General features: G+C 46.2%; 60 protein-coding genes and 1 pseudogene (2 of these 61 running past the window's edge). 46 read left to right on the plus strand and 15 right to left on the minus strand.

Annotated elements, in window-relative coordinates:
* The 6 genes from MKX36_RS05870 to MKX36_RS05895 form a co-directional block, all read left to right on the plus strand.
* Positions 1-1100: the 3' portion of a UDP-glucose dehydrogenase family protein gene (locus tag MKX36_RS05870; RefSeq protein ID WP_045244081.1), read on the plus strand. The gene continues 241 nt to the left of window position 1, outside the view; only the last 1100 of its 1341 coding nucleotides appear in the window; its start codon lies off the left edge, out of view; the stop codon is at positions 1098-1100.
* Between the two features lie 13 nt (positions 1101-1113).
* Positions 1114-2091, plus strand: coding sequence for an LCP family glycopolymer transferase (locus MKX36_RS05875; protein WP_340864395.1), 978 nt, complete (start codon positions 1114-1116; stop codon positions 2089-2091).
* 117 nt (positions 2092-2208) lie between these two features.
* Positions 2209-2706 (plus strand): hypothetical protein, encoded by a 498-nt coding sequence (locus tag MKX36_RS05880; protein ID WP_045244079.1) that lies wholly within the window; start codon positions 2209-2211, stop codon positions 2704-2706.
* Between the two features lie 115 nt (positions 2707-2821).
* Positions 2822-3742, plus strand: a complete 921-nt coding sequence (locus tag MKX36_RS05885; RefSeq protein ID WP_031463077.1) for an ABC transporter ATP-binding protein — start codon at positions 2822-2824, stop codon at positions 3740-3742.
* Positions 3735-4517 (plus strand): ABC transporter permease, encoded by a 783-nt coding sequence (locus MKX36_RS05890; RefSeq protein ID WP_340864396.1) that lies wholly within the window; start codon positions 3735-3737, stop codon positions 4515-4517. The genes MKX36_RS05885 and MKX36_RS05890 overlap by 8 nt, the downstream gene beginning before the upstream one ends.
* A 260-nt stretch (positions 4518-4777) precedes the next feature.
* Entirely contained in the window at positions 4778-5863 is a 1086-nt protein-coding gene (locus MKX36_RS05895) for an AI-2E family transporter (RefSeq protein WP_025364270.1), read from the plus strand.
* 39 nt (positions 5864-5902) lie between these two features.
* On the opposite strand, the gene MKX36_RS05900 is transcribed toward MKX36_RS05895, so the two are convergent.
* Together MKX36_RS05900 and MKX36_RS05905 are read right to left on the minus strand one after the other, a co-directional pair.
* Positions 5903-6364 carry a bactofilin family protein gene (locus MKX36_RS05900; protein ID WP_107734024.1) on the minus strand — a complete coding sequence of 154 codons (462 nt, stop codon included), beginning with the start codon at positions 6362-6364 and terminating at the stop codon, positions 5903-5905.
* A 45-nt stretch (positions 6365-6409) separates the two neighbouring features.
* Positions 6410-7441 (minus strand): M23 family metallopeptidase, encoded by a 1032-nt coding sequence (locus MKX36_RS05905; RefSeq protein WP_029514403.1) that lies wholly within the window; start codon positions 7439-7441, stop codon positions 6410-6412.
* 122 nt (positions 7442-7563) lie between these two features.
* Between MKX36_RS05905 and cls the strand changes: the two genes are divergently transcribed.
* Both cls and MKX36_RS05915 read left to right on the plus strand, forming a co-directional pair.
* Positions 7564-8994, plus strand: coding sequence for a cardiolipin synthase (cls, locus tag MKX36_RS05910; RefSeq protein WP_340864397.1), 1431 nt, complete (start codon positions 7564-7566; stop codon positions 8992-8994).
* Positions 8995-9188: 194 nt separating this feature from the next.
* The gene (locus tag MKX36_RS05915; protein ID WP_013369852.1) at positions 9189-10133 is read left to right on the plus strand and encodes a YitT family protein; all 945 of its coding nucleotides are present in this window, start codon (positions 9189-9191) and stop codon (positions 10131-10133) included.
* Between the two features lie 68 nt (positions 10134-10201).
* Here MKX36_RS05915 and ligD read toward each other — a convergent pair whose 3' ends face one another.
* Positions 10202-11104, minus strand: a complete 903-nt coding sequence (gene ligD / locus MKX36_RS05920; RefSeq protein ID WP_016821225.1) for a non-homologous end-joining DNA ligase — start codon at positions 11102-11104, stop codon at positions 10202-10204.
* A 212-nt stretch (positions 11105-11316) separates the two neighbouring features.
* On the opposite strand from ligD, the gene MKX36_RS05925 reads away from it, so the two are divergent.
* From MKX36_RS05925 to MKX36_RS05970, 10 genes are all read left to right on the plus strand, one after another.
* Positions 11317-12603: a sulfotransferase family protein gene (locus tag MKX36_RS05925; protein ID WP_340864398.1), complete on the plus strand. Its 1287-nt coding sequence runs from the start codon at positions 11317-11319 to the stop codon at positions 12601-12603.
* Entirely contained in the window at positions 12578-14503 is a 1926-nt protein-coding gene (locus tag MKX36_RS05930; RefSeq protein WP_340864399.1) for an asparagine synthase-related protein, read from the plus strand. The genes MKX36_RS05925 and MKX36_RS05930 overlap by 26 nt, the downstream gene beginning before the upstream one ends.
* A 53-nt stretch (positions 14504-14556) precedes the next feature.
* Positions 14557-14685, plus strand: a complete 129-nt coding sequence (locus tag MKX36_RS05935) for a paeninodin family lasso peptide (protein WP_013369856.1) — start codon at positions 14557-14559, stop codon at positions 14683-14685.
* A 128-nt stretch (positions 14686-14813) separates the two neighbouring features.
* Positions 14814-15869 (plus strand): serine kinase, encoded by a 1056-nt coding sequence (locus MKX36_RS05940; protein WP_340864400.1) that lies wholly within the window; start codon positions 14814-14816, stop codon positions 15867-15869.
* A complete protein-coding gene (locus MKX36_RS05945; RefSeq protein WP_174820644.1) occupies positions 15856-16158 on the plus strand; it encodes a lasso peptide biosynthesis PqqD family chaperone in 303 nt (100 codons plus the stop codon). Before MKX36_RS05940 ends, MKX36_RS05945 begins: the two co-directional genes overlap by 14 nt.
* A 1-nt stretch (position 16159) precedes the next feature.
* On the plus strand, positions 16160-16645 hold the full coding sequence (locus MKX36_RS05950) for a lasso peptide biosynthesis B2 protein (protein ID WP_340864401.1): 486 nt from the start codon (positions 16160-16162) through the stop codon (positions 16643-16645).
* Between the two features lie 57 nt (positions 16646-16702).
* Positions 16703-18229: a nucleotidyltransferase family protein gene (locus tag MKX36_RS05955; RefSeq protein ID WP_340864402.1), complete on the plus strand. Its 1527-nt coding sequence runs from the start codon at positions 16703-16705 to the stop codon at positions 18227-18229.
* A gap of 20 nt (positions 18230-18249) precedes the next feature.
* The gene (locus tag MKX36_RS05960; protein WP_340864403.1) at positions 18250-20121 is read left to right on the plus strand and encodes an ABC transporter ATP-binding protein; all 1872 of its coding nucleotides are present in this window, start codon (positions 18250-18252) and stop codon (positions 20119-20121) included.
* A 2-nt stretch (positions 20122-20123) separates the two neighbouring features.
* Entirely contained in the window at positions 20124-20339 is a 216-nt protein-coding gene (locus MKX36_RS05965) for a UDP binding domain-containing protein (RefSeq protein ID WP_340866078.1), read from the plus strand.
* A 735-nt stretch (positions 20340-21074) separates the two neighbouring features.
* Positions 21075-22406: an erythromycin esterase family protein gene (locus MKX36_RS05970; RefSeq protein ID WP_340864404.1), complete on the plus strand. Its 1332-nt coding sequence runs from the start codon at positions 21075-21077 to the stop codon at positions 22404-22406.
* Between the two features lie 215 nt (positions 22407-22621).
* Here MKX36_RS05970 and ku read toward each other — a convergent pair whose 3' ends face one another.
* A complete protein-coding gene (ku, locus tag MKX36_RS05975) occupies positions 22622-23536 on the minus strand; it encodes a non-homologous end joining protein Ku (RefSeq protein WP_290402888.1) in 915 nt (304 codons plus the stop codon).
* 208 nt (positions 23537-23744) lie between these two features.
* On the opposite strand from ku, the gene MKX36_RS05980 reads away from it, so the two are divergent.
* Both MKX36_RS05980 and MKX36_RS05985 read left to right on the plus strand, forming a co-directional pair.
* Positions 23745-23984 (plus strand): hypothetical protein, encoded by a 240-nt coding sequence (locus tag MKX36_RS05980; protein ID WP_016821216.1) that lies wholly within the window; start codon positions 23745-23747, stop codon positions 23982-23984.
* Between the two features lie 53 nt (positions 23985-24037).
* A complete protein-coding gene (locus tag MKX36_RS05985) occupies positions 24038-24217 on the plus strand; it encodes an H-type small acid-soluble spore protein (protein WP_017426487.1) in 180 nt (59 codons plus the stop codon).
* Positions 24218-24348: 131 nt separating this feature from the next.
* Here MKX36_RS05985 and MKX36_RS05990 read toward each other — a convergent pair whose 3' ends face one another.
* From MKX36_RS05990 to MKX36_RS06010, 5 genes are all read right to left on the minus strand, one after another.
* Positions 24349-25005 carry a 3-oxoacid CoA-transferase subunit B gene (locus MKX36_RS05990; protein ID WP_013369865.1) on the minus strand — a complete coding sequence of 219 codons (657 nt, stop codon included), beginning with the start codon at positions 25003-25005 and terminating at the stop codon, positions 24349-24351.
* Entirely contained in the window at positions 24998-25666 is a 669-nt protein-coding gene (locus MKX36_RS05995; RefSeq protein WP_025364277.1) for a CoA transferase subunit A, read from the minus strand. Before MKX36_RS05995 ends, MKX36_RS05990 begins: the two co-directional genes overlap by 8 nt.
* 37 nt (positions 25667-25703) lie before the next feature.
* A complete protein-coding gene (locus MKX36_RS06000; protein WP_031463089.1) occupies positions 25704-26444 on the minus strand; it encodes an acetoacetate decarboxylase in 741 nt (246 codons plus the stop codon).
* Between the two features lie 55 nt (positions 26445-26499).
* On the minus strand, positions 26500-27684 hold the full coding sequence (locus MKX36_RS06005) for an acetyl-CoA C-acetyltransferase (protein ID WP_016821208.1): 1185 nt from the start codon (positions 27682-27684) through the stop codon (positions 26500-26502).
* A gap of 666 nt (positions 27685-28350) precedes the next feature.
* Entirely contained in the window at positions 28351-28881 is a 531-nt protein-coding gene (locus MKX36_RS06010; RefSeq protein WP_016821206.1) for a cysteine hydrolase family protein, read from the minus strand.
* Between the two features lie 135 nt (positions 28882-29016).
* On the opposite strand from MKX36_RS06010, the gene tsaE reads away from it, so the two are divergent.
* Genes tsaE through tsaD form a run of 4 tightly spaced genes read left to right on the plus strand, consistent with a single transcriptional unit; the run spans position 29017 to position 31929 of the window.
* Positions 29017-29496, plus strand: a complete 480-nt coding sequence (tsaE, locus tag MKX36_RS06015) for a tRNA (adenosine(37)-N6)-threonylcarbamoyltransferase complex ATPase subunit type 1 TsaE (RefSeq protein ID WP_016821205.1) — start codon at positions 29017-29019, stop codon at positions 29494-29496.
* A 3-nt stretch (positions 29497-29499) separates the two neighbouring features.
* Entirely contained in the window at positions 29500-30336 is an 837-nt protein-coding gene (tsaB, locus tag MKX36_RS06020) for a tRNA (adenosine(37)-N6)-threonylcarbamoyltransferase complex dimerization subunit type 1 TsaB (protein WP_340864405.1), read from the plus strand.
* Between the two features lie 16 nt (positions 30337-30352).
* Positions 30353-30868 carry a ribosomal protein S18-alanine N-acetyltransferase gene (gene rimI / locus MKX36_RS06025; protein ID WP_013369872.1) on the plus strand — a complete coding sequence of 172 codons (516 nt, stop codon included), beginning with the start codon at positions 30353-30355 and terminating at the stop codon, positions 30866-30868.
* A complete protein-coding gene (gene tsaD, locus MKX36_RS06030) occupies positions 30865-31929 on the plus strand; it encodes a tRNA (adenosine(37)-N6)-threonylcarbamoyltransferase complex transferase subunit TsaD (RefSeq protein WP_019686444.1) in 1065 nt (354 codons plus the stop codon). Before rimI ends, tsaD begins: the two co-directional genes overlap by 4 nt.
* A 544-nt stretch (positions 31930-32473) precedes the next feature.
* On the opposite strand, the gene MKX36_RS06035 is transcribed toward tsaD, so the two are convergent.
* Positions 32474-34438, minus strand: a complete 1965-nt coding sequence (locus MKX36_RS06035) for an ABC-F family ATP-binding cassette domain-containing protein (protein WP_044785774.1) — start codon at positions 34436-34438, stop codon at positions 32474-32476.
* Between the two features lie 269 nt (positions 34439-34707).
* Here MKX36_RS06035 and MKX36_RS06040 point away from each other — a divergent pair, with 269 nt between their 5' ends.
* The 14 genes and pseudogenes from MKX36_RS06040 (at position 34708) to MKX36_RS06105 (ending at position 45555) form a co-directional block, all read left to right on the plus strand.
* The gene (locus MKX36_RS06040; RefSeq protein WP_340864406.1) at positions 34708-35361 is read left to right on the plus strand and encodes a 5-formyltetrahydrofolate cyclo-ligase; all 654 of its coding nucleotides are present in this window, start codon (positions 34708-34710) and stop codon (positions 35359-35361) included.
* A gap of 38 nt (positions 35362-35399) precedes the next feature.
* Positions 35400-35888, plus strand: a complete 489-nt coding sequence (gene moaC, locus MKX36_RS06045; protein ID WP_017426496.1) for a cyclic pyranopterin monophosphate synthase MoaC — start codon at positions 35400-35402, stop codon at positions 35886-35888.
* A gap of 113 nt (positions 35889-36001) precedes the next feature.
* Positions 36002-36484 (plus strand): MogA/MoaB family molybdenum cofactor biosynthesis protein, encoded by a 483-nt coding sequence (locus MKX36_RS06050; protein ID WP_013369877.1) that lies wholly within the window; start codon positions 36002-36004, stop codon positions 36482-36484.
* Positions 36485-36586: 102 nt separating this feature from the next.
* A complete protein-coding gene (locus MKX36_RS06055; RefSeq protein WP_016821198.1) occupies positions 36587-36835 on the plus strand; it encodes a twin-arginine translocase TatA/TatE family subunit in 249 nt (82 codons plus the stop codon).
* A 112-nt stretch (positions 36836-36947) separates the two neighbouring features.
* Positions 36948-37715, plus strand: coding sequence for a twin-arginine translocase subunit TatC (tatC, locus tag MKX36_RS06060; protein ID WP_016821197.1), 768 nt, complete (start codon positions 36948-36950; stop codon positions 37713-37715).
* A 288-nt stretch (positions 37716-38003) separates the two neighbouring features.
* Positions 38004-38285 carry a co-chaperone GroES gene (gene groES / locus MKX36_RS06065; protein WP_007429271.1) on the plus strand — a complete coding sequence of 94 codons (282 nt, stop codon included), beginning with the start codon at positions 38004-38006 and terminating at the stop codon, positions 38283-38285.
* Positions 38286-38358: 73 nt separating this feature from the next.
* Complete coding sequence (gene groL, locus MKX36_RS06070; RefSeq protein WP_016821196.1) at positions 38359-39987, plus strand: chaperonin GroEL; 1629 nt, start codon at positions 38359-38361, stop codon at positions 39985-39987.
* A 205-nt stretch (positions 39988-40192) separates the two neighbouring features.
* Positions 40193-40816, plus strand: coding sequence for a LysE family translocator (locus tag MKX36_RS06075; RefSeq protein ID WP_016821195.1), 624 nt, complete (start codon positions 40193-40195; stop codon positions 40814-40816).
* Positions 40817-41065: 249 nt separating this feature from the next.
* Positions 41066-41791, plus strand: coding sequence for a collagen-like protein (locus MKX36_RS06080; protein WP_107734013.1), 726 nt, complete (start codon positions 41066-41068; stop codon positions 41789-41791).
* Between the two features lie 140 nt (positions 41792-41931).
* Positions 41932-42159, plus strand: coding sequence for a hypothetical protein (locus MKX36_RS06085; protein ID WP_230877442.1), 228 nt, complete (start codon positions 41932-41934; stop codon positions 42157-42159).
* Between the two features lie 57 nt (positions 42160-42216).
* Complete coding sequence (locus tag MKX36_RS06090) at positions 42217-42840, plus strand: LysE family translocator (protein ID WP_025364287.1); 624 nt, start codon at positions 42217-42219, stop codon at positions 42838-42840.
* A 64-nt stretch (positions 42841-42904) separates the two neighbouring features.
* Positions 42905-42979 (plus strand): annotated as a pseudogene (locus MKX36_RS06095) (phage terminase small subunit-related protein); the annotation flags it as partial.
* A 268-nt stretch (positions 42980-43247) separates the two neighbouring features.
* Positions 43248-44129 carry an AraC family transcriptional regulator gene (locus MKX36_RS06100; RefSeq protein ID WP_340864407.1) on the plus strand — a complete coding sequence of 294 codons (882 nt, stop codon included), beginning with the start codon at positions 43248-43250 and terminating at the stop codon, positions 44127-44129.
* A 100-nt stretch (positions 44130-44229) separates the two neighbouring features.
* Entirely contained in the window at positions 44230-45555 is a 1326-nt protein-coding gene (locus tag MKX36_RS06105) for a prolyl oligopeptidase family serine peptidase (RefSeq protein ID WP_340864408.1), read from the plus strand.
* Between the two features lie 105 nt (positions 45556-45660).
* On the opposite strand, the gene MKX36_RS06110 is transcribed toward MKX36_RS06105, so the two are convergent.
* Positions 45661-46629 (minus strand): Gfo/Idh/MocA family protein, encoded by a 969-nt coding sequence (locus MKX36_RS06110; RefSeq protein ID WP_340864409.1) that lies wholly within the window; start codon positions 46627-46629, stop codon positions 45661-45663.
* Positions 46630-46645: 16 nt separating this feature from the next.
* Positions 46646-47338, minus strand: coding sequence for a ribose 5-phosphate isomerase A (gene rpiA / locus MKX36_RS06115; protein ID WP_340864410.1), 693 nt, complete (start codon positions 47336-47338; stop codon positions 46646-46648).
* 137 nt (positions 47339-47475) lie between these two features.
* Here rpiA and MKX36_RS06120 point away from each other — a divergent pair, with 137 nt between their 5' ends.
* Positions 47476-48447 carry a sugar-binding transcriptional regulator gene (locus MKX36_RS06120; protein WP_340864411.1) on the plus strand — a complete coding sequence of 324 codons (972 nt, stop codon included), beginning with the start codon at positions 47476-47478 and terminating at the stop codon, positions 48445-48447.
* Positions 48448-48536: 89 nt separating this feature from the next.
* Here MKX36_RS06120 and MKX36_RS06125 read toward each other — a convergent pair whose 3' ends face one another.
* Entirely contained in the window at positions 48537-49325 is a 789-nt protein-coding gene (locus MKX36_RS06125; RefSeq protein WP_031463100.1) for a polysaccharide deacetylase family protein, read from the minus strand.
* A 302-nt stretch (positions 49326-49627) separates the two neighbouring features.
* Between MKX36_RS06125 and MKX36_RS06130 the strand changes: the two genes are divergently transcribed.
* The gene (locus MKX36_RS06130; RefSeq protein ID WP_045244059.1) at positions 49628-50002 is read left to right on the plus strand and encodes a hypothetical protein; all 375 of its coding nucleotides are present in this window, start codon (positions 49628-49630) and stop codon (positions 50000-50002) included.
* 117 nt (positions 50003-50119) lie between these two features.
* Here the strand turns inward: MKX36_RS06130 and MKX36_RS06135 are convergent, their stop codons facing one another.
* Positions 50120-50440: a hypothetical protein gene (locus tag MKX36_RS06135; RefSeq protein WP_019686540.1), complete on the minus strand. Its 321-nt coding sequence runs from the start codon at positions 50438-50440 to the stop codon at positions 50120-50122.
* A 192-nt stretch (positions 50441-50632) separates the two neighbouring features.
* On the opposite strand from MKX36_RS06135, the gene MKX36_RS06140 reads away from it, so the two are divergent.
* The 6 genes from MKX36_RS06140 (at position 50633) to MKX36_RS06165 (ending at position 57355) form a co-directional block, all read left to right on the plus strand.
* On the plus strand, positions 50633-51598 hold the full coding sequence (locus tag MKX36_RS06140; RefSeq protein ID WP_340864412.1) for a carbohydrate ABC transporter permease: 966 nt from the start codon (positions 50633-50635) through the stop codon (positions 51596-51598).
* Positions 51595-52416, plus strand: coding sequence for a carbohydrate ABC transporter permease (locus MKX36_RS06145; RefSeq protein WP_016821186.1), 822 nt, complete (start codon positions 51595-51597; stop codon positions 52414-52416). Before MKX36_RS06140 ends, MKX36_RS06145 begins: the two co-directional genes overlap by 4 nt.
* A gap of 117 nt (positions 52417-52533) precedes the next feature.
* Entirely contained in the window at positions 52534-53901 is a 1368-nt protein-coding gene (locus tag MKX36_RS06150) for an ABC transporter substrate-binding protein (protein WP_019686542.1), read from the plus strand.
* 255 nt (positions 53902-54156) lie between these two features.
* On the plus strand, positions 54157-54741 hold the full coding sequence (locus tag MKX36_RS06155; protein WP_016821184.1) for a TetR/AcrR family transcriptional regulator: 585 nt from the start codon (positions 54157-54159) through the stop codon (positions 54739-54741).
* Between the two features lie 24 nt (positions 54742-54765).
* The gene (locus tag MKX36_RS06160) at positions 54766-56130 is read left to right on the plus strand and encodes an HlyD family secretion protein (protein ID WP_016821183.1); all 1365 of its coding nucleotides are present in this window, start codon (positions 54766-54768) and stop codon (positions 56128-56130) included.
* Position 56131: 1 nt separating this feature from the next.
* On the plus strand, positions 56132-57355 hold the full coding sequence (locus tag MKX36_RS06165) for an ABC transporter permease (RefSeq protein WP_016821182.1): 1224 nt from the start codon (positions 56132-56134) through the stop codon (positions 57353-57355).
* Between the two features lie 93 nt (positions 57356-57448).
* Here the strand turns inward: MKX36_RS06165 and MKX36_RS06170 are convergent, their stop codons facing one another.
* On the minus strand, positions 57449-57671 hold the end of the coding sequence (locus MKX36_RS06170) for a glycine betaine ABC transporter substrate-binding protein (protein WP_340864413.1). Its footprint extends 2372 nt past the window's final position; only the last 223 of its 2595 coding nucleotides appear in the window; the start codon falls outside the window, past its right edge — the gene reads right to left on this strand; the stop codon is at positions 57449-57451.

A 57671-nucleotide genomic window follows, 5' to 3' on the forward strand; every position in this document is an offset into this window, starting at 1 on the left:
TTTTGGCGGTGGGTACGCCTTCATTGCCGAGCGGCGAAGCCAACTTGTCTTATATTGAAGAAGCAGCGTGCGAGGTGGCAGCTGCCATGAATGGCTACAAGATCATAGTTACCAAAAGCACGGTGCCTGTCGGAACGAACGAGCGTATTCAAAATTGGATCGCTAGCCGCACGAACTATCCTTTTGGTGTCGCTTCGGTTCCTGAATTTTTACGAGAAGGCTCGGCGGTCATGGACACCCTACAGCCTGATCGAATCGTCATTGGAGCTTCCGATCCGCATGTATCCGCAGTGCTAACTACTCTGCATGAGCCGCTGACAACGAATATTTTAACCACGGATATCCATTCGGCCGAGATGATTAAGTATGCGTCGAATGCTTTTTTGGCGACCAAAATTTCGTTCATTAATGAGATTGCGAATATTTGTGAAAAGGTGGGTGCAGACGTTACACGCGTGGCACACGGTATGGGACTGGATCAGCGGATCGGTTCCTCCTTTTTGTCTGCTGGTATCGGCTATGGTGGTTCGTGTTTTCCCAAGGATACGCAGGCTTTAATTCAAATTGCAGGCAACGTGGATTATGAATTTAAGCTGCTGAAATCCGTGGTAGAGGTGAATCAGGGACAACGTTTTAACGTGATTCGCAAGCTGAAAGAGGCACTGGGTGAGCTGGAAGGGGCTACGATTGGCATATGGGGGCTGGCCTTTAAACCAAATACAGATGACGTAAGAGATGCCCCGGCGCTGGATATCATACAGTCGCTGCTGGAGGCAGGGGCACACATTCGTGCATATGACCCGATCGCTACCGCTAACTTCCGCCGATTACTGGACAGCTCGGAAATAAAGTGGGCCGATAGCGCACGAGAAGCAGCAGAAGGATGCGATGCATTATGTCTCTTGACGGAATGGGAGGAGTTTGGTGAGGTCGGACTGGGTGAGCTGAACGAGCTGATGAAGTATCCCATTATGATTGACGGGCGCAATGTGTACAGCGAAGAACAAATCAGACAATCTGCCTTTGCATACTATTCTGTCGGCAGGCCACAGATGAACAATCTGGATATAGATCGTCATCAGTCTGTAGTGAATCCGTAAAGGGAGGCTGCGTATGAAACGATGGCTGAAGGTGACATTGGGGGCTGTGGCGTTATTGGTTGTAGGAGGTGCCGCCTATACCGTCTATGTGTATCATTCCTTTAAAACAGTGGCAAATGCGATGTATCATCCGCGCAGCATCGTGCAGCCCGGAGCGGTCTCTACCCTTGCAACGGGCGGAGCAGGGCGCTCCGTAGGTACAGACACTGGATCAAGTACACCCAATCCGGCAGCCATCTCTCAGTTCAAGCCGTTCACCGTGCTGGTGCTGGGTGTTGATCGGCGACCGCACGATCCAGGACGATCGGATACGATGATCGTTCTATCTGTGAATCCCGCCAATGGTTCGATGTTGATGTTCAACATTCCGCGTGATACGCGAACAGAGTTGGTCGGTAGAGGGCGTGAGGACAAAATCAATCACGCGTTTGCTTTTGGGGGCGTTGATATGTCGATCCGTACGGTAGAGCATTTTTTGAATCACCCGATAGATTACTATGTACAAATGAATATGGAAGGGTTTGCGAAAATGGTGGACCTTGTGGGAGGAGTAGAGGTCTACAATCCACTTGATTTTCAGTATGAGGGGCATCATTTTGCGCAGGGGAATTTGAACTTGAACGGAACTGAAGCATTGTCCTATGCCCGTATGCGATTTGATGATCCGCGTGGGGACCTCGGGAGAAACGCTCGCCAGCGAGAGCTGCTCAAGCAAATTCTTGCCCAGTCCATCAGCAAGGAAGGGCTATTGCGAGTGAAACCGATACTGGAGGCAGCGGGCGAGCAGATTTGCACAGACATTAGCTTTGACGATATGAAGACCTTTCTGACCCGGATCGGCCCGTCTCTTAAGCAGACGGATACTGTTGAGATAAAGGGACATGGGAGCAAAATCAAAGGTGTGTATTATTACATCGTAGATGAGCAGGAACGCCAACGTATCCATGGAGTGCTGGAGAAGCATTTGCTCACCACTCCCGCATCACCTTAGACATGACCTTAAGCAGACAGGTGTCCTCAGCGAGACCCGTTATTCTCTTCTAAACTCACCTTGTCCCACATACATCTGTAGAGTATTCGGTATAGTCCAACAGAGGGAGGGACAGGTGTGCTGCTTAGAAGGAGAGCGGCTTCGGCGTTCGTCCGTAAGCTAATGTATTTTGTAATTATATGTGGATTGCTATGGCTGCTGTGGATGGGTCTGCGTGGGGTGATGTCTACGGGGGAAGGGGATCAAGCCGTAGAAGCGCTGAACGAGTTCTACACGATGGAGCAATCGGGGAATTTTGGCGGCTCATGGGAGCTTTTTCATTCCCAAATGAAGAAGAAATTCGAGAAGTCCACGTATGTGCAGCAGCGTGCGCACGTTTTTATGCAGGATATGGGGACAGATACGTTTACGTTTGAACTGGGGGAGCCGCAGGCTGAATATGACATTCGTACCGATTCGAATGGGGAAGATTTAGGGAAGGTCTACCGCATTACGGTCACTCAGCACTACAAGACCCGATTCGGTACTTTTGATATCGTACAGCCTTGTTATGTGACGCAGGAAGATGAGGAGTGGAGAGTGCTTTGGATATACAAGGAGAAGGAACAGACGTGATAAGGTGCTCCCAAAGGTGTTTCTGACAGGATAAATATGGTACAATACTTCCAAAACCGGAAATGTACAGTAAAATGGATGACAGCTTCACTCCGGGTGGAAGGAGTTTCATAGCATGCAGCAAGCGACAGGGCAGGTTCCCGTCATACGGATGGAGGGTGTGAGTAAAATCATTTCCTCAAAAGCGATCGTGGACAATCTGACACTGGAGGTTCCGGCAGGACAGGTATTTGGTTTCCTCGGACCGAACGGTGCAGGAAAAACGACCACCATTCGTATGATGGTTGGCCTGATTTCGATCAGCAAGGGTGATATTCATATTTGCGGAGACAGCATTAATACCGATTTCGAAAAGGCTGTTTCCCATGTCGGTGCGATTGTTGAGAACCCGGAGATGTACAAGTTTTTGACAGGCTATCAAAATTTGCAGCATTTTGCGCGCATGTCGCCTGGGGTGACCCAAGAACGTATAGATGAAGCGATTCGTCTGGTGGGACTCGGAAACCGAATTCATGATAAAGTCAAAACCTACTCGCTCGGGATGCGTCAACGACTCGGGGTAGCTCAGGCGATTTTGCATCGACCGAAGCTGCTCGTGCTGGATGAGCCGACCAATGGCTTGGACCCGCAGGGTATTCGTGAACTGCGGGATTATTTGCGTCAATTGACCCGTACCGAAGGAATTACCGTGTTTGTATCAAGCCATTTGTTGTCCGAAATGGAGCTGATGTGCGATCGCGTGGCCATTATTCAGAGCGGGCGATTGGTTGATATTAAGCAGTTGAAGAATACAGAGGGAGAAGTGCAGACGGCGGAAATTGCTTTTGAAGTCAATGATGCTGAGCAAGCTTATACGCTTGCTGGAGCAGGGCGCGTCGAAGGCAATCAACTACTGCTTCACCTGGAGCGGGAACAGATTGCAGAGATGAACAGTCTGCTGGCTGCAAATGGAGTCAAGGTGTATGCGATTCGCCCGGTTGCCCGTACGTTGGAAGATCAATTTTTGGAAGTGACGGGAGGCGGGTCCATTGGCTGATTTCTTCAAGCTGGTACATAATGAAAATCTTAAAATCTACTTGCGTGTGCGCACATGGATCATGCTGGGGCTGCTGGCGGTCATCACCGCTGTGATTCCGATGCTGATTTCTCTAGTTTCTGATCAGGTTAGTGTGTGGGATGGCATCACATTGACAACGTTGTTTACATTTTTCCTCAATACGACGTTTACGGTCATTGTAGCTGCTGATTCGGTGGCTGGCGAATTTACATGGGGAACGATTAAGTTGCTGCTCATCCGCCCTTGGACTCGCAGCAAAATTTTGTTGTCCAAGTATATATCGGTGATTTTGTTCAGCTTGCTTGGAACAATCGTTTTGGTCTTGATGGTTACGCTATCCTCCTGGCTGATGTTATCGAAGGACGCACCAGCGGGTTCTGTTCCGCTGTTCAGTGATCCGATATCTTACGTAACGCTGAACTTCTTGTATAGCTATATCGCCTTATTCGTGACCATGGCTTTTGCATTTATGTTATCCGCGGTGTTTCGTTCGAGCGCTTTGGCGATTGGTTTGTCCTTGTTTATGATGTTCACCAAAACGGTGTATAACTCTATTGGCTTGTTCAGCACAGATCGCTTTGAATGGACCAAATACGTACTCTTTACGCATATGGATCTGAAAAAATATCTAGATATGCCGCCGGGTACAGTAAGTTCCAATCTAACCTTTTCGCTCGCCGTGCTGGCCGCTTATTATGTGGTTTTTATCGCGATTGCCTGGGTGGTTTTCGTAAAACGCGATGTCTCCACCTAAACACGTATCTCTTAGCATGTGTGATTGAATGACACGAGGATTTTGGCAAAATGCTGAGATCACAAAAAGGAAGTCCAATGCCTAGCCATTTGGACTTCCTTTTTTGCTATGTTGGCACTGTTTTATTCAGTATCTATGTCATTTTTGCTACATATTCTGTAAGTGTGGGTATATTGTAATCTATTTTCAGCAAGAATCAATCAATAGGGTCGGTTTGCGTTTAAAGAAGTAGAGAGAAACAGAACAGGGGGGCGTATGATATGCTGCAAAATAATCGTTTTTTTCGCCTGACTTCAGGAATCGTCATGCTATTGCTCATTATTTACTTGGGCACCAAAGTAAGCTTTATATTCAGTCCTCTTGTATCCTTGGTCAGCTTGCTGGTTGTACCGTTGATGCTATCTTTTTTCCTCTATTATTTATTGAGACCGATTGTAGATGTCATGGAACGGAGAAAAATCAAACGATCGATTTCCATATTGCTGATTTATTTGGTTATTGGCGTGTTACTGTTCCTCTTCTCATGGGGAGTGTGGCCTACGCTCCGTGATCAGGTAACCAATTTATTTGAGAATGCGCCGAAGCTTATTAAAAGTCTGGTTGATCAATTGAGCCAATGGCGGCATAATCAATCCTTGAGACAAGTACTGCCTCCGGGTGAAGACCCGCTGTCACAACTGTCAGATACGTTAAACGAAGCTTTTTCAACGCTGTCAGATTATTCGGTAAAGCTGGTATCGTTCGTATCCTACTTTTTTATCGTATTGGCTACCTTTCCCATATTGCTCTATTACATGTTGAAGGAAGGAAGCAAGTTTGGTCCCAAAATGCTTAACTTCTTTCCTAAAAAGTATCATAAGGACGCGCTGGAAGTTATGGAGGATATTGATAGTGCGCTTAGCAGCTTTATCGTCAGTCGAGTGCTGATCAATGTCGCGTTGGGCTTGATGATGTTCCTTGGATTTTTGATTATTGGTTTGCCTTATGCCTTGCTGCTTGCCGTTATTTCGATTTTCCTTAATTTTATTCCCTATGTGGGGGCAGTAGCTGCTTCTATACCTGTGGTTATCATTGGATTTCTCGAATCGCCTTCCATGGCGCTCTGGTCGCTGGTGGTGGTGATCGTTGCACAGCAAATTCAGGATAATTGGCTGTCGCCGATTGTCTTTGGCAAGCAGCTGGACATTCATCCGTTGACTGTCGTCATTTTATTGCTAGTTGGTGGCGACCTGCTCGGGATCTTGGGTATCATTTTGGTTATTCCATTATATATGTGCGGCAAAATCGTCATACGCAAGGTGTACCATTTATTTTTGGAACGCAGAGTGGAGGATATTATGGAGTGATTGGAGGATGTACTGGATATATAGGAGTATAAGCCGGCCCTATCCCGCTTCAGGTTGTAGGGAGGCTTGGCTGTCCTCTATGTCTTGGCTGAAACTGGATTGATTTTCATCCTCTGATTTCTCTATAGCAGCTGGCGACTCTGCATCCATAGTTTGGTTCATTTGACTTGTGCCGTTCAGTACGCCACCTTCAGAAATGACCAATGTAGGGGTCGCCGTATTTCCGTACAGTTCGCCTGTCGATGTAATGGTCAGCCGTCCTTCTGTGGTGATGCTGCCGAATACCTTGCCGGCAAGAATGACGTCCCGTGCAATAATGTCCGAACGTACAACTGCTGATTCTCCAATGACGACAGTGCGAGTGCTGTAGATATCGCCCTGAAAATGACCGTCAATGCGAATGTTGGCCTCTGCCTCAATCGTACCTTCAAAGCTGGTGCCGTTCGCGAGCAGTGTATCCGTCGCCGGGGTGGAGAGCTTTTTTTTGGATTCCTTGAACATGATCGTTTTCCTCCAATCCTTTATTGTCGGTATTTTGCAAAAACCTTATTGTACATACAGCAATGGATCGACAGGTTGGTTATGCTTGACGATCTGAAAATGAAGATGAGGTCCTGTGCTTCTCCCGGTACTTCCTAGCAGGCCAATGGTCTGTCCTTTGTGAACACGGTCCCCCGGAGCCACCTGCATACCGCTTAGGTGCATATACCAGCTTTGGAGTCCGTCAGGATGCTGAATGATGATGCACTTGCCGCGAGCTCCGCTGGAAGCGGCCTCCAGCACAGTGCCTGCCCCTGCTGCATAGACAGGATCACCGGATTGACCGGCAATGTCCACGCCTGAGTGAAAAGCGGATTTCCCTGTAAATGGGTCGCTGCGATAGCCGAAACTGGAGGTCATGCGCCGCGAACCAACAGGCCAAATGGAGGGCCTGCCTTGTTGAGCAAGTGCCAGTCTTCGGGTCTGGAGCAGCTGCGCGGCTTGTTGGCGCTCCAGGTTCTGCTGTACGGCGTTTGCCTGTTGAATAGAGCGCGGAACCGTGCGCTCCACTGTGTCCAGCAGAGCTTCGATTTCCTGAAAATCATCCATGGCCTGGCGGGCTAGAAGAGCTGTATTTTCATGCACTGCGATCAATTCACCCCCGGTATGGCCGGAAGCATCCCAGGAGAGGGGGGTGATGGTTGATTTATTACTGCTTGCGCTGGAGGAATTTCCGTGTTTACGAATGAATTGCTGCATTTGTTGTTCCAGCTCAGTTACACGCTGGAGACGTTCGCGAATACTGGTGGCTTGATTCGTCAGTTCCATGACTTCCTGCCGCAGTCGCCCAATGGCTGCGTCTTTGTCTGCTACCGTGACCTCCATCTGCAAACTCTGGACAGCAAGATTGGTTTCCATTTGGGAAATAATATGGGAAGAACGGATTTGCAGCCCGATCACGAGCGTAGAGATTGATGCGATCACAAGGGTCGGGACGAGAATGACAGCGGCTGCGGAGCATTGTAGCTGCTTGGGCGGTTGCTGTGCATCCCGAATGACAAGCAGGGTCATCCGGCGATTTAGGCTTCCTTTTTTCATAATCGCTCCTTTCCGGACATCGCTCCTATAGTGCTTGGTTACTATCTATTCAGCTTAAGAGGCAAACATGTCAAAAAAATTGGAGCTTTGTATAAAACGTAGATATATAAGGAGGCTTAGATATGCTGTGGTTGCTGTTGGTTTTAATTATTTTTATTTTTCAGACCGGGACGATTCTGCTCTTTGAATTTCGCAAGCCGTCCAAAGCGGTAGCCTGGCTCTTTATTTTGTTTTGCTTCCCGCTTATTGGTTTTGTGGTGTACTATTTTGTTGCTCAGGATTACCAGAAGCGTAAAGTGGTTCGTAAAGCAGGATCGCAGCTATTTCGTGAATTCCGTGAACATCTGTGGGCGCAAACCAAGGTGATTGAAAATGTAGAGCAAATGCACAATCCCCATTTCAAGCATCAGGAGCGTCTGTTTAACCAGTTGATTCGTATGTCGGAAAACCCGTTGACTGGCTGCAACCGTACACGTGTGCTGACGAACGGGGAAGAGACTTTCGACGCCATGCTGAAAGCGATGGAACAGGCACAACATCATATCCATGTGGAGTTTTACATATTTCGGGCAGATGAAATCGGGAAAAAATTTCAGGAGGTCATGATCCGTAAGGCACGCGAGGGAGTTAAGGTACGATTCATTGTGGACGGCGTAGGGAGCTACCATTTACCCTATTCATTTATTCGCACCTGCAATGAGGCTGGGGTCGAATTTCATTATTTTCTACCGCCGTTTTTCGCCACGCTGGACCGCCGGATTAACTATCGCAATCACCGGAAAATCGTGGTGGTGGACGGCACGATCGGATTTGTGGGGGGAATCAATGTAGGCGACGATTATCTCGGAAAGTACCCCAAAGTGGGATTTTGGAGGGATACGCATTTGCAGATTGAAGGAGATGGCGTTTATTTTCTGCAAAATGTGTTTCTTAGCGATTGGAAGCTGGGTTCGGGAGAGAGGCTAATGGACGTGAATTTATTTCCTCCACATACCTGCACAGGGGATGAGGAAGTACAGATTTTGAGCAGTGGGCCCGATCAGGTATGGGATACGATTCAGGAATTGTGCTTTGGAGCGCTTACGGTTGCCAAAAAGCGGATTTGGATAACGACGCCGTATTTTATTCCCGATCCGGGGATTTATGAGGCACTGAAGCTGGCGGCCGTCAGCGGCATAGATGTGAAAATTATTATTCCCTACCAATCAGATTCGAAACTGGTACACCTGGCGTCACTGTCCTATGTGCAAGAACTGCTGGAGGCAGGAGTGGAGTTCTACCAATATCGAAAAGGATTTATTCACGCTAAAGTGGTGATTGTGGATGATTTGCTCGGCTCGGTTGGGACCGCCAATATGGACATGCGTAGCTTTTTCTATAATTTTGAGTTGACCGCTGTACTTTTTGCAACTTCGGCGTTGGAACGGCTTTCGGCAGATTTTGTAGAGGACATTTCCAACTCTTCCAAAATAGATTTGAACGTGTTCCGCAGACGCCCTCGATCTCAAAAAATAGCTGAAATTCTAACTCGCATGCTCTCTCCCCTCCTTTAGAGGCGGTTTTCGCCGTTTTTATCAATATAATCCCGCTTTATTGTGATTTATGTGCTCTTTTCTAACTTTTTTGCGCAAAATCACAGTTTTATGATATACTAATCACATAACTAAGCGCCGTAAAGGAGAGGGGACTGCGGAGAGCAGCCCCTTTTTCGGTCCAATATACCATACTGTAACGGGGGGATTTATATATGAGTGTAGTGAGCAAGGAAGTCCAAAATCTGTCTGAGATCACAGATGTAACCGGAGAGTTGACCAAGATCAGCAAAATTCCAGCTAATCCAAAGAACAAAGTAAAACGCTTATTGCAGCGTGCAGCCATGATCGTGGTTGGTGCAGCGCTGATGGCCGTGGGATTGGAAATATTCCTGGTTCCTAACGGCGTTATTGACGGCGGCGTTACAGGTATTTCCATTATGGCCTCCAAGATTACTGGTTATCCGCTCGGTATTTTCCTGACCCTGTTGAACCTTCCATTTTTACTTATCGGCTACAAACAAATCGGTAAAACCTTCGCTTTATCCACATTATTCGGCATCGTCGTTATGTCCATCGGAACTGCGTTACTTCACAATGTAAGTGCATTGACGCCTGGGGAACCGCTGCTTGGCGCTATCTTCGGGGGTGTCATTCTCGGCGTGGGAGTGGGTCTTGTGATTCGGTCCGGCGGCTCGCTGGATGGGACAGAGATCGTGGCTATTCTCGTCAGCGAAAAAACTCCTTTTTCGGTCGGTGAGATCGTATTGTTCGTTAATATTTTCATTCTGGGAAGTGCGGGTTTTGTATTCGGTTGGCCGAATGCCCTGTATTCCATGATTGCTTATTATATTGCTATGAAAATGATTGATATTACAATTGAGGGTCTGGATCAGTCCAAATCGGTCTGGATTATTAGTGATAAATACCGTGATATCGGAGATGCCCTGACGGACCGTCTTGGACGGGGGGTAACTTACCTGGAAGGTGAAGGCGGCTTTACAGGCGAGAGCAAAAAAGTGATTTTCGTCGTCATTACCCGACTGGAGGAAGCGAAGCTCAAGAGCATCGTTGAGGATTGGGACCCGCACGCCTTCATTGCAATTGGTAATATTCACGATGTGAAGGGCGGACGTTTTAAGAAAAAAGGAATACACTAGCGCAAGGGGACAATTTCTCAGCCTATGGCTGCGGGGTTCGTCCCCTTTTTTGTGCTTCAAAGCATGGATCAGGTTGGGTGTGTTTTGGAGCGCATATGTTTGAGGAGGTCCTCTACGGGCTGGGGAGGCACCTTGTCGATCAAGTCGCCTACCTGGTTTAACCGTTCCTCAATATTCAGCAAATGGTAGTCAAGTGGTGACACATCTTGCCGTACCTCTTCCCAGGTTAGCGGAGTCGAGACCGTAGCACCGGGACGTGCCCGTGGAGTATAAGGAGCGGCTAGGGTTTTTCCCTGATAATGCTGCAAATAATCAAAATAGATGGCGGTACCACGATCCTTCTTTAACCGTTCCAGTGTGAACAGATGCGGGTGTTTTTCCGTCACAAATTGTCCGACCAACAGTCCGATGCTGCGCAGCTCGTCAAAGGTGATGCCTGTACGGATCGGGACGATAATTTGTACACCTGTGGCCCCGGAGGTTTTGGGGACAGAGTCCAACCCAAGCGAAGCCAATACTTCGCCTACAATGGAGGCGGCCTCCATAATACGTGGCTCGACTTCTCTGGATGGATCCAGATCAATCATCCATTCACAGGGCAGTTGGCTTCCTGTTCTGTGCAGAGAGGGATGAAATTCCAACGCAGCTTGATTACCGAGCCAGAGTAGTTGGGGCAGCTTGCCAAGCACGATATACTCAATGCCATCATGCAGAGCGGTTTCAATATAGTCTGGCCGAGGATGTGGGGCATTTTTCTGATAAAAAAAATCTCCATGGATACCATGTGGCCAACGGATGACAGTCAATAGACGCTGATGACAATATTTGAGCAGGTAGGGGGCCAATACCGCAAGCTTGCGAAGATATAGCGCCTTAGTTACACCTGCTTCGGGCCACAGCGGTTTATCCGGGTTTGTGATTGCAATTTCATGACCTTCAATCGTAATCGTACCTTTAACAGCTCGTCCCATAGTGCTATGCTCCTTTGGTTAACATGCAGCAAGATCATTATTTACAGACAACTGGCAGCATTTCTACATCTACATAAGGTTTAACATGAACGTGCAGCACAGAATTTATCCATCAAAGGGATTGACAAGATACATTATGTATCATAAATTATAATAAAAATACGATATGTATCTATTAAAACGTCTTGAGCAGAGGTAGAGGAGGAGTGTGCTTGATTGAAAAGCAGGGCGGAAAGCTAGTATTTCTGTTGAGTGTCCCTCGAAGTGGAAGCTCGCTGCTAACCGCCATTTTGCAAAACCATTCCCGTCTGTTTGCCACGCAGGAAATGTGGTTTCTGCTCAGTTTATATGATCTTCCTCAGTCACATGCACGGCCATATGGAGGAACAGGAATACTCCGGCAATTTTTTAAAGGTATGGTCCCTCCACATGTATTGGAGCAGGCCGCTCGTTCGTATGCACTTGAAATATATAATGGCCTGCTTCAGGGGACGACCGCTGATATGCTTATCGACAAATCACCGCGTTACTATACAGTGCTTGAATTTGTAGACCGTTTGTTCCCGGCTGCCCGTCGAGTGTGGCTTATCCGCAATCCTTTGTCCATCGTGGCCTCGTTTAAAAAGGTCAATCAGCTCCGAAATGGGAACTTTCACCTGCTGAAGGAACTGGGAAGTCCGCATTTTAATATGAAAATGACAGATATTACGGTTGGTTTGTTCCGGTACGCTCATTATTTTGCCACACCTCATCCACTTGCATACCCGCTGATGTATGAACAGCTCGTAGCCAATCCAAGGATGGAGATTGAGAAGCTGTGTCATTTTCTGGAGATCCATTATGAGCCGGGGATGGAAAGGTACGGGAACTTTGCGGATACGCCCCAATCCAATCTTTTTTATAGCATGGGAGCGGGTGATCCGTTTGTCATGGAGCATGAACAGGCGCATCAGAATTCGGTACATAGTTGGCAATATCTATTGAGTACAATGGAAATTGAACTGTATTGCAGAAGCATTGGAGCTCGCTTGTTTAGGCAGCTTGGTTACGGAGAAGCGCTGGAACAGGCTGAGCAGTTGACGGGAGTCCGCTTTGAGGATGACCCTGATGTAGAGCTGTTGAGTCGACGTACACACCAGTTCCTCCAACAAAGTGGTTTTGAATGGAAGGCAGCTTATCGGATGCTGGAAGATCGGGATGCAGATAACAAAGAATTCATGACAAATGCAACCTGTCATGCTGCACCTCACAACCCGGCAAGGATGGATATGGCACAGATCGTGAGTGATCGACGAATTCAATCACTGGAAAACAGACTGGCACATAGCTTTGAGGAACGGAACCGGCTGATCGCGCAGCTCCAAAGCTATCAGCGCCCAAGCCAAGGGTTCCGGTCCCATTTATTGGCCCGTAAGTTCGGGCGCTGGGCGTCTGAAGTATTATCAAGTATCGGAAAAGAAAAGGGGGGAGAACGTGAGTGCAATTGCCGGAATCTATAGATTTGGGCATGAGTCTGTATATGCTGAAGAAGGCGAAAAAATGATGCAAACTCTGCAAAAATATCCCGCTGACCGCGTGTGCGCTTGGTGTGAAGGTTCGATTTTTTTGGGATGTCATGCCCAGCATGTGACCCCCGAATCTGTTCATGAGCGTCTTCCCTTTTATGATGAGCTAAGAGATTTGGCTATAACGGCCGATGCGATCATTGACAACCGTTCTGAGCTGTTTGAACGACTAGCAGTTGAGCAGGGGCGGCGGATAGATATCACGGACAGCGAGCTGATTTTACTGGCATACGACAAATGGGGTGTTGATGCAGCAGGTTATCTGATAGGTGATTTTGCCTTTGTCATTTGGGATGCCAAGAAACATCGGTTATATGGTGCTAGAGATATGACAGGCAATCGTACGCTGTATACCTACCAACATGACGGAGGATTTGCGTTTAGCACGGTAGTTGCCCCGCTATTGGTTCTGTCCTCTCTGCGAAAAGAACTGCATGAACCATGGCTGGCCGAATTCTTATCTATCCGTGCAATGCAGGAATCCGTCGATATCAGGACAACCGCCTACAAGCATATCAACCAGCTACCTCCTGCACATTGGTTCACTATGGAAGAGGGTAAGCAATCGCTCTGTAAATATGCATGTCTGGATGAGGTAGAGCCGTTGCGGCTCAAAACAGGCGGGGAATACATAGAAGCTTTCCGCGAGGTATTCTCCCAGGCGGTAACTGCCCGATTACGGACGCATCGCGCTGTAGGGGCTGCCCTGAGTGGGGGATTGGATTCCGGAGCGGTTGCCAGCTTTGCCGCGCCAGCGCTGCACTTACAACACAAGCCGCTACATGCCTACAGCTATGTACCTGTTCAAGATTTTACAGATTGGACACCACCTACATTGCTGGCGAACGAACGCAGCTATATTCAGTCCACGGCTCGCTATGTGGGCAACATTCGTGAAAATTATATGGATTTTGAGGGGAAAAGTCCGTTTTCTGAAATTGATATGTGGCTGGAGTTGATGGAGGCTCCCTACAAATATTTTGAAAACTCCTTCTGGATTAGAGGTTTTTATGAGAAAGCACAGGAACATAATGTCGGAGTTCTATTGACTGGGGCACGCGGCAACTTTACCGTTTCGTGGGGGCCTGCACTGGACTATTATGCCCGTCAGTTTCGCCGTTTGCATTGGCTGCAATCTTGGCAGGGAGTGAGGCGGTATAGCAAGCTTACAGGCAGTCGTATGTCTCATTTACTGCCCGTGATGTTGAAAAAAGCCACCTCACTTGACGCTCGCACATGGTGGGGACGTGGCAAGCAAAGTCTGATTCCTCCACTGATTCACCCGGAGTTTGCCAAGCGGATGAATGTAGAAGATATTCCCGTATTGAGTGGAACTGGCTGGAGAAAAAATGCCGATCAGACAAGAAAAGAGAAGTTTTCAAATTTGGCGATTGCCAACAAAAATGGTGTCATGGCGACCAAACTTTCACTTCGTTATGGCCTGTGGGAACGTGATCCAACCGGAGACAGCCGTGTCATTCGCTTTTGCTTATCGGTACCTTTTGAACAATATGTACAAAATGGCCGGGACCGTGCCCTCATTCGTAAAGCTATGCGTGATCATCTCCCTGATGATGTTCGGTTGAACCAGCGAGTACGCGGCGTACAGCCTGCGGATTGGCTACATCGTATGCTTCCTTGCTGGGACACGTTTATGGGAGAGCTGCAAGTGATGTGTCATGATTTACGAGCTGCCGAATATCTCAATATGGACTACATTAAGACGGCTATGGCGAAATACCGACATCCCCGTCCGGACCAGGCATCCGATCCGAATATACGACTATTCATGCACAGCCTGATCGTGTACCGTTTTCTCTGTGGTTTGAACTGATTTGGATCTAACCGATCAGACGGCGTGCCATTCGTGGGAGGGGAGGTGATGAGATGAGTAAAAAAGAATGGCAGGAACCGACGATTGAGGTGCTGGATATTAACCAGACTATGGCGGGTAAAGGCTGGAAACAGATTGATTGGGTGTCAGACCATGATGCCGATCTGTATAATCCGAGCTAACGGAAGATAATTATACATGAGCCGATGTTGGGCTGAGATCCAGATAGCTTACTGATCACGAGCCGTCTTTATTTCATTCGGGTTAGGTTGGACCGGAAGAAATAAAGACGGAATTTTAAGAACAGGGAGTGAGTCCTATCGCGCATGACAGGAGTGCCCATAACAGTTGGGTGAAATATACAGCCTTTGGACTCAGGATTGCCAGTGAGCTGACTCTGCCTGAGCTGATCCCAGCAGAACCGGGATTGGTAGAGGATGTGGTCATCCGGCAGGTTGATTTGTCAGCATGGAGGGACCAACTGGAGCAGGCCAATTTTGTAATGCAGGGTGAACGCTTTATGTTCCTAATACCGGGCACGGCCATTTATGCCATCAGGGGAGGCAAGGAAATCGAGGTAAGTATGTTGCCAAGGGCTGATCCTGACACCGTGCGGTTGTTTGTACTGGGCACATGCATGGGTGTTCTACTGTTGCAAAAACGGGTTTTACCTATTCACGGAAGTGCGGTCGTCATCGGAGGTCGGGTCTATGCATTTGTAGGTGAATCCGGCACGGGAAAATCGACGCTGGCTGCTGCCTTTAGACAGGCTGGCTATCAGATGATCAGTGATGATGTGATTGCTATAAACGTGACAGCTTCCGCAGCCATCGTATATCCGGCATATCCGCAGCAGAAGCTGGGACTGGAAAGCTTGCTTCAATTGGAGGCATTACGGGAGAACAAGTATGTACGGCAAAGAAAGCATGTTCTTTCCCTAACTGACGGTAATCCTGTAAGGGCACAATACCAAGATTTGCGTAGGATTGCAGGTGAGCTCAATAAATATGCCGTGCCTGCTGTGGACGAATTTTATAACGATCCGCTTCCCCTGGGCGGTGTATTCGAGCTTGTGAGCGATTCTCCCAACCGTGAGTCGATGCGTGAAGGGGAGCCAGTGGTGGTTACGGAACAGCCCTTGAACAAACTGGAGTGCTTGCATACATTACTACAGCATACATATCGTAGGGCGATCATTCCGCGAATGGGTTTGGGTGAATGGTATTTTGATACAGCGGCTCGGATGGCTCGGAAAGTGGAAGGCTGGCGGCTGCTTAGGGACAGCTCCTTCTTTACGGCGTCCGAGGTTGTACAACGTGTACTTGAACTCATTCATAAGGAGGAAAAGAGTTATGGCAGCCATTAATCCAGCTAAGGATCATTATCGCATCACGTATGGTGAAGAGGTCTATGTAAGTGATATGGACGGAGAAAAAGTGATGATGAGTATTCATACGGGAAAGTATTATAATTTGGGCTTCACAGGAGGACGGATTTGGGAATTGGCAGAATTCAGCCCTTCAATTGAAGATATTGTAACTGTCCTGACGAATGAATATGAAGTGGACGAGGAACAGTGCAGACAGCAGGTGCATACCTTTGTAGCTGAATTGGAGCGGGAAGGATTGCTGAGGCTCCTGCGGGAGTTGAACTAACATGCGGATACAACGGCTTCTTCTCTTGTCTCCAGAGGTCAGGAGATTGTTGCCGGAAGCCTGGCTGGAGCTGGGATGCGCGAGATTTCGCCAGCGTCGTTCTTTTGGAGATTACTCAGGGGCTTGGGGAATATGTATGGAAGAAACCTCTTGGCAGTGCGAGGTCGGGCAGGAGAAGTCTATCCGTCACATTTCACAAGCTGTGGATGTAGCCAGCCGTTATACTCCTTGGCGCAGTAGCTGTCTTGTACAAGCCGCTGCCGCTATGACGTTGCTGGTACGCAGAAAACTGGACTGTACACTGTATCTGGGCACAGCCAAAAATGCTGCGGGACAATTGGCAGCACATGCATGGGTACGGAGTGGGCCGATCTATGTTACGGGAGAACGGGAGATGGGAGCGTTTACCGTGGTGGGAATATTCGGGAGACGTGCTGGGACAGCTACAAATACGAGGACAGCGAATAAAGGCAGTTCTCTGTTTTAGTTTTAGTGCGATATAAAAGAAACAAAGAACGTTCAAAGAATCGAAGGAGAAGAATCCATGACCACCAAGTCTATTTTGGAACTTGCGAATTGGAATGAGGATCAAGAATTAACGTTGTTACTCTCTCTACTTCGTAAAGACGTCAATCTATGGCAGAATACGATGACTGCTTCCCAGTTGCAGGAGATCGATTGGTCCCGCTTGCTGCGTCTGACAGAACACCATCGTGTGATACCTACGGTGTATCTCCAGCTGAAAACGTTGAATCACCCGTTCATTCCCGCAGAATTGCTGCGAAACCTTCAGGCGCAATATCATCGAAACACGCTGCGCATGCTCCATCTTCAAGCAGAAGCCGAGCGTCTGACCAGGCTGCTCACAGCTCATGGAATTCGTGTGCTGATGTTGAAGGGTCCTGCTCTGGCGCAGCAATTGTACGGGGATGTTTCCCTGCGTACCTCTAAAGACATTGATTTACTTATTGCCCCGGATGACATGGATGAAGCGGAGCACTGGATGAAGGAAGCTGGGTATGCGTCCAAAAGCGGAGAAGTGCGCGTCCTTGGCAGCTGGAAGTGGAAGGATCATCATGCGTCCTTCCTACATCCGCAAAAGAGGGTCGAAGTCGAGTTGCACTGGCGGCTTCACCCGGATGGGGGGCGGGAGCCCTCCTTTGATGAGCTTTGGGGCTGCCGGCAAATGGGTAAAGCCCCAGCAGTTCGAGCCAGTCAGATGGCACCAGCGACTTCTGCCGACAGCAGGAATGTGACGACATCCTGCATGTATACGCTTGGCAGCGAGCATCAATTTCTGTACCTCAGCGCACACGGAGCGCGTCACGGCTGGTTCAGACTGCGCTGGTTGGTTGACATCGACAGGCTTGCGGTACGTGCTGTCGATTGGGGGGCGCTACTGCCGCAAATGCGCCGTTACGGAGGCCTGCCCGCGGGCGGGCAGGCTTGGGCACTGGCCGCTGCGCTGTTCGGTACGCCGATCCCGGAGCCGATGCGTCCGATATCGGCTACCCGGCAGGCGCACAGGCTTGCGCTGAGCGCGCTGGCCTTTATGCAGGCCAGCGTCCCTGCGCCGTACCCGATTGCCAATGGGGCGGGTACAGGCAGACTCGTTCGGCCAGAGCTATTGCCTAACGTAGCTTTAACCGAGTCAATGAATACCGCCCCTTCGGATGGCGGTATTTCAGCTAACGGAACCTTCGGCGAAGCTGTTCTGTACGCCGTCAGTAGTGCTGCTGGCATATCGAAAGATGCCAGCAGCATCCTTGGTGACCCGGTGAATACAGTGAACACTGCTGTAAGTAGCCTTGCCAAGCCTGTAGGTGCTGCTACAGTCGCCTCCAGTCCAGCCATTGCTGGAGCTACAACAACAGCGTTTACTCCTCAACCGGTTAGCCGCGCTTACCTGCTTTCCTTAAAGGAGCCAAGACACAGACTATGGTATCTCATCAGCCGTTTGTTTCCTTCTACGAGGGATTCAGTCATTTGCCCACTGCCTCGCCAGCTGCATTTTTTGTATATTCCTTTACGTCCATTTCTTTGGCTAAAACGTCGATTTTCAAAGCACTAACCCGATAAGGAGTGTACATGATGACTCATCTGCGATTATATATGACCAAGCTGTATAGCGTGAACGGCGGGGCGTTATTTCTTAATATTGGATGTATGATGATCGTCAGTCTACTGGAGGGTGTCGGCATTTATATGCTTGTTCCTATGCTGGCGGCCATCGGCGTATTTGGCGGTCATTCAGAGATGCCATTTCTGTCGGATGGATTTGATTATTTTTTGCCGTCCATTCCTAAAAGCTGGCTGTTGCCGGGAATGCTAATGTTTTTCGTCATGCTGCTTACCGGGCAGGCTTGGCTTCAGCGTTACCAGTCCATTCTTAACTCACGGATTCAGCAGCGTTTTATGCGTTCCCTTCGAATAGACGTATACACTTCCTTTATGAAGGCGCAGTGGGCTTTTTATTTGCGTCAGCGTAAATCTGATTTTAGCCACGTGATGACGACCGAGCTGGCGCGTGTCAGTCAGGGAACGAATTTGCTTCTTCAACTGACCACGGCCGTCATGTTTACGCTAATCCAGATTGCGCTGGCTTTTTGGCTATCCCCTTCTTTAACCGGGCTGGTGTTTCTGAGTGGCTTGGTGTTGTTTGTCGTGTTCCGTCGCTCCATCCGAAATGCCAAACAATTAGGTGACCGTACCACTGAGCTGTCACAGATTTATTTTGCCGGAATTACGGATCATATGAACGGGATGAAAGATATTAAAAGCAATCTGCTGGAAGCAGCGAATATCCATTGGTTTCGCTCCCTGACGCAGCGCATGGAGGATAATACGACTCAGTTTGTCCGGCAAAATGCGACCACACAGTTTTTTCATCGCATAGCGGCAGCTGTTTTTGTCGTTAGTGTCCTATTTGTGTCGCTCCAGTGGCTGCATGTTACACCTGAAAAACTGATCGTGCTCGTCCTTATATTTTCCCGCTTATGGCCCAGGTTTGCCCTTATTCAAGCGAGCCTGGAATATATTATGTCTATGATCTCTGCTTTTGAGAGTGTAACCAAAGTGCAACGGGAATGCGAGGCTTTCTCAGATCCTTCTTTAATTGGGCTTACATCCTCTGAGAATCATGTCCCATTCGATTCATCCGTATATCATTTGTCATCTACATCTACATCTACATCTGCACGACAACCTCTATCCCTTCGTAATGGAATAGAATGCTGCCATTTGGATTATTGCTACGAGGGTGCGGCAGAGCCTGCCCTACGTCATATTAATTTGTTGATACCCGCCCGGGGAATGACTGCCATTGTAGGGAAATCAGGAGCAGGCAAAAGCACAATGGTCGATGTTCTAATGGGTTTTTTACGCCCAACGGGGGGACAGATTAAAATCGATGGTCATGTGCTGGACGACAAATTGCTGCCGCTGTGGCGGCAGTCGTTTGGCTATGTGTCACAGGACCCGTTTTTGTTCCATGCGACCGTCCGTGAAAATTTGAAGCTGGCCGATAAGGATGCTAGTGAACAACAGCTATGGGAGGCGTTACATTTTGCAGCTGCAGACAACTTTGTATCCAGACTGCCAGAAGGGCTGGACACAGTCATTGGTGATCGCGGGATTCGTCTGTCTGGGGGAGAGCGTCAACGGCTGGTATTAGCGCGGGCTATTTTGCATCATCCTCCTGTACTCATCCTGGATGAAGCGACAAGTGCACTGGATGGTGAGCACGAGGCTGCAATTCAGGCAGCATTGGAACGGATGAAAGGTCAAATGACGTTGATCGTGATCGCTCACCGCCTGTCAACGATCAGACATGCAGATCAAATTGTTGTTCTGGATCAAGGCGAGGTCATACAGCAGGGGAACTACCACCAACTGGTAGAAGAGGAGCGGGGGGCGTTCAGTCAGCTACTTTCGTATCAAAGCACTGTCAGCGCCGCCCCTTAGTCATAAGAGAGTCACCCTCCATAAATATACTAAAAATTTTGCAACAAAAAGGCGTTAATATTTTATATTCTGATCCTTATGTTCCAGAATATAAAGTAATACAAAGCTTCAGTTTGAAGAGTACTGAAATTAACGAGGTGAATTTGAAAAAGATGGATTGTGTACTTATAAGTACGAATCATGACATATTTGATTATGATTATATTTTTGAACATTAAGCTTAAAATTAACCCCGAGAAATATCGAGTGAAGGAAAGGGAGCGCTACCCTAACGTATAGAACAATGAAAGTTTTATCACAAAACTTATTATCAGGAAAACCAGCTGACAATTAAGCTTAACGCGAAGCGACGCAAAACGAAGGTTCGGGAGCTTACATATAAAAAAACGATCCAAGTTATGGGCTGAGTTAAGGGAATGATATAAGTTATGCACTCGAAGTCCCTGTTCAAAGTAGAAAAATGAAAATGTCTAATCCGTAAGCCTCACGGGGATCTTTTCACACAAGAAATGAAGACGATTTATAAAGACTTGATAAATGATTTTGAACTACGGAAAATGACAAAAAGCTAAATAACAACTCCCCTTTTCAACAAAAGGCGTGCATCGATATTAATATCGATGCACGCCTTTATTGATGGTACTGCACCATACTAACCGCACAGCTGTCATCTCTGTCATCAACATGTCATCATTTTCTTTGTGACATGTTGGCGCTGATCAATACGTTAGCGAGCATTGCATGTCACATGAAATAGTGAAGATTTGTAACTAGCTTAAATGATAGCGAGTGAGTGACAATTGGATTACTGAAGACGACCCAATATGCTTGTATGCAGAAAGAGTCGTACTTCAAAAAAATCCATGAGGTGAATGCCGAATTTTAAATTGATGGTTAAAGGGGACTTTTAGGGAATTTAGAAAAATAATAAGTAAGTATTTCAGGAGGTTTTTATGAAAAAGAAAATGATTATTGCACTTGGTGCTTCTGCTATAATGCTGGCTAATTTTGTAGGAAGTACTTATGCAGATTCGAAAACAGTAGTTCCTGTTACAGCTCCCTACAATACAAATCAAATAGCAGAATGGTTAGAAGCGCATGCAAAGCCTTTAAAAACAACGAATCCAACTGCACCTCTTAATGATTTAAAACCACTTAAGAATATGGTAGGTTCAGCTTCAATTGTAGGTTTAGGTGAAGCTACACATGGGGCTCATGAAGTTTATACAATGAAACACCGCATTGTTAATTATTTAGTATCTGAAAAGGGCTTTACCAACTTAGTTTTAGAAGAGGGATGGGACAGAGCTTTGGAACTTGATCGATATGTTCTTACTGGTAAGGTAAACCCAAGCCAACATCTATCACCTGCATTTAAGACGAAAGAAATGTTACATCTACTTAGTTGGATTCGGCAATATAATGCTAATCCAAAACATAAATCTAAAGTGCGTGTCATTGGGATGGATATTCAATCAGTAAACGAGAATGTTTATAATAATATAGTAGAATATATAAAAAGAAACAATTCAGATCTTGTGCCTAGAGTCGAAAAGAAGATAAGAGGGCTTATTCCTGTAACAAAGGATATGGATACCTTTGGCAGCCTTACGCAAAAGGAAAAAGAAAAGTATATTTCAGATGCTAAACAAATCAGTGCTTTATTAGAACAAAATAAAAGCTATCTAAATGGAAAATCCAGAGAGTTCGCATGGATAAAACAAAATGCCCGTATTATTGAACAATTTACTACAATGTTAGCGTCACCACCTGATAAACCATCCGACCTTTTTTTGAAACATGATATTGCAATGTATGAAAATGCGAAGTGGACTGAAGAACATTTAGGAAAAACCATTGTTTGGGGACATAACGGACACATTTCGAAAACAAATATGATTCCTTTTATATACCCTAAAGTAGCTGGGCAGCATTTAGCGGAATATTATGGGAAACGGTATGTATCTATTGGAACATCAGTTTACGAAGGGCAATATAATGTCTACAATAATGACGGTGAATTTGGCCCATATGGAACATTAAAATCAGATGATCCCAACAGCTATAACTACATCTTTGGACATGTCAAAAAAGATCAATTTATTATAGATTTACGTAAGACGAACGGAGTGACAAAAACTTGGTTAAACCAACAACATCCAATTTTCGCTGGAATAACTACGGAAGGCCCTGATATACCAAAAACTGTTGATATATCATTAGGTAAATCGTTTGATATACTTGTTCAAATTCAAAAAGTGAGTCCATCTCAACTACATCAATAAATTTGTAATAATGTGGCTCAAGAAGTGTAGTATTGATGGTAGTGTTAAGTGTCAATAGAGTTGATTAAAAATGTCAGTCATGTTATTCCATTAAAGGGTCATTAGATGGAATAAGTGTTTTCAAATTAAAGGGGATGTGGGGTAGAAACACATCGCATCCCCCCTAAATGAAAATTTTCTGTCTCTACATTTAGTTATTTCCTTTCCTGTAAAGCTCACGTATCTTTACGTTTAGCAGGGCTCCTTTTCTTTTTGACTGGAGCAGGAGAGATGGCGTCGCCTGCCACAGCTTGTTGTGCTGTCACGGCTGCTGGTTTACGCGCAGGACGTTTTTTCGCAGCAGGACCAGGATCGGTAACGACAGGCTTCACAGCCTCAATACTGGCTTGGAGGGCAGCCATTAAATCAACCACATTAGTCTGAGGCTGTGTTGGGGCAATTCGCACCTCTTCGCCAGCTACTTTATGCTGGATAAGATCCAGCAGACGCTCGCGGTACTGATCCGTATACTTTGCTGCATCAAAAGGGGTAGATAGCTGCTCAATCAACATTTTTGCCATGGTCAGCTCTTTCTCTTTAACCTCCTCCTGTCCAGGTAAGTTGGGAACTTGAGCAATGGGACGGATTTCGTCCGGGTAAAACATGGTCTCCACCGCCAAGCATTCATCCAGCACGCGAATGGCTGCCAGACTGCTTTTCGAGCGGATGGAGATTTGGGCAATCCCGATTTTTCCGGTATCCTTCATTGCATTCATGAGCAGCTTATACGCATTGGAGCCGGCCTGATCCGGGGACAAATAATACGTTTTCTGAAAGTAGATCGGATCAATTTCCTGTAAATCCACAAAGTCCAAAATCACGATATTTTTATCGGCTTGTCCGCTAACTTGCTCCAGTTCCTCCTTGTCGAACATGACAAATCTTCCTTTTTCATATTCGTAGCCTTTTCCAATTTCCTCCCATTCAACCTCCTTATCACAAACAGGGCACTTCCGTACATAGCTCAGTGGACTCCCACATTCCTTGTGAATATAACGCATGGAAATATCCTTGTCCTCAGTAGCTGAAAACATTTTAACTGGCACATGAACCAGCCCAAAGCTGATCGCGCCTTTCCAGACTGTATGCATACCGCCAGTCCTCCTTTTTTACCCGCATATTTCATATTTCGATTCCGGACACCCGGGCTGTGAGCATTTCCTTTTTCACTTAGTATGCTTCGCACAAAGGAATGTATGAGGTGCAAATGTAGGCTACGAATTGCTTTCACTTGCGCATGGTTTCGGTTTTATTGGTGAATGTTAAGTCATATCCGATTCAAAAGGAGGTACACCATTGATGCCTAGAAAACCTTATCCTCAGCAGATCAGTCATCGTGTGGGGCAAAGTCAGATTGCCTTTCGAGGGCCTGCTGCAGGCGAACAGGATGCATTGCCACCCGAGTTTGCTCTTTCACATGGAACGCCGCCGCCTTTTCCCGTAGCTGTCGCTCATGTGGATTTGGAGGCTGTAGTTTCAACTTCGCCTTCTCATAGCTTTCCTTCATTGGATGTGGAACGGATTATAGACGAAGACTAGGTGACCTATATTTCTAAATATTGCACAAAAACAAGGAGCAGGAGGAGAACAGTATGAATGTGGAACGAGCAAAAGCCATTTATGATTCAACCGAAACGATTGCCGTTCAATTGGATGGCAAACCGATTTGGATTGAGCATGTAGATGAAGCGAATGGTATGGCAACGATACAGATCGGCAGCAGACCCGGCAATACACAAACCGTTCGTGTGGATCGATTGGAAGAACAATAGGAGAGGGAATCCAACCTAAAAAGGCTCGCAATTGCTCAATGAGCAATTAGCGAACCTTATTTTATATAATAAGTGCGATTGGGGAGACAAGTTAAACGCAAGACAAGTTAATTTGAAGGTGGAACTGGTTTTTACACTGCAATGGTCTTCAAATGTGGAGAAACCATCAACTCAGCCTCTGTTGCCATTTGAACATCTTCCACCGACAAACCTGGAGCAATTTCCTTGAGCATCAGCCCTTTACCCGGAATAACATCGATGACACCCTTTTCGGTTACGATGGTCTTTACCACATTTACAGCGGTTAGGGGCAGCTTGCATTGTTTCAGTATTTTCGGCGCCCCATTTTTGTTCACATGCTCCATGGCTACAATCACTCTCTTGGCTCCAACCACCAAATCCATGGCTCCGCCCATGCCTGGCACCTTTTTCCCTGGGATCATCCAGTTTGCAAGGTTGCCTTTCTCATCGACCTCCAGGGCACCCAGAACGGTAACGTCCACATGCCCTCCACGTATAATGGAAAACGAAAGCGCACTGTCAATAAAGCAGGCTCCTTTCACGGTTGTAACGTAGTTTCCGCCTGAATCGATACAATCGAGTCTTTCTTTTCCCGGAGCTGCTTTGGGACCAACGCCGACAATTCCGTTCTCCGCCTGCAGCATAATATTAACGTTTTCGGGGATATAGTCCACTGCCATGGTAGGCAATCCTATACCCAGGTTGACCACTTCGCCGTCTTTGAATTCCTGGGCTATTCTTCTAATAATCAATTCTCTGTTATTCATTGTCTCCACCTACCTTTACAATCGCATCGACAAATATTCCAGGAACATTGATATGATTGGGGTCAATTTCACCGGCCTTAACGTATTCATCGGTCTGAGCAACTACATACTCGGCTGCGGTAGCCATCACCAAATTGAAGTTGCGTGAAGAGCCGTTGATGACAAGGTTCCCTGCTTCATCAGCTTTATGGGCTCTGATAAGCGCCACATCGGCTTTCAGCGGCAGTTCGAGCAGATATTCTCTTTCGTCAATTTTGATTTTCTTTTTTCCTTCCTCTACAATGGTGCCTACACCCACAGGGGTTAAAATACCACCCAAACCAGCACCACCTGCGCGTATTTTTTCAGCAAGCGTTCCTTGCGGGAAGAGTTGAACGTCCGCTTCTTTTGTCATCAAGAGCCTTCCTGTTTCGGGATTGGAGCCAATATAGGATGCGAAAATTCGCTTGACTCTTCCACTTTTTACAAGTCTATAAATAGATAATTCCGGTGTGCCTGTGTCATTGGAAATAATCGTAAGATTATCAGCGGAATTGGTGTCGACAAGCGCACGCACCAGCTCCTCCGGAATGCCTCCTTGCATAAAACCTCCAACCATCACTGTGTCTCCGTCTTTAATTTTCTTAACTGCTTCTTCAGCGGAGTTTACTTTTTTATTCATGGTTCTGTCTCCTTATCTATTTTTTAGGAAGCAAGCTTTATTGGAGATAATCGTATAGGACTCTTCCATATGGAAGTGTTAAATCGGCAATAAAATGTTTTCCGCCAACATAAGCTCTAACCGGCAAATCTGCCACCGGAGCGTTGACATGGGGGATCAGGCTTAATCTGGCAGGTCCTGACCAGGCGCCTTTTACAGTAATATCTTCGAGATTATACGCCACTAACTGAGCAATTTTAGGGGTACCGTCCACATCAGGAATTAATTTCAGATTAACTTGCGTTTTTGCAATGGCTTTAGCCGTTTCCTTTTCATCAAGAACGTTATATTTGAAAGGGGTGGTTCCCATGGCTACCAGGGCGTTATTATAATGCAAGGTACCCGTCAGCGTCTCTGTATCCTCAACGATCAGGCGAGGTTTCGCCCATTTTTTCGGAAATCCCCAGATTTCACGTCCCCCCAGAATAGCAGGTGCGTTATCCAGATACATTTGGGCAACAAAATTACACGGTTCTCCATTATAAGTACACGGAATGACAATGCCGCTTTCCTCATAGCTTCCTAAACCGGATGAATCGGGCATTTTGATCCATTCATAGGAAACCGTATTACTTCCATCCGGCTGAAGAGGTTCAGGGACCGCCTGTCTAATCGCCGCGGGATCGGATTCATAGGTAATAATAAAGAATTCCCGGTTGATGAACCGGCATGGCGGACGTCCATAACTACCACTGGCCGCAGGCATGGATTGGAGTGAAAGTACATCTTTTTGATTCATAGCGATCTCCCTTCCTTTTTAAGAGGTATTTCAACAATTATCTTGAACAAGCACTTTAAATGAGAGCATTTTCAACCAGCATGGCTATTCCCATACCCGTTCCAATGCATAACGAGACTACGCCATAACGTGAAGATCTGCGTACCATTTCATGAACCAACGTAACCAATACCCTAGCACCGCTTGCACCAACAGGGTGACCAATTGCGATCGCGCCGCCATTGACATTGACTTTCTCTGGATTAACTCCAAGCTCTTTTTGCACCGCTAGAGCTTGTGCAGCGAACGCTTCGTTAATTTCAAAGAGATCAATGTCATCTATAGACATTCCCTGTTTCTTCAGCAGTGACGAAATGGCTTTTACCGGTCCCATTCCCATATATGCAGGGTCAACACCAACAAGCGAGTAACCTTTGATATATGCCAACGGCTTTAACGCATGTTCCTTACATTTGTCTTCCGACACGACTAGCATAGCCGCCGCACCATCATTGATGCCCGAAGCGTTTCCCGCAGTAACCGTTCCGTTTTCTTTAAACGCAGGTTTTAACTGAGAAAGTTTTTCTTTCGTCGTATTTCCTCTTATGTGTTCGTCCTCTGTGAAATAAGTAGTTTCTTTTTTGTTTTTGATCATGACCGGAACAATTTGCTCTTCAAAAACCTTGTTGTTTTTTGCTTCGACAGCCTTTATCTGGCTTTCATAAGCAAATGCATCTTGCTCAAGTCTTGAAATTCCATATTTTTCGGCAACATTTTCGGCGGTAATTCCCATATGGTAATGGTTGATCGGGCATGTTAGGCCATCGGCCACCAAGGAGTCTACCAATTCACCGTTACCGAGCTTGTAGCCGTTTCTAGCATTTTTTAGCAGATAAGGGGCGTTCGACATGCTCTCCATGCCACCGGCCAAGACGATGTTTCCTTGTTCTGCCAATATGGAATCGTAAGCTAACGCGACGGCATGAAGTCCTGAACCGCAAACCGTGTTTATCGTTGATTCGGGTACATCAATGGGGATACCGGCTTTTAGTGCCGCCTGTCTGGCAGGATTTTGACCATTGCCCGCTTGAAGAACATTTCCCATAAAAATTTGATCAATCAAAGAAGGCTCTAATTTACTTTGCTGAAGGCATGCTGTCATCACGGTTGCTCCCAGTTCAGGAGCGCTCAGGGGGGCAAGAGCTTTATTAAATGAACCGACCGCTGTTCTCAACGGGCTTACTATAGCTACTTTTTTCATAAAAACTCACATTCCTTTCGCTGTGTTCAAGGACACACTACATCCATGACTGCACTTCCATTCGTAATTCCGGTCCTAACCTACGAAACGTAAAAACTGCAAGATACATTTACATGCGGGCATATCATGGTGCCTAAGACAGTGAGTATGACGGTCCGATCGCCTTCTTTCCTTTCTGGAAATTAAAACCAGAATTATCATAGTTCTAATACAGATTTTGCTCAATGTTCAAATCTTTACATAGATCCAAATACAGATGTTTATAGAGCCATATCGTCCACAATAAGTAGGTCATTCTAATGTTTTCTGTTAATTTCTTGATTTTTCTGAAAATAGTGATCAAAAATTGAATTTTATGTTAAATACGAAAGTGCAAATCAATCTGTGAAAAAAATTTCTTGGTAAATTTCATTTAGCTCATCGCAGGGGAAAACTCCCTCTATATGTAAATTCGCAACCGACTTATAGCATCTAAAAAAGCAAAGTAGGTTGCCAATCCAAATGAATACATTTGGAATTCGGATAAATATCAATCCATATATGTCTGGGCCACCTATAGCATTGACGTTATAACGTCAGTGTTTTTTTATTTGCTCGGGTGAACAAAAAAGAAGCCGACTGCTTGAAAGCAATCGGCTTGGAACGTAAAAATTTTACTTCAACAGCTCACGAAAAATGTACGTCTGCCGTCGTGAGCAAACGCGCAAAACGATTACCTAGCACTGCGTTGTGATGAGCTACGATTTGTTCGCCGCTTAGTACCTTGCTATCAAATGTACTATGCGCATCCGATACGAGCACGTTGTTCTGGTATCCCAGACTATAGGCACTTCGGCAAGTCGTGTCGAGACAAAATTCAGTCTGCATTCCGGCAATAATCAGCTGGCTTGCCCCCAATCCCTGAAGCACATCACGCAATTCAGTTTGGTAGAAGCTGTCCCAGGATGATTTTCGGACAATTCGTTCCTGAGGAAGAGGACGCACCACGTCTGCGATGGCCCAGCCTAGACTGTTTTCCCGGAAATCCTCATCCGCTTCATCGGTATGCTGCACGAAAATGACCGGTGTACCAGAAGCTCTGGCTTCGGTTAAAAGCTGCTGCAAATGCGCTACAACTTCCTGTTCACGATACAGCTTCTCATCATACATGAACATAGCCTGCTGAACATCAATCAAGAGTAAAACGGTTTGTCCCATCAGTTCGATTCCCTCCCTATGTGTAACACTTAACTTACAATAGCATGTCTTCATGCCTTGCGGCGACATAAGGTGAACTATATAATAAAGAACAAGTTGGAACGGTCCGATTCGGACGAAAGGTGATTAAAAGAGATGACAATTTCGCAGGAACAGTTTGTATTCCGTTCTGTCTCAGAGGCACAGACCGGGACATTAGCAGGCTTTTTGGCAGCCCAAGCGGTTCCCGGAACCGTGATTGTGCTGGATGGAGATCTGGGAGCGGGCAAGACTGCTTTTTCCAAGGCTTTTGCCAGCCATTTAGGGGTGCCGGGTATCGTAAATAGTCCAACCTTCACCCTCATTAAGGAGTACGAGGGCCGATTGCCTTTGTATCATATGGATGTATACCGTATCTCTCAGGACGAGGCGGAGGATCTGGGGCTGGACGAATACTTTTACGGGACTGGAGTATGTCTGGTGGAATGGGGTAGTATTATACCGGATATGTTGCCGAATCAGCGGCTTCACATGTATATAGAAACAACGGATGTAGGGGAGCGCTTGATTCACCTGACCGGGTACGGCGAGCCTTATGAACAATGGTGCCGCAGCTTGCGGGAGAATGGAGTTTGAACCATGCAAAGAGAGCATACAGATGTAAATGAAAAGCCGCGTGAGCGGTTTTTGACGTTAGATACAGCGACGACTGTAATGGCGGCCGCCCTGATGAACGGAAAAGAGCTGCTGGGAGAAAGTAATGTTTATGGCGAACGCAATCACTCGGTGCATGTCATTACTGAGCTGGAAGGGCTTTTGAGCGAAGCAGGACTGACACGCGATGATGTGGACGGTCTTGCAGTAGGTGTTGGACCGGGATCTTACACTGGCATCCGAATCGCGGTGACCGCAGCCAAGACACTAGCTTGGGCCTGGGGGGTTCCGGTGACATCCATTTCCACTTTGCAGGCTTTGGCTTGGGGTGGATGGAATCATGGTATCGAAATGAAGGGGCAAGAAGGTAAACATGAGTCTGCGAATAACGACTCGTCTGGGACGCAGGCAGCAGATTGGATTGTGCCTGTGCTGGATGCCCGCCGTGGTCAGGTGTACACGGGGCTGTTCACTGCGAATTCAGTTAACGACAGCGGTAGCCCGCAGCGGTTAGAGGCGGATGCTATCCGGTTGATGACTGCGTGGACCGATGATCTGCTGCAACGTTTGGAGGTTTTGCCTGTCGAAGAGCGTCCCGCGGTGATTTGGCTCGTCGGTGAAACGACGATTCACGCCGAAACAGCGGAGCGCTTGCGTGCATGGAGCGAGCTTCGTATTGTACCGTATGAGCTGGAAGGAAAATGGGTTGGCCGCCTTGGGGCGGATAAGCTGCTTCGTCAGGAATATGACGAGCTACATACGCTGGTTCCGAATTATACCCAGCTGGCGGAGGCGGAAGCCAATCTGCTTCGTCAGCGCTGAAGAGGCGGTGAGCAACATGGCAAAGAACATACAGCGGGAAGAGAAACTTGAGTTTCGCTTAATGCAACTGGATGACATCCCCGATGTGCTGGAGATTGAGCATGAAGCGTTCACGCTGCCGTGGACGGAGGAAGCCTTCCGCAATGAGCTGACGATGAATCATTTCGCTAAATATATGATTATGGAGCTTAATGGACGAGCTATTGGTTACGCAGGCATGTGGACGATTATGGATGAGGCGCATATTACAAATATTGCGGTTCGTGAGGCTTATCGTGGACGCAAGCTTGGAGACAAGCTGTTGGATGAGCTGATGCAGACTGCCTCTTATTTAGGGATGGAGCGTATGACCCTAGAGGTCCGGGTAACGAACCGGATCGCTCAGGGCTTGTATGAGAAAAAGGGCTTTAAGCCTGCAGGTGTACGCAAGGGCTATTATTCGGATAATAACGAGGATGCCGTGATTATGTGGGCGGATCTTCCCGCACACGGGGCATCCGGTGAACAGGAAGGAAGCGTGCAGGAGCAATGACGCAAGCGGAAAAAGCAGGTACAGGCTCTGCCTCTAGCGAGCCTTGCTATATACTGGCAGTGGAAACGAGTTGTGATGAAACGGCTGTTTCTGTCGTGAAAAATGGCACAGAGGTGCTTTCGAATCTGATCTCCAGTCAGATTGAAACACACAAAGCCTTTGGCGGTGTTGTGCCAGAGGTAGCGTCGCGCAAACATGTAGAAAGCATTACCTATATGCTGGACGAGGCTATGCAAACATCGGGAATCAGCCCCCGTGAGATTTCAGCGGTTGCCGTGACGCAAGGACCAGGACTGGTTGGCGCATTGCTGGTTGGTATAGTCGCCGCCAAGAGCGCTGCTATGGCGTTCGGCAAACCGTTAATCGGAACGCATCATATTGCGGGACATATTTATGCAAATCAGTTGGAGCATGATATTGTATATCCGTGCATTGCTCTCGTGGTGTCAGGAGGGCATACCGAGCTAGTGCTGATGGAGTCCGAAGGTCATTTTCAACTTATTGGTCGTACAAGGGATGATGCGGTTGGAGAAGCCTACGATAAAGTAGCGCGAGCCATCGGATTTCCATATCCCGGCGGTCCGCATGTGGATCGTGTAGCCCATGAATCGGAGGAAGTGGTTACTTTGCCGCGTGCATGGCTGGAGCCGGATTCTTATGATTTTAGCTTTAGCGGCTTGAAATCGGCGGTGCTGAATGTAATTAACCAGACGAAAATGCGCGGAGAAACCGTTCATGCGGGAGCGATTGCAAGAGGCTTTCAAGAGTCGGTCGTAGAGGTGCTGGTGGAAAAAGCGATTCGTGCTATGCGTGAATACGGTGCGAAGCAGCTGCTGCTTTGCGGCGGTGTTGCTGCTAATCGTGGACTACGTACAGCATTGCGGGAACGCTGTGAGCGTGAAGGCATCGAACTGCTTGTACCCTCCATGAAATACTGTACAGATAACGCAGCGATGATCGGTGCCGCGGCATACGCCAAGTGGAAGCGCGGAGAATTCACCTCATTGGACATGAAAGCTGATCCAGGGCTGTCTCTGGAAGAGTGGTCTGTTCAAACTTAATTGAGCGAATAGGAAGGACACGACACATTCAGGGTCGTGTCTTTTTTTATTCCGCGCTATACATATATATAAATAGAATTTCAAGAGGATAAAATACAGGAGTTTGAGCGAATGATTGCCAGCATCTTATTTCCTCGCATGATTCGTCACAATTGTTCACGATTTTTCATGTTCCACCAAAAAAACATGAAAATTTTATACTGCCCGAATAATGATGTGATTTGTCAAGTAGTGAACAAAGTTATCCACATATACCGTTCAAAATGTGGATAAACAGGCTCGAAGCAAGCAGGCTAAGACTTTTAGGTGATAGTAGGATGGGGGATATTTCATAGCTATATTGATTGTGAAATCTGTGGATAATGTGGGTAAAGGAGTGGATAAATTTGGTTTTCATTTGAAGGTGGCGTTTTATCAATAAAAAAATGGCCTAAAAGGCCATTTTTCAATATCGTCCATACACAAAAGTTGTGGATATTCTTGTGTACAAAAAATAGAAGAGGGAAATGTGAAATTTTTATGGCTAAGATTTTATGCAGCAGCTTTATGCCTCAAGCAGTTCCTCCCAGGATGCATAGGTTTCAGTCAATTCCTGTTTATGGGTGTCGAGTTGTGCCTGAATATCCTGAAGTGCCGTGTAATCCTGATAAATTTCAGGCATGGTCATTTGTTCCTCCAAGCCTACAATTTGTTCTTCCAGCGTTTTAATCTTGTTTTCCAATGCCTCCAGCTTGCGTTGACGACTACGTTCCTCGCTTTTGGCTTGTTTGTCTGCCGCATAGGTGGCCGCGCGTGATTTTGGAGTGGTCTCGTCTGCTACGGACGCAGAGGCAGATGGGGCCTTGCCACGATTGCTCTGATTTGCCTCGAGCGCCTCCTGTGCGATTTCCTCCAACTCTTGTTTCTTGGCTACATAGTCATCATAATTCCCCAGGAAATGTTCTATTCCTTCAGGATGAAGCTCAATGACACGTTCAGCCATTTTGTTAAGGAAATAACGGTCATGGGAGATGAACAAGAGCGTACCGTCATAGTCCATCAAAGCCGCTTCCAGGACTTCCTTGCTAAATAGATCCAGATGGTTGGTAGGCTCATCGAGAATTAATACGTTGGCTTCGCGCAGCATTAGCTTGGCCAGGGATACGCGGGCTTTTTCTCCTCCGCTTAATGAAGCTACCTTTTTTAGTACATCGTCACCGCTAAATAGGAAATTACCCAGCACTGTCCGAATCCGTGCTTCTTCCATATGAGGGTATTCGCTCCACAACTCCTCCAGTACAGTATTGGCGGGGTTCAGGTTTGTCTGCTCCTGGTCATACAGACCGATTTTGATTTTCGTACCCCAGTGGATGGACCCAGCAGCAGGTTTAAGTGAGCCAGTCAGGCATTTGAGCAAAGTCGATTTTCCGATCCCGTTCGGACCGATCAGTGCCACCGTATCTCCACGTTTTAAGTCAAAGGATGCATGCTGAAATAAAGGCTTTTTCCCCTCATACGCTACGGAAAGGTCACGCACCTCTAATACTTCCTTACCCGACATATAGGCAGTTTCAAAAGAAAAGTGGGCTTTTTTTAAATCGCCCATAGGTCGATCCATGCGCTCCATTTTGTCCAGCTGCTTGCGGCGGCTCTGGGCACGTTTGGTTGTAGAGGCTCGCACGATATTGCGTTGTATAAATGCCTCCATCCGTGCGATTTCCTCTTGTTGCTTTTCGTAATGCTTGATGTTTGTTTCATACTCGGCAGCCTTTAGTTCCATATAGCGGCTGTAGTTGCCTGTATAGCGGGTGGAGCGATGGCGCTCAATTTCAATAATCGTCGTCACTAGTCGATCCAGAAAATATCGGTCATGTGATACGACCAGCAGCGAGCCGGAGTAGCCGCGCAAATAGTCTTCCAGCCACGTCAGTGTTTGAATATCCAGATAGTTGGTAGGCTCATCGAGCATAAGGACATCTGGAGCGAGCAGTAGGATGCGCGCTAGCGCAAGTCTGGTTTTTTGACCTCCGCTTAGGGTGGCTACAGGCGTTTCGGGTGCAAATGAACCAAAGCCCATGCCGTGCAGCACGCTGCGAATACGGGTCTCCATTTCATAACCACCGTGATCCTTGAACCAATCTGAGCGTCGTGCATAGCGTTCGAGCAGATCGGCATAACGCTTTTCGTTCTGCGCATTGGCCGGATCGGCGATTTCCTGCTCCATTTGCCGGAGTTCTCGTTCTGCTTCAATCAGCGGTGTGAACACCAGCATCATTTCATCCCAGATCGAACGGTCAGAATTTAAGCCACTGTTTTGCGCCAAATAACCGATGCTGGTTTCCTTCGCTTTAAAGATTTGTCCACTGTCATAGGATATTTCACCAGCAATGATTTTGAGCAGGGTCGATTTGCCTGCACCGTTCACACCTACCAGCCCAATACGTTCACGTTCCAATATTTGAAGGTTAATCCCGTCCAGAACGGGCTCAATTCCATAGGATTTAGTAATTCCGGTTACTTGCAATAGCATAGCGTATCGTTCCTCCATTACATTTTGCACAGTTCTTCCTGCCTTTTTCGCAGGTACCTTCTTTCCAGTTTACATGAAATTACCCACTATTGCACTGCTTTCACCCCCGAAACCCTTGAGCCTCGTATAGTCAATTTGTATAAACAATGATAAACTTAAACGAGAAGTGAAAAAGAATGAAAAAAACTTGCAACGTACAGCACTTACTGACAAATGGGACAATTGTAACGTTTTGATGATTATCGACGATTGTGCGGGAGGGCGGATGTGTGGATGTCTGTAATGTGAAGAACGCGCTGCGTGTACAGCAACGGGAAGCGCGTGACTCCATGGACCCGCTGACAAGGCAGAAGGCATCGGCTGTGGCCTGTCGGCATGCAATCGAGGCATGGGAGCAGCTTAGAATAGACAGAAACGGGGATAAGCTAACATTATTTAGTTATCTCTCTTTTGGCAGCGAGATTTCTACGACTCCCCTCATTGAGCATTGCTGGTCACAGGGAGATCGTGTCTTGGCCCCGAGAGTGGATTCGGTAACCCGAACCATGGAGCTGAGGGAGATGGATCAGTATGAAAATATGGTGCCCGGCGTATGGAACATCCCTGAGCCTGCATTGACATGCAAGAAATGGTTGCCTGAAATGTGGACGGGAATCGACTGGGTTGTTGTGCCCGGCTTGGCCTTTGATCGTCGTGGAGGCAGAATCGGCTATGGCGGAGGCTACTATGATCGCTTTACCGCACAGGTAGAGGCAGAGAAGCGTAATAACGGCTCTTTAGGTCCGCTTTATGTCTCGCTGCTGCTGCCGGGACAATTGTTGGCACAAGTACCCATGGAGCCAGGAGATTTGCGAGTGGACGTGCTGTTTACACCTGAAGGACGCTTAGATTGTAACCATGCAAAATCGACAAATGATGAATGAAGTAAAGTTGGGTATGTGAAAGGAGCTGTGAGGGAGTCGTGGATTCCTTTACTCATTTTAACGAACAGGGACGAGCTCGTATGGTAGATATTTCGGGCAAAACGTCTACGGTTCGTACAGCAGTCGCCGTGACTCAGATTACGATGAACCCGGCTACATTGACGGCTGTAAAAGAAGGCAGAATCGGCAAGGGTGATGTTCTTGCTGTGGCCCAGGTCGCGGGGATTCAAGGCGCGAAAAAAACGTCAGACTGGATACCGATGTGTCATCCGCTGGCTCTGACAGGCGTGAACATTACTTTTTCCGATAATGGACATGATGTGCTTCATATTGAAGTTGAAGTGAAGACCGAGGGTAAGACGGGTGTAGAAATGGAAGCTTTGACAGCGGCTTCAGCCGCAGCGTTAACCGTGTATGATATGTGCAAGGCGCTGCAAAAAGATATGATCATCGGCCCTACCATGCTGCAATCCAAAACGGGTGGCAAGCATGGGGATTTTCAAAGGGAGGACCACCGGAAACCTTGACATAGACAACATTGTCGCCGAGAGGGTACTGTGATGTGATGGAGGATGCAGCGTGGCTGTTTCTGATTTTCAGAAGAGAAAGTATTCTTTCATGATAGGAGAAGGGTGATCTTATGGTGTGGAAAACGGCGATCCTAACAGCCAGTGATAAAGGGGCAAGGGGAGAGCGTGAGGATACAAGCGCACAGGTCATCCGGGAACTCGTCGAAGAAGAACTGGGCGGAGAGATTGTGGAATACCGGATCGTTCCCGATGAACCGGATGAGATTATTGCGGCTTTAATCGAAATGACCGATTATTTTCATGCAGACTTGGTGCTAACTACGGGCGGAACCGAACTGGCGATCCGTGATGTGACACCTGAGGCGACCAGACGGGTCGTGGAGCGGGAAGTGCCAGGTATGGCGGAAGCCATGAGAATGATCGTGATGCAGAAAAATCCGGCGGCCATGCTTTTTCGTGGAATCGTGGGGATACGCGGACGTACATTGATTGTTAATTTGCCAGGAACGCCCAAAGGCGTGCATGAAAACTTGGCAGCAATTATGGATCAGCTCCCGGAAGCGCTGCTCATGGTGACAGGTCAGTTCCGGTAGAAGGCAGCCCGTGTGTGTGGTATGATACCTGTAAGAATTTATATGGCCGTATATGGACAGAGGTTCTCATTTTGTCCGTCAACATAAGGAGGATTACTACACATGCCCAATATTGGAGCACCGGGTTATATTTTGTTAATTATTCTGGCGCTGCTGCTATTTGGTCCGAACAAGCTGCCTGAGCTGGGCCGAGCTGTAGGGCGTACATTCCGTGAATTTAAAAACGGGGCACGCGATATTTTATCTGAAGATGAACGGACTGGGCGTAAAGAAAGCAAAGATAGTGTGGTCCAAGCATCACAGACGACGTCAGAAGTTCAACCTCAGCCTGAGGATAAACGCTTGTCATAGATTTAGTTATTCATTTTTGCTGCTTGTATAACAAACATGAGCCTCTTCTTCAGTGAAGGGCTTTATTTTTTAGGAGGCGCTGCTGCGTTCCGTTCAGAAAGGAGGAATAGGCTTGACCCCATCAGAGCATGAAATGCCGCTAATGGAACATCTGGGTGAGCTTCGTCGACGAATAATTTATGTGCTGATTGTATTTGTATTGGCGCTGGTTGGTGGATTGTTCGCGGCGGGTTCTGTCTATAACTGGCTTATTCGCTCCGGTTCGGCGCAAGCTTTTCAGTTAAATGCATTTTCCTTTTGGGACGGAATCGGTATCTACATGAAGATCGCCATGATCATTGGGATTGCAGTGGCGTTACCATTTGCATGCTACCAATTGTGGAAGTTTGTCAGCCCGGGATTAAGGCCGCAAGAACGGAGTGCAACCTTGCGATATGTGCCTTATGTGCTGCTTTTGTTCATTATTGGCGCAGCTTTTGCTTATTTCATTATTTTCCCGATGGCGATTCAGTTTACATCGTCCGTCACCAAAAGTATGGGATTGCAGGAAACGTACGGTATTGCGCAATATTTCACCTTTATGTTTAATATTGTGTTGCCTGTAGCGTTGCTGTTTGAACTCCCCCTGCTGATCATGTTTCTGACAGGGATTCGTGTATTAACCCCGATGAGGCTTCGCAAATGGCGGAAGATTTCTTATTTCCTGCTTGTTTTTGTCGCTGTTGTTATCACTCCGCCGGATTTTATATCCGATTTTTTGGTGGCGATTCCGTTGCTGGTGCTGTATGAAGCGAGTGTATACTTGTCATCAGTCGTGTACCGCAAGCAACTGCGTGCACAGGAGGAACGGGAGGCCCAATTGCGTGTAGCTGCGGAATAATAAGCAGGGCCTGAACGGCTCAATAACTAATTTCTCTAAAATTGATCAACATAGCTGTCTTAAAAATAACCATTAGCCTTGAGTTAACGGTTATTTTTAGGATAGGTGGATATAATCGTGAATGGCTGCCCATAAAAATTCCCATAAAAAATACATTAGGGACTTGAAATTCAATCTCAAGTTGAGTATCATAAAGTTGGTTGTTAGCACTGACGACTGTTGAGTGCTAATACATACAACATAACAACCAAATTACAGGATAAACACTTAATAAGGAGGCTATTTTTCATGATCAAACCTTTGGGTGAACGCGTATTGGTGGAAGCAATTGAGCAAGAAACAACGACTTCCTTCGGAATCGTACTTCCTGACTCTGCCAAGGAAAAGCCGCAAGAAGGCAAAATTATCGCGGTTGGCGCAGGCGCATTGAAAGATGGTGCCCGTATTCCTCTGGAAGTAAAAGAAGGCGACCGTGTCATTTTCTCCAAATACGCTGGAACGGAAATCAAATATGAAGGTAAAGAATATTTGATTATGAAAGAAAGCGATATTCACGCGATCATCGGTTAACCGGGACCCGGACAAGACCTAAATATAGGAATTGAAACAAATCATTCATAATCCATAGGGAGGTTTATCACAAATGGCTAAAGACATTAAATTCAGTGAAGACGCTCGCCGCTCCATGCTGCGCGGGGTAGATGCATTGGCTAACGCTGTTAAAGTAACACTCGGACCGAAAGGCCGTAACGTTGTACTGGAGAAAAAATTCGGTAGCCCGCTCATCACTAATGACGGTGTAACGATTGCAAAAGAAATCGAGCTGGAAGACGCGTTCGAAAACATGGGCGCTCAACTGGTTAAAGAAGTAGCAACCAAAACAAACGATGTAGCTGGTGACGGTACGACTACGGCTACTGTTTTGGCTCAAGCCCTCATCACTGAAGGTTTGAAAAACGTAACTGCTGGCGCAAGCCCAATCGGTATCCGTAAAGGGATCGACAAAGCGGTTAAAGCAGCAGTTGCTGAACTGCAAGCTATCTCCAAACCAATCGAAAGCAAACAATCCATTGCTCAAGTAGCTGGTATTTCCGCTGCTGATGATGAAGTAGGCGAACTGATCGCTGAAGCTATGGAAAAAGTGGGCAAAGACGGTGTCATCACTGTTGAAGAATCCCGCGGTTTTGCAACAGAACTGGAAGTAGTTGAAGGTATGCAGTTTGACCGTGGCTACATTTCTCCGTACATGATTACAGATACGGACAAAATGGAAGCTGTACTGGACAATCCATATATCTTGATTACTGACAAGAAAATCACAAACACACAAGAAATCCTGCCATTGCTTGAAAAAATCGTACAACAAGGCAAGCCACTCGTTCTGATCGCTGAAGACATCGAAGGCGAAGCGCTGGCTATGCTGGTTGTCAACAAGCTGCGTGGTACATTCAATGCTGTAGCTGTTAAAGCTCCTGGCTTTGGTGACCGTCGTAAAGCAATGCTGCAAGATATCGCTGCCCTGACAGGCGGCCAAGTAATTACAGAAGAACTGGGTCTGGACCTGAAAACAGCTTCTGTGGACCAACTGGGTACAGCACGTCAAGTGCGTATTACAAAAGAAAACACGATTGTGGTTGACGGTGCTGGAAACAAAGCCGACATCGACGCTCGTGTTAGCCAAATCCGCACGCAACTGGAAGAAACTACTTCCGAGTTCGACAAAGAGAAACTGCAAGAGCGTCTGGCTAAATTGTCCGGCGGCGTAGCAGTAATCAAAGTCGGTGCGGCTACTGAAACAGAATTGAAAGAACGCAAACTGCGCATCGAAGATGCTCTGAACGCAACCCGTGCTGCGGTTGAAGAAGGTATCGTATCCGGTGGTGGTGTAGCGCTCCTGAACGTATACAATGCAGTTGCTGCTGTTGAACTGCAAGGCGACGAGCAAACAGGCGTCAACATCGTGTTGCGCGCTCTGGAAGCTCCAATCCGTACAATTGCTGCTAATGCAGGCGAAGAAGGCTCTGTTATCGTTGAGCGTCTGAAACGCGAAGAAGTAGGCGTTGGTTTCAACGCAGCTACTGGCGAGTGGGTAAACATGATTGACGCAGGTATCGTTGACCCTGCGAAAGTAACTCGTTATGCATTGCAAAACGCTGCTTCCGTAGCGGCTATGTTCCTGACTACTGAAGCAGTGATCGCTGACAAGCCAGAACCAGAAAAGGCTGCAATGCCTGACATGGGCGGCATGGGCGGAATGGGCGGCATGATGTAATAAGGGCCTCAAAACCCTGTAATCCCGCTATTTAAAGGGCTCCCGAGAGGGAGCCCTTTTCTATACCATTGCTACACCATGAGTGCTCATGTAGCTTGCAGCGGAGTTTCTGTAATTCGGCAGTTTACATCAATCATTTGCTCTAATAGCTTCTATACATATTGTGGTGTAGTATATATGCAAATTATCCAAAGGGGGAAGTTGTGTGGAGCTTCAAACTATATTAGCTTTTCTGGGAGCAGCAATTGTTCTCACCATTATGCCGGGTCCCGACAACGTGTTCACTCTGACACAGAGCATAGCAAAAGGTAGGAATGCAGGGATATTTACTACTTTAGGCCTTTGCACGGGATTGTTGGTTCATATTTTTGCAGCAACCTTCGGCCTCGCAGCAATAATTTATCAATCTTCCTTGGCATTTGCAGTAATCAAATACGCTGGAGCAGCTTATCTATTATTTTTGGCGTATAAGTCATTTAGAGCAAAAGATACGAGTTTTGAACTCAAGAGTGGTGATACCTTGAATTACAAATCATTGTATAAAAAAGGTGTCATCATGAATGTGTTGAATCCAAAAATATCACTTTTTTTCTTGGCTTTTCTTCCTCAGTTCGTAAACCAAGAAAGCGGTAATGTTTCTATTCAAATGCTAGTTCTTGGAGTGGTATTTTTAATACAAACTTTAGTGCTTTTTATTTTGATAAGTATTTTTGCTGGAAAAGTAGGCTCCTTTCTACGGAGAAATCCATCCTTTTCTAAAAAAATCAATTATATTCAAGGCTCGTTATTTACACTCATCGGCTTAAAAATCGCATTTACCCAAAAATAATAGAAGGTAGTACTTTTCAACCCAATCATTAAGGACTAGCTGTTGAGCTAGTCCTTTTTTTGTTGGAAAAGCATACAACACACGCCGAGAACAGGTGGGCGGTCACAGAGGTTTAAGATCATGACCAACGAGTTGGAGCATACGGACAGGCCTATGCCTATCTTTTCCTAGATGAAGTCAACAGCCCAATCTTTTTGGTTAATTGCACAATAAGCTAATTTGACTAGACTTTGGAGGTGACCATTAATTATGTTTAGACATTATTGTTGGCAAAAGAAAATGCATCGGAGAAAATTTAGAAGATGTTCAGTTAAAAAATTCAAAGTTTTGCCGAAGGTCATTGTTAAAGGAATTCAAGGGCCTCAAGGACCTCAAGGACCCCAGGGACTGCCAGGTCCACAGGGAGTTCCAGGTGCTCAAGGTCAGCAAGGGCTACAAGGTTTCCAAGGAATTCCTGGCCCTGCAGGGCCAGTAGGAGCAACGGGACCGGCAGGAGCAGTAGGACCAGCAGGAGCAATAGGGCCAGCAGGACCAGCAGGAGCTACGGGGCCAGCAGGGCCTGCAGGCGTCGGGATATCAGACTTTTTAAGTGTTTTCAGAGCAGATCCTGGTACGGGGACTGACACAGTTCCGGGTAACTCACCCATTACCTTTACTGGGGTTTTAGCGAATGTTGGTGGTGCATTTACTTTTACTCCTCCATCTCCAACGATAACGATTAACGAGACGGGGAGCTACTTCATCTCATTTTCTATCCACAACCAAGGTGATGCGGACTTCAATCTCACTGTTAACGGAACTCCTATAACACCCTTACCTTTTTCAGGCAATGGTGGGGGACCTACCGCAGCTGAAGTTATTATAACCGTTACAACAGTTCCAACTACAATACAACTGGTAAATGCCAATGCAACTCCTGCTCAGTTGCACAATAATATTAATACAACTATGACAATATTAAAGTTGACGCCTTAATATTGTTGCTTAGTAGTAGCTTATTCAGTAAAAGGTTTAAGGTTTATGTCTTTTATCCGGTCAGTTTGTCTAATTATTCAGAGACCTGAGATATGGAAATGCCTAGAGAGAGAATCCCTGAACGGGGCAAAGCCAGACAGATGTGGTTGGAGAGCAGCGGGGCGATGCGACTTAAGGACATCGCCGCTGCTCTTTCTGTTCCTGAAAAGTCTGGTTCGCAAAGGGAAGTCTATGAACCGCTGGTAGGAGACTTTGATTATTTTCTGTTATCAAAAAAACATTATTTACAAAAAAATCTTATTTTCAGAAGATTCTTAAAATCGTACGAGTGGCGCATTAGCTTCAAAAGGATGAATGTTAGGTATTGAAATATAGCTGATAACGCGTTAGTATTGTGTATCTGAAATTTCATCTGGAGGCACATTATGAATGATATATTGGCATTTACGATACTGCTCATCTTTATTGTCATGTCACCAGGGATTGATTTTGCATTAATAACGAAAAGAACTCTCACTGATGGCAAGAAAGATGGTTTCAAAATTGCACTAGGTTTAACTAGCGGAGCTCTCGTTCATACATTGGCAGCCGCATTGGGGCTTTCTTTCATATTAATGAAGTCGGCTGTAGCATTTGAGGTAGTCAAATATGCAGGGGCAGTTTACTTGATATATATGGGGCTGTCTTCCTTTATAAAAAAAGGAAAGAGTAATTTGGTTCAAGAGAAGCAAGAGAATTCTAGAAAATCAGCGTTTACACAAGGATTGGTTTCCAATGCACTCAATCCGAAGGTTGCTATTTTTTTTCTCACGTTCTTACCGCAATTTGTTCTACCGGGCTATAATCCCAGTTTGCAGTTTTTACTGATGGGCTCTCTTTATGCTCTACTTTCGATTATATGGTTTACTACAATCGTATTATTGTTAAGTTACATAAGAAGATGGTTAATGTCACCCAAAGTTCAAAATATGATCGATAAGGTCACGGGACTCGTGCTGATTGGTTTTGGTTTAAATATGATCTTCAAAGTTCAAAAAACAGGATCATAAATAAAGGAACGGGCTACGGAAGCTCGTTCTTTTTTGTTAGGGGAAACGACCAGAAAGAGATACCGAGCAGCATAAGGCAAAACAGATGTGGCTGGAGAGCTACGGGCATATGAAGCTAAAGGACATCACCGCTAGTTGAGGGTTAGACGCCTTAAGTGAAAGCGTTGACATAAATTTCAACCCTCTATATACTTAGCTTAGTTAATTGAAAATGAATAGCACTGGGATTGTTACTGTTACGCAGGCAAAACCTAAGGAACCAAATGCTAAGATCCAAGGATCTTATGTATTTTGTTATCTTAGGTTTTTTTGTTTATAGAGACAGGAAGGTTAAATATGGCGGTTTAGACAACCTGTCGAAGCCGTTTCTTCTATTATGATGTTCACATCTGAGAGGAGCGACAAACTTGGAATACAAATATGAGCTAGTCCAGGCAGACAATCATTTTCCATTAAAAATTATAGCTCATTCCTCCAATGAACCAGCATACATACCTAGGCATTGGCATGACAGCATCGAAATATCCTATGTACTCTCAGGAAGAATCGACAATATCTATATAGATGGCATGAATTATAGCTCCAGAGAAGGAGATATTGTGCTCATTAATTCGAATGCTATTCATTCCTTTTCTGTGGCTAAGGGCCAAGGTAGACAGGCTATAACCGTTCAGATTCCTTCAGGATTTATTCGAGAAAATATAAAGGATAGTAATCCCATTTTATTTGATTGTATATCCATTTTCGAAACCAACGAGCAGAGATTACAGCATTTTAAGGAGCTGCGTGATCTGTTAAACACATTATTTGTAGCTTATCTCAATCAGAACAATGACCCTTTAGTACATATTCACTTAACGTCTCTATCTTATAGACTGGTGTACCTTTTATTAATGCATTTTAAAATTGACAACGAATCGCTCCCTGGCTTTAACACGAATAAATATTTGGAGCGGCTGACATTGATAACTGATTATATCAAAGAAAATTACGATCAGAGCCTATCCCTGGATTCCATAGCTCAGGTTTTTGGATTGTCTCCCGAATATTTGTCCCGTTTTTTTGTAAAGCATGTAGGGTTGACGCTCTTTCAATATATCAACGCCATCCGTCTGGAGAAATCTTTCCGTGTTCTTATGAGTACAGATCATTCTATTATACAAATTGCGCTGGAACACGGATTTCCGAACGAGAAGTCTTTTGCCAGGGTATTTAAAAAGGTTTATCACGTGACGCCTCATCAATATCGTAAAAAGCACAAGAGGCTTTCTGAAGCAAGGAGTCAGTAATTGACCTGAATTAGGCTAATAAAAGGCAGGATGCAAATAAAAAAATCGTTAAAATTAATAATGTAAGCGTTTTATTAATGGATCTAGGAGGTAAGACATCATGTTTAAACAGTTTAAAAAGGTTGCTAAAACATCTATGTTATTCACTTTAGCTGTCAGTACGACCTTTGCTTTCAGCTCCGGTGCATGGGCCAAGGATGCCAAGGTACAGCCCACCTCATACCGGACGGTTGCGGAGGTGAAGGATTGGGGAGCAGCCATTACGAAGATCATTGTTAACCTGGGTAAGCCGGTACCCAAAGATGCGATAACAAAGGATACATTTAAGGTACATGTGGAAAGAAGCGACAATAGGTTGGTAAATTCCTTTATTGAAAAAGGTAACAGGAAGGTCACCAAGGCCTATGTATCGGACAAAAGCGGCAACCCTGTAAAGAAAACCGGAAGCTACGTTGTGCTGGAAATGGAAATCGGTCCGTCCTTAACATTGGGTTCCGCTATTCATTATGATGCAGGTTCCGGGTTTAACGGATGGAATGATAACAAATATACGATCACGCAGCAAAAGGCTATTAAAACCCAATCAGGAACAATTTCCGGATTGAAGATTGATACTTCCTCAGGTGAAATCCGGAAGCTTGTTGATCAGTTTACAACTGGCAAAGCTACATTTGATGGGGTTACTTTAACTTACGCGAACTACGCACCAGCAAAAGACAAAGTGAAGAACCCTTTGGTGATCTGGCTGCATGGTATGGGAGAGGGAGGTACAGATCCGACGATTCCAATTTCGGGAAATAAGGCAGCGAATTTTGCCTCTAAGGATATTCAATCTTATTTTGGCGGGGCTTATGTGCTGGCACCTCAGACCCCAACCTACTGGATGGATGGTTTTACAGGCTTTGGAGACGGAACCTCGAAGTACGAGCAAGCATTGATGTCCTTAATTAAGGAATACGTGGCCCAAAACAAAGACATTGATACAGATCGAATCTACATTGGCGGAGACTCCAACGGTGGATACATGACTATGCTGCTGATCCGTGATTATAAAGACTATTTTGCAGCAGCTGTGGTGGCGTGTGAAGCCTTGAAGGATAGCCTTATCACCGATGAACAAATTAATGACATGAAGGACCTGCCGATCTGGTTTGTCGCCGCCAAAACCGACACCGTAGTTCCACCCAACGATTACATGATTCCGACCTATAACCGTTTGGTGAATGCGGGAGCAAAGGATGTCCATATGTCGTTGTTTGATAATGTAGTGGATACTTCTGGTTTGTACAAGAAGAGCGACAAAACACCGTATGAATATAATGGCCACTGGTCCTGGATTTACGTATATAACAATGAAGTATCAAAGCTGATTAACGGAAAGAAAACAACGATGATGCAATGGCTGGCCTCCAAAACATTGGACTGAGAGGGCAGGTACAGCTTTGGAAAGCTGCTGAGGATAAGAACATGAGATTCTTGTATACCTCATATACAAGAATCTCATCCCCAGGCTACACAGTGGATAACCCTGTTATTCGAAGCTGTATTTAATTCCCCATTGCTCTCGTATCTGACTCATGATATCCATAACGTCGAGGGAGAGCGGTAGGGTATTCCGGTTACTTTTTCCGGAAATACGGCTCTCTATCTCTTCAATCTCATATTGCAGTGCTTTAGCACTATCTCCTATTTCAATCAGTTCTACAGTTCCGTCCAAATATTGAACAGTAGCGCTGGAGGCCCGAGGGAAATTATCCACGGTGATATATCCTAATTCCCCAGCCACAATGCCCCGCTTGGGCATTTTAGATCTCATCGCCAGAGAGATGACGGCCATTTCCTCTACATTGTTGTTCAGAATGATTCCAGATTGTTCATCGACACCTGTCTCAAAGCGTTTGACAGTCGATAGAATTTCTTGAGGCTGCTCCGAAAGAAAATAACGGGCAAATGATAGGGCATATGTTCCAATATCCAGCAACGCCCCTCCCGCCAGATCCTTACTGAAAAAGCGGTTATTCACATCGTACTCTTTATGACTGCCGAAAGAGACTTGAATCATTTTCAAACGGCCGATGGCCCCGTCGTCCAGAAGCTGCCGTAGCTTTTTATAAAGTGGCATGTGGTAGATTGTCATCGCTTCAGCCACTACTAATTGTTTTTCTTCGGCAAGACGAGCAATCTCGCGTAACTGTGCGCTGTTTATCGTGATGGACTTTTCGCAGAGGACATGCTTTCCCATCGAAAGGCTGTCTATCACGTATCGGTAATGGTGGCTGTGCGGTGTGGCGATGTAGACCGCATCCAGCTCAGGGTCCTGCAGCATTTCGCTGTGTCCGCCGTAAGCCTTCAAGGCACCGTGTCGGCTGGCAAATTCCTCAGCTTTCTCTAGTGTGCGTGAGGATACTGCATACAGTGTTCCGCCAAGCTCATTTAGGGCGACTGCGAATTCTGCAGCGATCGATCCTGGTCCGATAATACCCCACTTCAAATGATTCATGGTTAAGCCCCCGTTCTTATTTTGGTGTGTCTATTTTTTTGGACATAAATCGGACTCCATGCTCGCTCCCAACGAGCACTCCTGTCACTTCCTCCGTGAACAATGATGTCTCGATTACTCCGCTAATCTTTTTTAGGCTGCTCTGAATCTTCTCGATATCTATCCTTTCCCGAAAAAAAACATCCATTAATAAATGCCCGTAATCGCTAATGGTATACCCATCTTTAGTTGGACTGCTGCGGACCATTCCGTTGCCGCCCAGGCTGGTAACCGATTTTTGGACATAAAATAGTGCATCCTCAAGAATCTCAAGTACGACAGGATGACTAAAGGTCAGTTCCTTTACCACCTTGCTCTCATCAACCAGTAATATGTAGTGCTCCGCCATCGTTGCGACCAGTTTCTCCCTGGTATGAATGCCGCCGCCGCTCTTCAGCGCCCGTAGCTGTTCATCGACCTCATCGCAGCCGTCAAAAGCAACGGAAATCTGCTCCACAGACCATAACGGAAGCAGCGGCAGACCATGCTGGATACAAAGGGCGGCTGTAGCACCGGAAGGGGTTATTACCTTAACGCGCCGACCAGATTCTTTAATCTGCCTGATTAAATAGGAGATGGTGATTCCACCTCCCAGTCCAATGACTGTATCATCTCGGATATAAGTTAGAGCTTCTTTGGCACATTTGTTTTTTATCGTATCCGTGCTCAAAGTAATCATCTCCCCGTATTATTTGATTCTATGCACATTTGTGCATTATAATAAAATATGTGCAAAATGATCGCCTACAGTATATCGACGGTTTTTTTATCTGTCAAATGCAATATGCGCAAAGGGAGGGCGAGATGATGAATTTGCAGGAAGACCGAAAACTTTTAATTAAGGTTGCCCAAATGTATTATGAGCAGGATATGACGCAGAGCGAAATTTCTAAAGTGCTGGGCATTTACCGGACGACTATCAGCCGGATGTTGAAGCGGGTACGAGAAGAGGGGATTGTGAGTATTACAATTAATTATGGGACAGCCGACCAGCTTCCACTGGAGCAGAAGCTATGCGAATGTTTTGGACTTCAGGAAGCTATTGTTGTTATGACCGATCCAGCTCAGCCAAGCCATCTTAAGCGTAAAGCCATAGGCCGGGCTTGCTCAGATTGGCTGCAGCATAAGGTTCAGTCTAAGGATGTTATCGGTTTTTCTTGGGGAAGCAGTCTAGCAAGTGTAGTGGATGAATTCTCCACCGACAACCGCCCTTTTGTAACGTTCATTCCCATGGTCGGCGGGCCCTCAGGAAAACTAGAGAGCCGCTACCATGTGAACACTATTTGTTATCAAGCAGCGTTTAAGTGGAACGCCCGTTCATTAATGATTGATGCACCGGCGATTACAGAGCAGAGGGAAACCAGAGAGCAATTGATAAATTCCCCTTACTTCAAGACAATCTCTGATTATTGGGATAAGTTGGATATTGCGTTATTTGGCATTGGCTCAGCCAAATTGCAGGGGCACGAGAAGTGGAGAGGATTTTATGGCGATGCATTTATTACAGAATTGGAAGATGGGCGGGCGGCCGGAGATATTTGCTCGCGTTTCTTTGACGAAAGCGGTACTTCGATCAAAACAAGTTTGGAAGATAGGACCCTTACCATTTCGCTGGAGCAAATCAAAAAGGCGAAGCTTTCTGTCGGTATAGCAGAATCATTAGAAAAGGTTCCAGGAATCCTGGGTGCATTGAATGGGGGTTACATGAATGTGCTCGTCACAACGGAAGAAACAGCATTAAAACTGCTGGAACAAGCTACTGAAAACAAATCCCCATGACATGATATGTACGATTATTTGCGTACACATGATAACATGGGGCTAGTTTCTGATCCATCATCTTAGGTCACAAGTACAACATTGCTCTTTCACTTATTCACTTCAATCAGCCCATCCGGCTTTTCTCGATTAGAGAGTAATTCAGATACAGTGACGAAGGAATAACCTCTTTTCTTGAGCTCAGGGAGAATAATCTTCAAGGCATCAACGGTTTGTGTACTTTGATGTACATAATCGTGCATGAGGACAATATCACCGTTACGGGCATTGCGAAGCACCTTATCAGCGATACGGTGTACACCGGGCTTACGCCAATCTAGGGTGTCCTGATGCCAGGACCATAAAATAATTTTCAGTCCCTTCTCTTTGGATAGCTTGACCAGTGTATCGTTATAGGAGCCGCCTGGTGGTCTAAATAGATGTGTCCCCGCACCAGTTGCTTGAACGATGCTCGCCTGACCTTGATTCAATTCGGACAAAGCTTTGTTACGGGAAATATATTGAAAGGATGAATGAAGGAAGGTATGGTTGCCAACTTCATGTCCTTCCTCTCGTTCCCGTTTTACAAGGTGTGGCAGCTTTTCTACACGGCTGCCGACGACAAAAAAGGTCGCTTTCGCATCATATTTCTGAAGTAAATCAAGAATGGCAGGAGTATTGCTTTCGTCCGGTCCATCATCGAATGTGAGAGCGATAAGCTTACGATGGGTAGGAACTTCCCATACAATGTCGCCCCGTTCTTCGTAATAGGCTCTTCCCTTTGTAGGAGCGGGAGAGGCGTATGATGTGTCTTGTGCATTCGTATATGGAATGGGGCAAGGACTAATACTCAGCAAAGAAACAGCGATTCCAGCGCATAGCAAACGGTTATATTTCATCAGGCTTCTTCTCCGTTCTGACGTATTCTCACATTAGCTTGCCAAGAAGAAGCGTATACCATTCCTCATTTCTGAAATTCACATTACCAATCACCTAAATAAATCACCAAAATACTATCTAGTGTATAAGGTACAGATTGCTGATTTTTGCTCAATAACAGTGCTCGCTTGCTTGTTGATAACATCCTGTGCCCATGTTAAGTTGTACATATCTTTGAGGTCGACGGGGCAAGCCGCAAAAGCTGATTTGAGGTCATGGAGCTGCGACTCGTTCCTGAACTTCGAATAGGAGATGAGACGGGATGAAAACAGATGAAAAAGAGCTACGAGCCATTAATCTGACGTTAGAAGCCGGCGAACACATCCGATCCTTTATTAGGTGTACGTATGATTTGCAGCAAAGCTCCGAGAAGATACCGCTTTGTGGAATGCTGGCAGTAACGTCCCAACGAATCATCTTTTATTCCTGCAATATGGGTATTCCTTGGATCAAATTCATTAATTATCACCATATTTCGCTGGCTAAGCTGGAAAAGGAATTGTCGGATACTAAGGGGAGCATCCTACTGATCAATCAGGGGGTAAATGAGGTGTTCTGCCACCTGCCGAATGAAGAACGTATAGAGCGTTTTATAGCTATACTAGAGCAGGAAGCAGGCATCTCCTGTGAGAACTAATGATTATAAGAACACAAATAAATAAAACCTCCAACTTCGTAATGTGCCAAGGGTAGGCTCCTTACGGATTTGGAGGTTTTTTTGTCTTTTAGTTAGACAGACTGCATGGATCGAGCGCTAGCTCAACAGGACTATAACCAACAAATTAAATAGCACCAGCGGCAGAATGACATTGTTGTAGGCATAGGAACGATCAGGGGTCGGGGTTCCTAAGGAGGATGAGTGATACTGCTGAGGCACTCTCAAATACAAATGATCCGCATCCATATGCGCAATCGTTCCTTCATACACCTGATGATCCATCGTTTGTACCCTAACCGTGTGGTTCATGTAGGGACTCAAGTGATAATGCAAATGATCGTGGACTTTTTTGAGTTCTTGTTGGAATTCCGGTCTAGCTTGATATAAGGTTTGCGGACTGACAGTGTTGTACGACATTCGCCTCTGACCTCCGTACTCATATAATGATATATCGTATGCAGGAGCCTGTGCCCTTGTGCAAATACCCAAGTAAGCAGGTTTTACAAAGAGTCAAAACATTAACATTTTACTCCAGTTCACTTGATGTTCCCTTTACATCAAAACGATACACTTACTGAGGTTGGTTTGAAAAGAAAGGGGCGTTCCGTTTTGGGTGAACTTAACAAATCTTTGGGACTGGGGACGAGGAGCCAGCAACGGACATCGTCTAAAGCTCGCATACGCACGGGTTCGCTAAAAATTCAAAGACTGCGCGAAAACGCGCTGGCGTATACCTTTTTGGCTCCATCGCTTATTTTGTTTGCTGTATTTATGTTTTATCCGATGATAAAGTCCGTTTATCTCAGCTTGCATTCTACAGATCCCGCAGGAAACGTTGCAGATTATGTGGGGTTAGATAACTTTGCTATGCTGTTCAGCTCAGGTCAGTTTCTACAGGGGATTAAGGTCACGCTGCTTTTTGCACTATTGACGGTACCTGTGGGTATTTTACTGGCGCTGGTACTCGCTGCCCTTACACACAGTAAATTACGTGGAATGCGTATCTTCCAGTTTGCCTTCTCGCTACCGATGGTGTTATCGGTGGGTTCATCTGCGGTCATTTGGAAATTCCTTTTCCATCCTACACTGGGGATGTTCAACTATGTGCTTTCCCTATTACATATCAATCCAGTTCCATGGTTGACCAGCCCAGATTGGGCGTTGTTCTCCGTAGCCATAATGACCATCTGGATGAATCTTGGCTTCAATTACATTATCTTATCAAGCGGACTTCAAGGGATTCCAGATAACATGTACGAAAGTGCCAAAATGGACGGAGCCGGACCGTTGGTCACGTTCTGGCGTATCTCTATGCCGCTGCTATCACCGACGATCTTTTTTGTGACCGTAGTTTCCATCATTGGTGCCTTCCAGTCTTTCGCTCAAATTAATATCTTGACCAAAGGTGGTCCGGTGAACAGTACGAATGTATTTGTATATTCCATTTATCAGGAAGCTTTCGTTAATTTCCGGTTCGGAACAGGGAGTGCGCAGGCCATTGTCTTGTTTGCTGTCATTTTGCTGCTTACGATGATTCAGTTTAAGTGGGTGGAAAGAAAGGTGCATTACCAATGAAACAACACCTGAATTCAACATTATTGTATGTGCTGCTTACGATTGCAGCCGCTCTGATTTTGTACCCAGTTATTTATACTTTTTTTATGGCGGTCATGTCACCGGAGGAAGCGAGCGCTTACCCACCAAGCTTTTTCCCGCATTCCTTTCATATGGCCAATTTTTCTGAAGTGTTTGAAATCGTTCCGATTGCAGCCTTTATCGGCAACACCTTTCTCATTTCGGGTCTGACAATGATCGGACAACTGATTACAGCCAGCTTGGCGGCCTATGCCTTTGCCAAAATGGAATTCAAGGGAAAAAACTTCATTTTTAGCATGTTTGTCGCGACGATGATGATCCCTTGGGAAGTTACTATTATTCCCAACTATCTGACGGTACGAAGCTGGAACTGGCTTGATACATATCAAGGGTTGACGGTTCCATTTCTGGCAACGGCGTTCGGAACGTTCCTGTTAAGACAATTTTTTCTCCAGCTTCCCAAGGAACTGTTCGAGGCTGCTCGTATGGATGGGTGCGGACATATCCGATATTTCCTGTTTCATGTGCTTCCGTTATCGCGCCCTGCGCTCGGAACACTGGCTGTGTATTCGTTCCTGAACATGTACAATTCATATCTCTGGCCTTTACTGGTCACAAATAGCGAGAATATGCGTACCGTACAGATCGGCATATCTATGCTGGAGTTTCAGGAATCGACTTCATGGAATCTGGTGTTTGCGGGTACGGCACTTGTCATTTTACCGTCTCTGCTCCTGCTGATCTTTGGATTAAAACAGCTGGTGCGTGGAATGGCAGCGGGTGCGCTTAAAGGCTAATTATAGAAGCAAAAGACAGCAACACCTGCGCAAGCAGCCTATATACAAAGCTTTAACACACAAGAGTACAAACATTTCATTCAAGAATCATTTAGTCAAAGGGAGAGAAGAGAGATTATGAGATTTTTTCGTTTGAAAAGTGCTTTGACCCTGCTTATTCTGACTGCTATGGTCGTTGCAGCAGGCTGTAGCAACAATACAGCGGCGGAGAAGCCGAGTAATGGTAATGATACAGGGGCAGCAGCAACTTCACCTGTAAAGCTGACTTGGTGGCATTCAATGTCCGGCAACGGTGAAAAAGCGATCAAGCAGATTGCTGCTGACTTTAACGCTAGTCATAAGGACATTCAGGTAGAGCCAGTATATCAAGGTAAATATGATGACAGCTTGAACAAGCTGAAGGCGTCGCTTGGTTCTAATAGCGGACCGGACATCATTCAAGTATACGAAATCGGCAGTAAATTCATGATCGACTCCAAAATGATCACGCCTGTACAACAATTTATTGATGCGGATAAATTCGATTTGTCGCAGCTTGAACCGAATATTACACGATACTACACGATTGATGGCAAATTGAACGCCATGCCGTTCAATACGTCAAACCCGATTTTGTATTACAACAAGGATGCTTTCAAAGCCGCAGGACTTGACCCAGCTAATCCTCCGAAAACGTATGATGAATTCGAAAAAGCTGCCAAAGCCTTAAGTAAGGATGGTAAATCTGGTGCATCCATTGCCATTTACGGCTGGTTTATGGAGCAACTGTTTGCCAATCAGAACGCGGACTATGTGAATAATGGCAATGGACGTGAGCAAGCAGCTACGGAATCGTTGCTGAATTCGGATGCCGGTGTAAAAACGCTGACATGGTGGAAGAAAATGATCGATGAAAAGGTCGTATCCAATTTGGGACGTAACTCGGACGATACAGCGAAAGCCTTTTCCGCAGGACAAATTGCGATGACGCTGGATTCTACCGCTTCGCTGCGTAATATTGTGGAGCAGGTTGGCGATAAATTCGAAGTAGGCACAGGGTTTCTGCCAAGAGCCAATGAAGCAAAAGAAGGCGGCGTAGTTGTAGGCGGCGCGAGCTTATACATCATGAACAACAAACCTGAAGCCCAGCAAAAGGCAGCATGGGAGTTCATTAAATTCGTCGCCTCCCCAGCAGTACAGGCACAATGGAGTGTGAATACTGGGTACTTCCCAATCACGAAAGCGGCCTATGACGAGAAGGTACTCAAAGATAACATGGTAAAATATCCGCAATTCCAGACAGCTGTTGACCAATTGCATGCATCGGCACAATCTACTGCTACACAAGGCGCAGTGATGGGCGTATTCCCAGAAGCGCGTCAGATCGTCGAAGGTGCGATTGAGGCTGTTCTGAGTGGCCAGCAACAGCCAAAACAGGCTCTGGATCAAGCTGCACAAGAAATTACAGGCAAAATCGCGCAATACAATCAAACGGTGAAGAAATAGTCGGCCCTCCCTTAAAATCGGCTGATAATTCGTAGATGTGCCTCCTTATTAGCCGATTTTATGAAATAACGGATCGAATGAGTGACCCCCTCACTTATTCGATCCGTTTTTGCATTTTTATTTTAGAATAATCGTTTAGACGAAGTGTCTAAAATGGTCATTTTTGCACATTTCCTATTGCTGGATAACTGAAAATGGGCTTATAATAAATACATAATTTTTGTACTGGACGGTCAGTTCAAAAAAGGAGGAAGCATGAAACAGCAAACGAAGGAAATTATTTTTAACGGCGCACTCAAGGCTTTTTCCGAACGAGGATTTAATGATACAAATATGGAGGAAATTGCCAAAGTATGTGGCATAGCTAAAGGAACCCTGTACTACAATTTTAAAAACAAGCAAGAATTGTACATTTACATTTTGAAGATGGGAATGGAACGTTTTGTCCAGGATATCCATGAAGCGATGGCTCAAATTCCTATGGATCAGGTAGAAGTGAGGGTTCGCAAGCTAATCCAAGTACATATTGAGTTCATTGGAAGAGAGCCGGATTTTTGCCGTCTACTGGTCAGTAAGGGGTGGGTCTCGCAGGAACAGCATTTTAATATTAGGCAGGTGCTGGCAGACTATTTTGATTTTATGGAGGCAGAGATTGATTCCGGCAAGTTCTATGGAAAAATTTCGAGTAAGCTGGATGCAAAAACGACTGCAAATTGTTTATTCGGCATTTACATTTTTACTCCAATGCGGTCGATGGTATGGGGCGAAACGATGAATCTGCAGGAAGTTCGTGAAAGTACCGAAGTATTTGTATGTAACGCGCTGGGTATGCAACATTAAATATACAAGTGGAGTGATGAGAACATGAAAGCCAAAAAATATGCGATTTACATCGTACTTATTATTTTAATCGCTGTAGGAATCTATGCTTTGACTGCTTTCCCACGAGGGAGCAGCAGCTTATCCGCAGATGAATCTTCTTCTATCCCTACGGCTTATGTAGAATCCGATACGCTCAATGCCAGCTTTAAGATGGCGGGACGTATTGATCAGATGCTGGTGAATGAGGGCGACAAGGTAAAAAAAGGGCAGGTGATAGCCCATCTGGAAAGCCGTGAGCTGGAAGATAAGGTGAAGCAAGCACAGGCTGCTTTGCTGGCAGCCAAGAGCAATGTGTCCAAAGCGAAAGCCAGCGTATTGCAGGCTCAAGCAGGCGTAGGCCAGGCACAGGCTACCGTGAGCGCCGCTCAGGCCAAGAAGAGCCAAGGTACGACAGCGGTCAGTGTGACTGCTGAGGCTTCCTCCAGCCAGATAGAACAGGCCCAAGCGGCTGCGAACGCCGCCAAAGCGAAACTGGATGCCCTCAAAAGCGGGGCAAGACCGCAGGAGATTGAGCAATTGCAAGCATCTGTGAAGGTAGCGAAGGAAACGCTGGACCTGACTGTTAAAAATCTGGAGCGTGCCAAAAAGCTTCAAGAAGCCGGTGCAGCAACTCAGGCCTCACTGGATCAAGCGACATTGGAACATCAACAGGCAGTAGCCAAGTATAATGCTGAGTCGCAAAAATTGGATATGGCGCGGGAGGGAAGCCGTAAGGAGGAAATTACGGCGGCTGAAGCCCAATACCGTCAAGCCTTGGCTGCAGTGAAGGAAGCACAGGCAGGAGCGGGCAAAGTGGCTGTGCAACAGGAAGATGTCAAAGCTGCTCAGGCTTCGGTAGAGCAAGCGCAATCCGCTGTGAAGGCGGCGCAATCGACGGTAGAGCAGGCACAATCTGCGGTTGAAGGTGCCAATGCACAGGTAGCCCAGGCGGAAGCTGCACTTCAGGAGGCTCAGACCTATTTGGGCTATACTACGCTGCGTGCGCCTGAGGATGGGATCGTAAAATCCAAGTCGCTTAGCTTGGGTGAGATGGCTAGCGCAGGATTTCCTGTCTATACAATTGAAACATCCACACAGCGTTGGGCTAAATTCTATGTACCAGAAACGTCTCTGAACGGTCTTCAAGCAGGGGATACAGTTCAAGTTAAATTACTGTCAGGCGGTAAGGAGCTGAAGGGCAAAGTCATTCTGTTAGAATCTGCTGCGGACTTTGCCATTCAAAAACCGAGCCAAAGCTCAGGTGATAAGGATGTCCGTTCCTTTGGTGTGAAGGTAGCATTACCGGATCTTGCGGCTTCCGTTCCAACAGGCTCCACGGTTCTGTTTACAGGCAAAGGGGCGCAGTAATATGCAGGGTTCACAGGAAAGACTTCGTATCCGCGATGTGTTTCGCGAGGAATGGCTGAGTATCTTCCGGGACCGCCGCTTTATGGCTATTCTGCTGATTACGCCAATTGTGTATACGATACTGTTCGGCTTCCTGTATTCGCATCAGCGGATTACCGAGATGCCTGTTACGGTGTATGACGGAGATAATTCGCAGCTTAGTCGCCAAATCATTCAGGCGTTCGACGCGACTGATTCATTTGCCGTTACACGGCAAGTGACCAATCAGGATGATGTAGTCCGCCAGGTAGAGACTGGGGAAGCCAAGGTCGGAATTGTCATTCCAGATAACTTTACCACTCGGCTTAAGCATGGGGAAAATCCACCTGTGCTTACGCTGATTGACGGCAGTAATATGATGTATTCCAATAGTGCCAGTCGGATTGCCAATCAGGTCATTAGTAGCGTGAGTGCCGGAGTATCGCTCAATTCCATGAAGCAAAAGGGAATGAACGCCGATCAGGCCGCCTCGACGCTGACTACCATCCCGTTCCGATCCAGAGTGCTATTTAACCCGGTATATGATTATAAGCTTTTCATGCCGTTGGGGGTTATTTCTGCGGCTCTCCAGCAGTGTTTGCTGCTAGGTATTGCGTTGTCTTGCACGCGTGATAAGGAAGCTGGGACTTGGGGAAGATTTGGCGCATGGAAAAACACCCCTTGGCGCTTGGCTATTGCCAAGCTAGCACCCTATTATGCGGCGGGAGCTTTTAATGTGCTGACTGTATTCAGTATTAGCGCTTTATGCTTCGATATTCCGTTTAGGGGACAGGTACTGCCATTGATTTTGGTTTCGCTGGTCTTTAACTTTGCTTTGTGTGGATTAGGGTTCCTGTTCAGTCTCTTTTCCAAGACCAGAGTGGATGCAACACAAACTCTGATGCTCATTGCTGTTCCTTCCTTTATGCTGTCAGGTTATACGTGGCCATTAGAAGCAATGCCCGGCTTCTTGCGAGGGCTTGCTGAAATATTGCCGCTGACGTATTATCTGGACGCAGTACGGAACATTACGCTCAAGGGTCTGGATATCACATACATCTTTAAGGATTTGATTGCTCTGGGCGTCATTGGTTGTGTGAGTCTGCTGGTGGCCTTCGTGATCTATCCGTTATTCTTTAGACAACATCAGACGACAGCACAGCATGCCGATGTGCCCGCTCAAGAAGGGTTCACAATCAAAGGCTGAGAGCAATTTTAAATTTGGATATCAAAAAGGCAGATCGGGAGTAGTCCTGATCTGCCTTCTACTTATTAGTAGCAATTAGAATTGGAAGAAGTATTATTGCGTTTTGAGATCCTCAATAGAATCAATGGGTACATAGGATGGAACGACAAGTCCGGACATAACACCAGTCATGCTGGTTCCGATGTCATCTACTTTATCCTTGTATTGAGCCCAATAATCAGCATGCGTCAATGGAAGCCAGGCGGCTGCGGTAGCATCTACACTTCCGCCAGCCACGCCTGTCCACATTGGGCCGATTTCCACTTGCAGCGCGGTT

Origin of the sequence: Paenibacillus sp. FSL W8-0439 (assembly GCF_038008995.1) — a bacterium.
Taxonomy (GTDB): Bacteria; Bacillota; Bacilli; order Paenibacillales; family Paenibacillaceae; genus Paenibacillus; species Paenibacillus polymyxa.

What these genes read in the sequence shown, in the direction of transcription:
- rimI (WP_013369872.1), top strand. Translation starts at nt 30,353, where the DNA reads ATGGCAAAGAACATACAGCGGGAAGAGAAACTTGAGTTTCGCTTAATG.
- MKX36_RS06085 (WP_230877442.1), top strand. Translation starts at nt 41,932, where the DNA reads ATGTGGTTGGAGAGCAGCGGGGCGATGCGACTTAAGGACATCGCCGCT.
- tsaB (WP_340864405.1), top strand. Translation starts at nt 29,500, where the DNA reads ATGCAAAGAGAGCATACAGATGTAAATGAAAAGCCGCGTGAGCGGTTT.
- MKX36_RS06010 (WP_016821206.1), bottom strand. Translation starts at nt 28,881, where the DNA reads ATGGGACAAACCGTTTTACTCTTGATTGATGTTCAGCAGGCTATGTTC.
- MKX36_RS05875 (WP_340864395.1), top strand. Translation starts at nt 1,114, where the DNA reads ATGAAACGATGGCTGAAGGTGACATTGGGGGCTGTGGCGTTATTGGTT.
- MKX36_RS06050 (WP_013369877.1), top strand. Translation starts at nt 36,002, where the DNA reads ATGGTGTGGAAAACGGCGATCCTAACAGCCAGTGATAAAGGGGCAAGG.
- MKX36_RS06150 (WP_019686542.1), top strand. Translation starts at nt 52,534, where the DNA reads ATGAGATTTTTTCGTTTGAAAAGTGCTTTGACCCTGCTTATTCTGACT.
- MKX36_RS05960 (WP_340864403.1), top strand. Translation starts at nt 18,250, where the DNA reads ATGACTCATCTGCGATTATATATGACCAAGCTGTATAGCGTGAACGGC.
- MKX36_RS06130 (WP_045244059.1), top strand. Translation starts at nt 49,628, where the DNA reads ATGAAAACAGATGAAAAAGAGCTACGAGCCATTAATCTGACGTTAGAA.
- MKX36_RS06155 (WP_016821184.1), top strand. Translation starts at nt 54,157, where the DNA reads ATGAAACAGCAAACGAAGGAAATTATTTTTAACGGCGCACTCAAGGCT.
- MKX36_RS05970 (WP_340864404.1), top strand. Translation starts at nt 21,075, where the DNA reads ATGAAAAAGAAAATGATTATTGCACTTGGTGCTTCTGCTATAATGCTG.
- MKX36_RS05985 (WP_017426487.1), top strand. Translation starts at nt 24,038, where the DNA reads ATGAATGTGGAACGAGCAAAAGCCATTTATGATTCAACCGAAACGATT.
- MKX36_RS06090 (WP_025364287.1), top strand. Translation starts at nt 42,217, where the DNA reads ATGAATGATATATTGGCATTTACGATACTGCTCATCTTTATTGTCATG.
- groES (WP_007429271.1), top strand. Translation starts at nt 38,004, where the DNA reads ATGATCAAACCTTTGGGTGAACGCGTATTGGTGGAAGCAATTGAGCAA.
- MKX36_RS05955 (WP_340864402.1), top strand. Translation starts at nt 16,703, where the DNA reads ATGACCACCAAGTCTATTTTGGAACTTGCGAATTGGAATGAGGATCAA.
- MKX36_RS06135 (WP_019686540.1), bottom strand. Translation starts at nt 50,440, where the DNA reads ATGTCGTACAACACTGTCAGTCCGCAAACCTTATATCAAGCTAGACCG.
- MKX36_RS06080 (WP_107734013.1), top strand. Translation starts at nt 41,066, where the DNA reads ATGTTTAGACATTATTGTTGGCAAAAGAAAATGCATCGGAGAAAATTT.
- MKX36_RS05945 (WP_174820644.1), top strand. Translation starts at nt 15,856, where the DNA reads ATGGCAGCCATTAATCCAGCTAAGGATCATTATCGCATCACGTATGGT.
- MKX36_RS06005 (WP_016821208.1), bottom strand. Translation starts at nt 27,684, where the DNA reads ATGAAAAAAGTAGCTATAGTAAGCCCGTTGAGAACAGCGGTCGGTTCA.
- cls (WP_340864397.1), top strand. Translation starts at nt 7,564, where the DNA reads ATGCTGTGGTTGCTGTTGGTTTTAATTATTTTTATTTTTCAGACCGGG.
- MKX36_RS06145 (WP_016821186.1), top strand. Translation starts at nt 51,595, where the DNA reads ATGAAACAACACCTGAATTCAACATTATTGTATGTGCTGCTTACGATT.
- ku (WP_290402888.1), bottom strand. Translation starts at nt 23,536, where the DNA reads ATGCATACAGTCTGGAAAGGCGCGATCAGCTTTGGGCTGGTTCATGTG.
- MKX36_RS06105 (WP_340864408.1), top strand. Translation starts at nt 44,230, where the DNA reads ATGTTTAAACAGTTTAAAAAGGTTGCTAAAACATCTATGTTATTCACT.
- MKX36_RS06165 (WP_016821182.1), top strand. Translation starts at nt 56,132, where the DNA reads ATGCAGGGTTCACAGGAAAGACTTCGTATCCGCGATGTGTTTCGCGAG.
- MKX36_RS05980 (WP_016821216.1), top strand. Translation starts at nt 23,745, where the DNA reads ATGCCTAGAAAACCTTATCCTCAGCAGATCAGTCATCGTGTGGGGCAA.
- MKX36_RS05915 (WP_013369852.1), top strand. Translation starts at nt 9,189, where the DNA reads ATGAGTGTAGTGAGCAAGGAAGTCCAAAATCTGTCTGAGATCACAGAT.
- MKX36_RS05900 (WP_107734024.1), bottom strand. Translation starts at nt 6,364, where the DNA reads ATGTTCAAGGAATCCAAAAAAAAGCTCTCCACCCCGGCGACGGATACA.
- MKX36_RS06120 (WP_340864411.1), top strand. Translation starts at nt 47,476, where the DNA reads ATGAATTTGCAGGAAGACCGAAAACTTTTAATTAAGGTTGCCCAAATG.
- MKX36_RS06125 (WP_031463100.1), bottom strand. Translation starts at nt 49,325, where the DNA reads ATGAAATATAACCGTTTGCTATGCGCTGGAATCGCTGTTTCTTTGCTG.
- MKX36_RS05950 (WP_340864401.1), top strand. Translation starts at nt 16,160, where the DNA reads ATGCGGATACAACGGCTTCTTCTCTTGTCTCCAGAGGTCAGGAGATTG.
- MKX36_RS06000 (WP_031463089.1), bottom strand. Translation starts at nt 26,444, where the DNA reads ATGAATCAAAAAGATGTACTTTCACTCCAATCCATGCCTGCGGCCAGT.
- MKX36_RS05990 (WP_013369865.1), bottom strand. Translation starts at nt 25,005, where the DNA reads ATGAATAACAGAGAATTGATTATTAGAAGAATAGCCCAGGAATTCAAA.
- tsaE (WP_016821205.1), top strand. Translation starts at nt 29,017, where the DNA reads ATGACAATTTCGCAGGAACAGTTTGTATTCCGTTCTGTCTCAGAGGCA.
- MKX36_RS06160 (WP_016821183.1), top strand. Translation starts at nt 54,766, where the DNA reads ATGAAAGCCAAAAAATATGCGATTTACATCGTACTTATTATTTTAATC.
- MKX36_RS06055 (WP_016821198.1), top strand. Translation starts at nt 36,587, where the DNA reads ATGCCCAATATTGGAGCACCGGGTTATATTTTGTTAATTATTCTGGCG.
- MKX36_RS06035 (WP_044785774.1), bottom strand. Translation starts at nt 34,438, where the DNA reads ATGCTATTGCAAGTAACCGGAATTACTAAATCCTATGGAATTGAGCCC.
- ligD (WP_016821225.1), bottom strand. Translation starts at nt 11,104, where the DNA reads ATGGGACGAGCTGTTAAAGGTACGATTACGATTGAAGGTCATGAAATT.
- groL (WP_016821196.1), top strand. Translation starts at nt 38,359, where the DNA reads ATGGCTAAAGACATTAAATTCAGTGAAGACGCTCGCCGCTCCATGCTG.
- MKX36_RS06110 (WP_340864409.1), bottom strand. Translation starts at nt 46,629, where the DNA reads ATGAATCATTTGAAGTGGGGTATTATCGGACCAGGATCGATCGCTGCA.
- MKX36_RS05905 (WP_029514403.1), bottom strand. Translation starts at nt 7,441, where the DNA reads ATGAAAAAAGGAAGCCTAAATCGCCGGATGACCCTGCTTGTCATTCGG.
- tsaD (WP_019686444.1), top strand. Translation starts at nt 30,865, where the DNA reads ATGACGCAAGCGGAAAAAGCAGGTACAGGCTCTGCCTCTAGCGAGCCT.
- MKX36_RS05895 (WP_025364270.1), top strand. Translation starts at nt 4,778, where the DNA reads ATGCTGCAAAATAATCGTTTTTTTCGCCTGACTTCAGGAATCGTCATG.
- MKX36_RS05995 (WP_025364277.1), bottom strand. Translation starts at nt 25,666, where the DNA reads ATGAATAAAAAAGTAAACTCCGCTGAAGAAGCAGTTAAGAAAATTAAA.
- MKX36_RS05935 (WP_013369856.1), top strand. Translation starts at nt 14,557, where the DNA reads ATGAGTAAAAAAGAATGGCAGGAACCGACGATTGAGGTGCTGGATATT.
- MKX36_RS05885 (WP_031463077.1), top strand. Translation starts at nt 2,822, where the DNA reads ATGCAGCAAGCGACAGGGCAGGTTCCCGTCATACGGATGGAGGGTGTG.